This is a genomic window from Bradyrhizobium sp. AUGA SZCCT0283, from assembly GCF_018130385.1.
Lineage (GTDB): Bacteria > Pseudomonadota > Alphaproteobacteria > Rhizobiales > Xanthobacteraceae > Bradyrhizobium.
Genome location: NZ_JAFCLU010000043.1, coordinates 1 through 47,657 on the forward strand (window position 1 = coordinate 1; position 47,657 = coordinate 47,657).

Here is a 47,657-nt window from a genome sequence, read left to right on the forward strand (position 1 = left end):
GACTTGGAGGCGACTTCGCGCACCATCTGCGCGCCCATGTTCTCGAACTTGTCTTCGAGTTCGATTTCCTTGGCGACGGTGACGCCGTCCTTGGTCATGCGGGGAGCGCCGAACGACTTGTCGAGCACGACGTTGCGGCCCTTCGGACCGAGCGTCACCTTGACGGCATTGTGGAGAATGTCGACACCGCGCAGCATGCGGTCGCGGGCATCTACGCCGAATTTGACTTCTTTGGCTGACATAATGATCTCCGTTTGAAACTGATCCTCATCCGGAGGAGCCAGGAGGGCGTCTCGAAGGATGAGATGAGTTGAGCTTGGAGCTCATCCTTCGAGATGCCGGCTGCGCCGGCTCCTCAGGATGAGGGAGCGGGTGCGGTTAGGCGGCCTTCTTCTTGGCAGCCGGAACGTCGGTTAGGACGCCCATGATGTCGCTTTCCTTCATGATCAACAGCTCCTGGCCGTCGATCTTGACTTCGGTGCCGGACCATTTGCCGAACAGCACGCGGTCGCCAACCTTGAGGTCGATCGGGATCAGCTTGCCGGCTTCGTCGCGGCCACCCGGGCCGACGGCGGTGATTTCGCCCTGCGAGGGCTTTTCCTTGGCACTGTCCGGAATGATGATGCCGCCTGCGGTTTTATCTTCGGCATCGATGCGTTTGACCACGACACGGTCGTGGAGCGGACGGAATTTCATGCGGTCCTCCTTGGCTTTTGTGCTTTTTCTGGATTGGCAGTTGCAATGCGCGAGTGCTAGCCGCTCTTCACATAAGCTTGTGACACTGGGGCGCAAGGGCTTCGGCCCCACGATGTTTGACTGCGACTTGAGTTTCTGGAGGAGGGGCGACTGCTAGCAGGCGAAGTAACATGCTGCTAGCGCGTTGATTGCTATGGCCTATTGAACGTTTTCCTTTTTGGCGAATTGAGAATCACGCGTTACTCTTCAGTTGGGCTGGAGGTTGGCATGGTCGAGAAAGATGCGGTTTCCAAGGATTTCAGGAAGCAGGTCTTAGGCTACGGACTGACAACAGCGGAAATCGTTTATCGCCGTCCGGATCGGCGCTGGCTGCTGCAAACTTACGTCTGGCAGGACTACGATATGTTTCCGGATTTCCCGGTGTTGAAGGATTTCCTCGCGTTTTGGGAAACAAAGCTCGAAGGTCCGCTGTTTGCGGTCACCGTCGCGCACTCCAACCTGATCAAGCCTGCCGAACTACGCGCCGTGGACGGTGTCTTCCGGCTGCATTAACGCGAGGGCGCAGAGCTTTGGGGTGATCTCTGTCGCTCGTGCGCAAAATGCTTTCGGGAAATTTACTCTCTTCACGCGGGCCAATTCAGCGAGATCACAAGCCCGCATTTTCTGTTCGCCGGTGCCAACGACGTGATCGAATAATTTAAGTTGTTTGTTGCGGTGCATGAGTCCGAATCTGGCACTTTTCGGACCTCTGGCTTAATCCCCCAGATGTCTGCCATTGGGGGTAAACTGAGAAATGATGCCTGGGCGGCCAGCCCCTCAGCTCAGGATAGCGAGGGGACTACCCAGCTCACCTATGTCGCGCCACCAGCCAGATCTGATCAGCCTAACGGCCTGCAGGCGCACCCGGCCTGCTTGCACGTCACAAGCCCCCCGTTGTTTGATATCCATCAAGACACGCGCAGGCACCGGCGCGATGATGGATGGGGAGGAAATGTGCGGCTGGCCATCTTTGCCGATATCCACGCCAACCGGCAGGCGTTCAGCGCGTGCCTTGAGTTTGCGCGCGCCCGCGGTGCGGAGCGGATCGTCTGCCTCGGCGATATCGTCGGCTACGGCGCCGATCCGGAATGGGCGGTCGATACCGTGATGGACCTGGTCGATGACGGCGCCATTGCCGTGATCGGCAACCACGATCACGCGATCAGCACCCCGTCGGAAAGCATGAATGCCGTGGCCCAGGCCGCGATCGAGTGGACGCGCGGCAGGCTCAGCGCGCAGCAGCGGCGTTTTCTGGCCGAATTGCCGCTGACGCGGCGGGAAGACGATCGCCTCTACGTGCATTCGGAAGCGTCGCACCCGGCGCGATGGCACTATGTGCGCGATACGCCGGATGCCGCGCGCAGCATCGCGGCCACCGATGCCCATGTCACCTTCTGCGGCCACATCCACCGGCCGGCGCTCTATTCGATGTCATCGGCGGCGAAGATGACGAGCTTCGTCCCGACATCAGACGTGCCGGTGCAATTGCTCGGCGGCCGGCGCTGGCTCGCCGTGCTCGGCTCGGTCGGGCAGCCGCGCGACGGCGACCCGGCGGCTTCGTTCGCGATGCTCGATACCACCTCGCGCGAGGTCACCTATTGCCGGGTGCCTTACGATGTCGAGGCGGCGGCCGACCGGATCCGCGCCAACGGCCTGCCGCACTGGCTGGCCGATCGGCTGCTCGTGGGGAAGTGAGCAATGGTGAAGCCTTTAATCGAGCCGGGCGCGGAACTGGACGGCTTCACCATCGGGGAGCGGGTTCACCAAGGCGGCATGGCCACGCTGTGGACGGTGACCCACCCCGGCATAACCATGCCGCTGTTGATGAAGGTCCCGCGGGTTGCCGAGGGCGAGGACCCGGCGGCCATCGTCAGTTTCGAGATGGAGCAGATGATCGTGCCGCGGCTGGCCGGCCCGCACGTGCCGGGCTGTTTCGGCACTGGCGATTTCGACCGGCAGCCCTACGTCGTCATGGAGCGCATCCCCGGCAAGACGCTGTACAGCCGGATCGACCAATTGCCGATCCCTTATGAAGAGGCGAGGGTGATCGGGGGACAAATCGCCACCGCGCTGGCCGACCTGCACCGGCAGAACGTCATTCACCACGACATCAAGCCGAGCAGCATCATGTTCCGCCCCTCCGGCGAATGCGTGCTGATCGATTTCGGCCTGTCGCATCACAACCAGTTGCCGGACCTGCTGCAGGAAGAATTCCGCCTGCCCTATGGCACCGCGCCCTATATGGCGCCGGAGCGCCTGCTCGGCGTCCGCGACGATCCGCGCAGCGACCTGTTTTCGCTGGGCGTGCTGTTGTATTTCTTCACCACCGGCGAACGGCCGTTCGGCGAGAGCGAAACGCTGCGCGGCATGCGCCGGCGGCTGTGGCGCGATCCCTATCCGCCGCGCAGGCTTAAGCCCGATTATCCGCTATGGCTGCAGGAAATCGTGCTGCGGTGCCTGGAGATCGAGCCGGTGTGGCGTCATCCGACGGCTTCCCAGCTGGCGTTCGAACTGGCGCACCCTGAGCAAGTAAAGCTGACCGCGCGGTCGGAGCGGCTGCAGCGCGATCCGCTCAGCACGGTGTGGCGCCGCCGCTTCAATCGCGGCCTGACGCTGCCGAAGCCGAAATCCGATGTTGCGGCCCAACTGGCTGCGGGACCGATCGTGGTCGTTGCGCTCGATACCGAGGAGGGGTCGGGAACGCTCAACGAATGCCTGCGCCGGACTGCCGCGCAGCTACTCCAGACATTGCCGTCGGCGCGGCTCGCCTGCCTGAACGTGCTCAGGCTCGGGCGCATCACCATCGACAGGACGCTCGACGAGCAGGGCAATAACAAGCATATCGACCGCATGGTCGCGCTGCGGCACTGGGCGCAGCCGCTGGAACTGGATGAAAGCCGGCTCACGGTGCATGTGCTGGAGGCGGTCGATCCCGCCGCCGCGATCCTGGAATTCACCAGGGTCAATCACGTCGATCACGTCGTGATCGGCGCGCGGCAGAATTCGATGCTGCGCACGCTGCTCGGCAGCGTGTCGGCCAAGGTCGCGGCCGAGGCCGCCTGCACGGTGACCGTGGTGCGGCCGCCACCGTCGGCTGTGACACAGGGTTAGGATCAGGCGTCGAACGCGCTCAATCGAGTGTCTGAACCGGCGGCAACGACGTCTTGGCGGCACGCGCGGGGCGCGGTTGACCGGCGGACCTTGATCCATCGACGCCAGCGGCCTCCGCTCTCGCGCCGCGCACGCTGTCCCTTGAGGACTGCCTCCGGTGCTGCGACGACCGCGAGCCTTCCAGTCCCCACGACCGCGATATCGACGGCCCGGCCGTATAGCCGACGAAGGCGCCGGCGACGGCCCCGACCGGGCCCAGCACGACGGCGCCGGCCACCGCGCCCAGTGCCGCGTCGCCTGCGCGCTGCGCGAGCGCGGCGGAGGGCGCGAGGACCAGGAGCATTGCAGCTATTGTGTAGGCCTTGATCATATTTCTGTCCCAACCGTGAAAGGCGGGATGCTGGTCTGCCTTTATGGCGAGATGCGTGACGCTTTGTGGCCGGACCATGGACTTTCAGGTTCCATGGCTCGCCGCGCGTCGGCTGTGGCTTTCCTGCCGGCCCGCTACTTATTTTGACGGCGAGCGCGCTCCAGAATGTCGCTGACCCCTGAGGGGTTGCGGACGCAGCGGAACCCGTAGCGGCCGGTGTAATCCGTATCGGGAGAGCGGGTCGAGCGCCCCGACGCGAAATTCAGGTGGCCGGCGCCGCGGCCGACGTCCGCTATCTCGAATGCCGCATCCATGTCTTCGAAGCGCGTCGCCGTCACGCTTCGCTTACCCCAGGCCGTTCGCACGATCAGCGCGCGTCGATCGGTGATCGCGAACAGCGTCTGCAGGTCATGCAGCAGCATCACGAACGGGGCGGCAACCATCATGAGGCCGACCATCAAAAGCGGCACGGTCGATTGACCGATCCAGCCCCTGGAGATCGCGATGGCCGTGAGAAGCAGCCAGGAAAATCCGATCCACCAGAGAAACCGCCACATCATCATGCGGGCGATACCATCGGGCTGGCTCTGCCACAGCACGCGCTCGCCGGGTTGAAGTGCTTCGGTCAATAGCCGCCGTAAGCCAAAGGAAAATATCGTGGATCGGAGTTCATCCATGCCTTACTTGGTCGCGCCGGCATCAGCACTGGTTCGGTGCGTGAGGGACAGGCAACCGTCAGATCGCTTCGCCGCGGGCCAGCGCCGCCGCGTTGCGGATCGCGGAAATGTTGGTTTTGTAGGCCTCCAATGTGCCGCCCTTGAACACCGCGGAGCCCGCGACCAGCGCATTGGCGCCGGCGGCGGCCAACTGTCCCGCGACTTCAGGAGCCACGCCGCCATCGACCTCGATGTCGATCGGACGTCCTGCCGTCATCGCCCTGATGTCGCTGACCTTGCCGAGCGCCGATTTGATGAAGGCCTGGCCGCCGAAGCCGGGATTGACCGACATGACCAGCACCAGGTCGATCAGGTCGATGACATATTCGATCGCGCTGGCCGGCGTGCCCGGATTGAGCGAGACGCCGGCCTTCTTGCCGAGCGCACGGATCGCCTGCAGCGAGCGATGCAGATGCGGGCCTGCTTCGGCATGGACGGTGATGTGATCGCAGCCGGCTTTTGCGAACGCCTCGAGATAGGCGTCGCAGGGCGAGATCATCAGATGTGCGTCAAAAATCTTCTTGGTATGCGGACGCATCGCCTTGATCACATCAGGCCCGTAGGAAATGTTGGGCACGAAATGCCCGTCCATCACGTCGAGATGGATCCAGTCGGCGCCCGCCGCATCGACCGCGCGGACCTCTTCGCCGAGCTTGGCGAAATCCGCCGCCAGGATCGACGGCGCGATGACCAGGGGACGCGACGCAAATTGCTGAGACATGTGCGCTTTCCCAAAACTCTTCGAAGGGGCGGAACGGCCCCGCGTAACATGCGGAAGGGCCGGGGGCAATGCGGCGGGCCTCGCTCTCCTGTGGGCGGAAAAATCTGCCGGAGCGGGCAGCTATTGCCGGGTTCGCCGGATCGGAACGGATGCAGGAAAGCCTGGTTTTATTGGGTTTTTCTGCATGGCACGGCGCTTGCTGAGAACGCGTACACGAACGCGCTGTCGGCCGCTGCGCGCGGCCTTGTTGGAGTTCCGCCATGTTCTTTGCTCTGGGCGCTGCATCATCGGCCATCGATGCCCTCAAGGCGCTGACGTCGTCGAAATCGTCGGCGCAAACCACCGGCGTCAGCCAGGACGCTGCAAGCACGTTCGGTCTGTCATCCTCGAATGGTTCGGCTTCGGTCGGCTCGAGCTCGGGTTCTGGCGGCGGCGGTTCGCAGATATCGCCGCAGACCATGAGTGCGCTGCTCGACGCACAGAGCCAGTCCTCGGCAGCGTCGACGACCACGGCATCCAAGAGCCGCTCGGCCGCTTTGAAGGACCTTTTCGCGCAGATCGATGGCGACGGCGACGGCAAGATCACCAAGTCGGAATTTGAAGAGGCGCTCGGCGCGGGTGGCACCAACCTCGCGCAGGCCCAAAGCGTGTTCGGCGAACTCGACAGCGATGGCGACGGCTCGGTCAGCGTCAAGGAACTGGCGTCGGCGCTGAGGCTCGACAAGAAACATCACCATGATAGCGACGAGGCGACCGGGGCGAGCGCTGTAAGTTCCGATCCGTTCTCACAGGCGCAGCAGGGCGCAAGCACTACTTCGGTGACCAACAGCGACGGTTCGGTGACGACGTCGCTGACCTATGCAGACGGATCCAAGGTAACGATGACGTCCGCCGCGGGCAAAAGCTCATCCGCATCAGCGACATCCTCCTACAATTTCATCGAGCAGATGATCCAGCGGCAGGCCCAGGCGATTTCATCCGCCGCCACTTCGTCGCTCTCGGTGAGCGTCTGACCACGAGACCCGGCGATAATCCTTCGGACTGCGACCGTTATTTGTTTGAGCATGATCTCCCGGGCAAACGCTTCGCGTTTGTCCCAAGGGAAAACCGGTACCCACTTTTCCGGATCATGCGCTAGCCGAAACGATCGCTCCACGCCGGTAGCGCACCCGGAAAGGGTAGCGCGGTCGCACGATGGACGCCGCGCGCGATCGCGCGGGAGACTGTATTGGCGGCCACCATGCCGAGTTCGGTGAGGCCGGACAGCGGATCGATCGGCTTCTTGCCGGTCGCGGCGGCATACACCACGTCGCCATCCGTTGGGGCATGGACGGGGTAGATGGCGCGGGCCATTCCGGTTTGCGCGATCATCGCGAGCCGTTTGGCCTGCGATTTCGTCAGCACGGCATCCGTGACCACGACCACCAGCGTGGTGTTTTCCGAAGGCGTCGCTTCCGGACCGCCCTTGAGCCGCGCGCGGAGCATGTCCGGCGTGAACGAAGCCGGCAGTCCCCGTCCGCCAAATTCGTTGTTCAGTTCGAACGGCGCCGCCCAGAACCATGGCCCGTCGCCGATGGTCACGCTGCCGACGGCGTTAACGACGGCGAGCGCCCCGACGGTGACGCCGCCGCCGGTCTGCGCCGACGCGGAGCCGAGCCCGCCCTTGAAATTGGCGGTCGTGGCGCCGAGCCCGGCGCCGACGCTGCCCAGCGCGAAATCGGTGCTCGCCGCACACGCTGCGGCGTAGGCGAGATCGCGATAGGGCGGGAAGCGGCCCCATGCCTTGTTGCCGCCGTTGAGCAGATCGAAGCAGATCGCGCCCGGAACGATCGGAATGATCGCCTCGCGGATTCTTAAACCCCGGTCCTGTTCGGCAAGCCAGGCCTGTACGCCGCCGGCGGCATCCAGCCCGAGCGCCGAGCCACCGGATAGCGCGATGGCGTCGATTTCCTGGACGGTGCTTTCGGGTTTGAGGAGGCCGTCCTCGCGGGTGCCGGGCCCGCCGCCGCGCACGTCGATCGAGGCGACCGCGGGAGAATCGAAAATGACCGCGGTCACGCCGGAGGCGAGCGCGGCGTCGTCGGCGTGGCCGACGCGGACGCCGGATATATCGGTGATGAGATTTTTCAACGCGCTGATCCCGTCAGGCCGATCTGGCTGGGCCCCTATCCACGGATATATCAGCCGCGGGGAATGCTTCAACTGCCAAGCGCCAATCGGATCATCCGGGCGAGCTCGGACTTGCGATAGGGTTTCGCCAGCAGCAGAACGCCGGAATCCAGGCGGCCATGATGGACAATGGCGTTCTCGGTATAGCCTGATGTGAACAGGGTCTTGAGGCCCGGCCGCCGCTTCAGCGCTTCATCGACGAGCTGGCGGCCGTTCATCGGGCCGGGCATGATCACGTCGGTGAACAGCAGGTCGATGGCGGGGACCTCGTCGATGAAGCGCAAGGCGTCGGACGCGTTGGCCGCCTCCAGCGTGGTGTAGCCCAGGCTCTCGATCTGGGTCATCACATAGCGCCGCACCAGCGTATCGTCCTCGACGACGAGGACCGTTTCGTTGCCGCCTTCGATGTTCGCCGAGACCTGCGCTTCCGCCGCGGTCTGCTGCAATCCCGTCGCCCGCGGCAGGTAGATCTTGACCGAGGTGCCGTGGCCTTCCTCGCTGTAGATCTTGACGTGTCCGCCCGACTGCTTGACGAAGCCGAACACCATGCTGAGGCCAAGGCCGGTGCCCCGGCCAACCTCCTTGGTCGTAAAGAAGGGTTCGAATACCCGTTCGAGCAGCGCGGGCGAGATTCCGGAGCCGGTGTCGCTAACCGCGATCATCACGTAATTGCCGGCCGTGACCTCGCTGTGCATGCCCGCGTAGCTTTCGTCGAGGAAGACGTTGCTGGTCTCGAGCGCGAGCTTGCCGCCGTTGGGCATGGCATCGCGCGCATTGATTGCCAGATTGAGAACGGCCGTCGTAAGCAGGTTTGGATCGGCCAGCGCGGTCCATGCATCTTCAGCCAACAGCGGCGTGATTTCGATGTTTTCGCCCAGCGTCGGGTTCAGCAGCTTCGCCGACTCCAGCACCAGCGCGTTGACGTCAACTTCACGTGGCTGCAGCGGCTGCTTGCGGGCAAAGGCGAGAAGATGCTTGGTCAGGTTGGCTCCGCGTTCGGCGGCTTCGTCGATCAGCCTGGCGACGGCGGCGAGCTGGGGCTGACCGGCGACGGCTTCCTCCAGAATGCCGATGGTGCCGGTGATCACGGTCAGGATATTGTTGAAGTCATGCGCGACGCCGCCCGTGAGCTGGCCGACCGCATCCATCTTTTGCGCATGGCGCAATTGGGCTTCCGCGGCCTGCTTTTCGGTCAGGTCCCGGCCGATGAAGAAGTGGCGCCGGACCGGCTCCGACCACGTCCCGGTCCAGTTCAGCGCGACCGCCTCGCCCTCCTTGTTGATATAGCGCGTCTCGAAATTGCGCTTGCTTTGTCCCCGCCGCGCCGCCCGCATCTCCCTGCGGGTGTGTTCGAGGTCGTCGGGGTGGATGAATTCCACCGCGCTATGTCCGATCATGTCGGAGGGCTGATAGCCGAGAATCGCGGTGACGCTCGGGCTGACCTGGATGAAATTGCCGCTGGTGTCGGTCACGAGGATGAGGTCGTTCGAAGAATCGAAGATGCGCCGCCGCTCCTCGATTTCCTGGCTGAGCGCCTGCTGCGTCCGCTTGTTTTCGGTGATGTCGCGGGCGGCTTTGGAGATGCCGACGATCTTGCCGGAGGCCGAGCGGATCGGGGAGATGCTCAGCGAAACGTCGACGGTGCTGCCATCCTTGCGCACGCGTGAAGTCTCGTAATGTTCAATTGGCTCGCCTCGGTTGATCCGTTCGACGATATTGCGTACCTCTTCGCGCCGGTCCGGCGGGACGATCATGTTGATGCTCTTGCCGATCGCTTCCGCTGCCGTGAAGCCGAACAGGCGTTCGGCGGCTCCGTTCCAGCCGGTAATGGTGCCGTCCAGCAATTTGGTGATGATGGCATCGTTGGATGATTCCACGACCGCGCTGAAGAGACTTTCGCGTTCGGTGCGGAGTTTTCTCTCGGAAGCGGCTTCCCGGCGCAACGTTCCGAGCAGACGAGCCAGCTTGGCCTGCAGGCCGACATTGTCGATAAGCAGGATGGCGAGCACGAAGCTCGCGGCACAAAGGCCGTAGATGCGGCCGAGGTAGAAACCGACGTCGAAGCGCGCGACGTTCAGGATCGCCGACAGGGCGACGTCGAACAACCAGGCGCTCATCACGACCATCAGCCAGACGTCGAGGACGGCGTGCGGCCTGCGAAGCCATAGCACCGCCAGCGCAGCGAGGCTGAGGCACCATACGGTCGAGACCACCCCGAGCATGACGGGCGTGTAATGGCCACCGCTCAGAAGGATCGGCAGGCGGTCGTGTTGGGCGGTGACGAGCCAGGTGAACGCGGCCATCCCGACACTGACCGTAACGATGCTCGCAACGATTGCCGCGCCGGTCGAGCCCCGTATCTTCGTGCCGTTGTCCCCTGCCTTCAGCAGCGCATAGCCGAGGACCAGCAGCGGAAATACGCCATGCCAGACCATGTAGAGCCAGACGGTGGTTTGCGTTCCCGCGCCGAGCAGCCCGCCGGGCGCGAACAGGCCGGGAAAGGTAAGGGCGTGGACGATGGCCGCCACGGCCGTGAACAAATATCCGCTCGCGAGCAGCAAGAGCGCCCGCGAGCGGGAAATCGCGAACTGCGAAAACAACAGGACGGCGGTGATCAGGTCGTTGATCGACAGCGCCGACTGATAGCTCGCAACGAATGCCGGGACCGGGGCAAGCGGCACGCCGGCAAACGGCACGGCGCAGGCGAACAGTACTGCCGAGACGCCGACCACGGCGAGGGCGGCGATGCGGTCGCCGCGGGTCGCCGGCATGGTCGAAAGGAAGATGTTGCGCTCGTCAACCATTGTCGTCTCCGGCAAACTGGCAGCGAACGCGCCATGGCAACAGCTTCAAAAATGACAATCGTCTCAAACGCTCGAAAACGATGCACCGACGCGGCCAAAGATCCAGCCGATACCTGGATGCCTTTAGAATCGATGCCGCTGGAATCGCATCCCCGAGGCTACGCTAGCGTCGCTTCGGGGGGAATCAACTCGAGGCTGCATATTACCTGACGATGCCTGGCCGGGAACTCGTTAGGTAGGTAACCGCCTCTTTACCGACCGGCTGAATAATGCCCGTGGAACTGCCGAAATCCGCGAATTTTCATCGTAGGCTGCTGCACGACCGATCCGGGAGACTTCGATGCCCCGCGTGCTTGTTGTTGACGATCAGGCCGACGTCCGTACGATCATTTCCATCGTGCTGCGCATCCATCATTTCGAAATCGTCGAGGCAGAAAGCGCCGCATCCGCGTTGAAGCTGTTCGAGGAAGCAAGCTTCGGTGAAGCAAGCTTTGACCTGGCGATCGTCGATATCTTCCTGCAAGGCACCAACGGCTCCGATCTGATTGCAGCGCTACGCGGGCGCGCGCCCGGTCTGCCCGTCATCGCGATTTCAGGAATGGCCGCGCTGGACTTTCTGTCCGAAAGCCCTGAGCTCTCCGACGTTGTCTGTCTGCAGAAGCCGTTTCGTCCGCCGGACTTGATGCGCGCGATCGAAGCGGCGCGGGGGGCACTCCGGCAATCGGCCGGCGCCGTCGTAGCGGCGGTGCGATAGCTGGTCCGGCATATTGCAACTGTTCTCATTGCTGCCGACCCTTCAAGCGCCGGGTTACCGCTCGGCGCGTCGCAGGCCGTTGCCGTCGATGGCGATCTCGCGGAGCGGGACCGGATCGGCGACAACCTGCCGGTGCGGCAAGGGGACCGAGAGGCAACAAACGAGGCCTTCCGGGCGCCAATCGAATTCCGCATGGCCGCCGAGCTGCGACTCGATGCTGGCGATCACGCTTCTGGTTCCGAACCCGCGCGATACCGGCTTCTCGACCGGCGGCCCGCCGGTCTCCACCCACACGATCTTGAGAAGGCCCGCCTGGTCTTCCCAGTTCACCGTCAGCCGGCCCGACAGCGTCGACAGGGCGCCGTACTTTGCCGAATTGGTGACGAGTTCATGCAGCGCCAGCGCGACGGTCTGGGCCGTTGCCGGCTCGAGTTGGATCTCCGGACCGCGCAACGCGATCTGGTCGCCGGTGGAATAGGGCGCCAGCTCCTCGTCGATCAGTTTTCTTATTTCGGCGCCCTGCCAGTTCGACAGCGAAAGCACGGTGTGCACCCGCGCCAGCGCGTTGATCCGTCCCTCGACCGACCGGACGTAGCTCTTCACGTTTTCGCCGCGCGTCAGCCGGACGATGGATTGCGCCAGCGCCAGCGCGTTCTTGGCGCGATGATCGACCTCCCGCGCCAGAAGGCTCTGCCGCTCTTCGGCCTGCTTGCGTTCGGTGATATCGACGGTGACGCCGCTGACGCGGATGACGCGGCCGCCCTTGTCGGTGCTCGCCGCCGCCGTTCCCGCGCACCAGCGCACTTCGCCGTTCGGCCGGACGATGCGGAATTCCGCTTCATATGATTTCGCCCCTCGGGCGAAGCTCGCCCACGCCTCGTGCAATCCCTGAACGTCGTCGGGGTGAAACAGCGCCTGGATATTGGCCGGAGTCAGTTCGAAGCTGGCGGGATCGATGCCGAGGATCTGATACTGGCCCTCGTCCCACATCCAGTCGCCATTGACCCAGTCCCAGTCCCAGGATCCCATCTTTCCGGCGGCGATTGCGAGGCTGCGCCGCTGTTCGCTTTCCAGCAGTCTTGTGTGCGATTCCTCCAGTTCGGCGGTACGGGCGCGAACGCGATCTTCGAGCTCGACGTTGAGGCGCTCAAGCTGGCGCGTCTTGCGATAGAGCTCCGCAAACACCTTGATCTTGGCGCGCAACACCTCCGGCACGACCGGCACCGGAACATAATCGACCGCACCCATTTCGTAGCCGCGCAGCCGGTCGATGTCGCTGACCTGGATGGCGGAGATGAATATCATCGCCGTCTTCTGGAAACGGGGATGCTCGCGGATCATGGCGGCGAGTTCGAACCCGTCCAGTTCCGGCATGCAGACATCGACCAGGATGATGGCGACATCGTTCTTGAGCAGGAACTCGAGCGCCTCGCGCCCGGACGAAGCCTTGACCAGGTTCTCGCCGAGTTCCTTCAGGATGACTTCATAGGCGAGCAGCTTCGCCGGCTGATCGTCAACCAGAAGGATGTTTACCTTGTCATGGTCCATCATCTGCTTACGCCGATCAACGGTGTAACCACATTCGTATCGCGAGCAGCAACTGCTCGGTATTGACGGGTTTGGCGAGATAGTCCGAAGCGCCGGCTTCGAGACATTTCTCGCGGTCGCCCTTCATCGCCTTGGCGGTCAGTGCGATGATCGGAAGGCGTCCGAACGATGGGTTCTGCCTGATAACGCCAATGGTCTGATATCCGTCCATTTGCGGCATCATGATATCCATCAACACGATCGCGATGTCGGGGTTCGATTCGACCAGCGCAATGGCCTCGTGGCCCGTCGTCGCCGTCAGCACCTTCATCCCGCGCCGTTCGAGCACACTCGACAGCGCGAAGATGTTGCGGGCGTCGTCATCAACCAGAAGCGCCGTCTTGCCAACAAGATCCTCATCGGAACTATTGAGCTTTTCGAGCATCCTCTGCTTCTCGACCGGCAATTCCGTGATCACACGGTGCAAAAACAGCGACGTTTCGTCGAGCAGGCGTTCCGGCGACTCGACGCCTTTCACCACGATGCTTCTCGCCATGGTGTGAAGTTCCGCATCTTCCTCGGCCGAAAGTTCCCGCCCCGTGAACACCACGACGGGCACGTTCGACAGCGTTTCATCGTTGCGAAGCCGGTCGAGCACCTCGAAGCCGCTCATATCAGGTAGCCGCAGATCCAGCACGACGCAGTCGCACGGCTGGTCGCGCAGCGTCGACAACGCAGCGGCGCCGGTGTCGGCGGTGAGGATCTCGATGTCGTCGTGGCCGAGCAATTCGGTGATGCTCATCTGCTCGGCGGCATTGTCCTCCACGATCAGCAGGCGCTTGCGGCGGGGTTTTGCATATTCCTTGATCTGCGCCAGCGCCGCGCTGACGCCCTCGGTCGTCGTCGGCTTGTTGACGAAGGAAAACGCGCCGCGCGCCAGCGCATGCTGGCGGTCTTCGTCGAGCGTGATGATCTGCACCGGAATGTGCCGCGTCAGCGGATTGTGCTTGAGCTGGCTCAGCACGGTCCAGCCCAGCATGTCCGGCAGGAACACGTCGAGCGAAACCGCAGCCGGCTGGAATTGCTTGGCGAGTTCGAGCGCCTCGGTGCCGCGGCTTGCGACCAGCACCTTGAAACCCTTGTCGCGGGCGAGATCGATCAACACCCGCGCATAATGCGGATCGTCCTCGACGATTAGCAGAATGGTATCTCCCGGCGCGAGATTGAGTCGGTCGTCCGGCAATTGCTCGATGACCCGCTCCTGCGTCGCCGCGACCTGAACCGCGGGCGCGGGCGTGAACGGGGCAGGGGAGCGCGGTGCAACGGTGGGGCCGGAATATTTCAGCGGCAGATAAAGCACGAAAGTACTGCCCTTGCCGGGCGCGCTGCGCAGATGGATTTCGCCGCCGAGCAGGCCCGCAAGCTCGCGGCTGATGGCAAGGCCGAGGCCGGTGCCGCCGTATTTCCGGCTGGTGCCGGCGTCGGCCTGCTGGAACGCCTCGAAGATCAGTTTCTGTTTCTCCAGCGGAATGCCGATGCCGGTGTCGGTCACCTCGAAGGCGACGACGGCGGGCGCGTGATTGAGGATCGGGTGTTCAGCGCTCCAGCCGCCGACGGCGGCCGACACGTTCAGCTTCACGCCGCCCTCCGCGGTGAACTTGAACGCGTTCGACAGCAGGTTCTTCAGAACCTGCTGCAGGCGCTTGGAGTCGGTCACCATGCTGCGGGCGAGGTTCTCGTCGACATTGATGTTGAACGACAGCTGGCGGTTTTCGGCCTCGTGCTTGAACGGCCGTCCGACCGTCTCCAGCAGGCTCGATGTCAGGATCTCCTCGGCATCGACGGTCACCGTGCCGGATTCGATCTTCGACAGGTCGAGGATGTCGCTGATCAGGTTGAGCAAATCGGTGCCGGCGCCGTGGATGGTGCGGGCGAACTCGACCTGCTTTGCCGACAGGTTGCCGTCCGGATTTTCGGTCAGCTGCTGGCCGAGGATCAGGATGCTGTTGAGCGGCGTGCGCAGCTCATGGGACATGTTGGCGAGGAATTCGGACTTGTACTTCGAGGTCAGCGAAAGCTCGGTCGCCTTCTCCTCGAGCGCGCGGCGGGCCTGTTCGATTTCCTGGTTCTTTCTTTCCACCTCGACGTTGCGCTCGGCAAGCTGCTGGGCCTTCTGTTCGAGCTGTTCGTTGGTCTGCTGCAATTCCTTCTGCTGGGTCTGCAGTTCGCCGGCGAGCTGCTGGGACTGTTTCAGCAGGCCCTCGGTCTGCATCGTGGCTTCGATCGAGTTGAGCACGATGCCGATGGAGTCGGTGAGCTGTTCGAGGAAGGTCATCTGCGAGGTCGTGAACGAACTGATCGAGGAAAGCTCGATCACCGCCTTGACCTGGTTTTCGAACAATACCGGAAGCACGACGAGATTCTTGGGAACGACGCGCAGCAGCGCCGAATTGATCGGCGCCGTGTCGGTCGGAATGTCCGCCACCAGCCGCTGACGCTTGTCCATCGCGCATTGGCCGATCAGGCCCTCGCCGAACTGCACGACTTGCGGATGCGGATTGGCCCCGTCGCCGGCATAGGCCGAGAGCAGGCGCAACTGCGGGCTGTCGGCACTCTCGGTCTGATAGATCACGCCCATATGGGCGTTGATCAGCGGCGCCAGTTCGGTCAGCAGCAGCCGGCCGACGGTGGTGAGGTCGCGCTGGCCCTGCAGCATGTTGGTGAATTTGGCGAGGTTGGTCTTCAGCCAGTCCTGTTCGGTATTGACCTGCGTCGTCAGGCGGAGGTTGCCGATCATGGTGTTGATGTTGTCTTTGAGTTCGGCCACTTCGCCGCGGGCGTCGACCTGGATCGAGCGGGTCAGGTCGCCCTTGGTCACGGCGGTCGCCACCTCGGCGATGGCGCGCACCTGCGAGGTCAGGTTGGCGGCGAGCAGGTTGACGTTGCCGGTGAGATCCTTCCAGGTGCCGGCGGCGCCGGGCACGTTGGCCTGGCCGCCGAGCCGTCCCTCGACGCCGACTTCGCGCGCCACGCTGGTGACCTGGTCGGCGAAGGTCGCGAGCGTCTCGGTCATGTTGTTGATGGTATCGGCAAGGGCTGCGACTTCGCCCTTCGATTTCACGGTCAGGTTCTGCTTCAGGTCGCCGTCGGCGACCGCGGTCACCACCTTGACGATGCCGCGCACCTGTTCGGTCAGATTGGCGGCCATGAAGTTCACGGTGTCGGTGAGGTCCTTCCAGGTGCCGGCGACGCCGGGGACCTGCGCCTGGCCGCCGAGCTTGCCCTCGGTGCCGACTTCGCGCGCCACGCGCGTCACTTCGCCGGCAAAGGCGTTGAGCTGATCGACCATCGTGTTGATGGTGTTCTTCAGTTCGAGGATTTCGCCCTTCACGTCGACCGTGATCTTGCGCGACAGGTCGCCGCGGGCCACGGCGGTGGTGACTTCGGCGATGTTGCGGACCTGCGTGGTCAGGTTGGCCGCCAAAAGGTTGACGTTGTCGGTCAAATCCTTCCAGGTACCGCCGACGCCGGGCACCACGGCCTGGCCGCCGAGCCGCCCCTCGGTGCCGACCTCGCGCGCCACGCGCGTCACTTCGGCGGCGAACGAGCGAAGCTGCTCGACCATCGTATTGAGGGTGTCTTTCAGCAGCAGGATTTCGCCGCGGACGTCGACCGTGATCTTCTTCGACAGGTCGCCGCCGGCAATGGCGGTGGCGACTTCGGCGATGTTGCGGACCTGCGCGGTCAGGTTCGAGGCCATGAAGTTGACGTTGTCGGTGAGGTCCTTCCAGGTGCCGGCCACTTCGGGCACCTGGGCCTGGCCGCCGAGTTTTCCTTCAGTGCCGACCTCGCGCGCCACGCGCGTGACTTCCGACGCAAATGCATTGAGCTGGTCGACCATCGTGTTGATGGTGTTCTTCAGTTCGAGGATTTCGCCCTTCACGTCCACCGTGATCTTGCGGGAGAGGTCGCCGCGGGCCACCGCGGTGGTGACTTCGGCGATGTTGCGGACCTGAGCGGTCAGGTTGCCCGCCATCGAGTTGACACTGTCGGTGAGGTCCTTCCAGGTGCCGGCGACGCCGGGCACGTTGGCCTGGCCGCCGAGCCGTCCTTCGGTGCCGACCTCGCGCGCCACGCGGGTCACTTCGCCGGCAAAACGATTGAGCTGGTCGACCATCGTGTTCAGCGTTTCCTTGAGCTGCAGGATCTCGCCGCGCACGTCGACCGTGATCTTGCGCGACAGGTCGCCGCCGGCGATCGCGGTCGCCACCTCGGCAATGTTGCGGACCTGCGCCGTCAGATTGCCGGCCATCGAGTTCACGCTGTCGGTCAAATCCTTCCAGGTGCCGGCGACGCCGGGCACTTCGGCCTGACCGCCGAGCTTGCCGTCGGTGCCGACTTCGCGCGCCACGCGCGTCACTTCGCCGGCAAATGCGTTGAGCTGGTCGACCATCGTATTGAGCGTTTCCTTCAGCTGAAGGATTTCGCCCGAGACGTTGACGGTGATCTTCTTCGACAGGTCGCCCTTGGCCACCGCGGTCGCGACCTCGGCGATATTGCGGACCTGGCCGGTCAGGTTCGAGGCCATCGAGTTGACGCTGTCGGTCAAATCCTTCCAGGTGCCGGCGACGCCGCGCACCAGCGCCTGGCCGCCGAGCTTGCCTTCGGTACCGACCTCGCGCGCCACGCGCGTCACTTCGCCGGCGAACGCATTGAGCTGGTCCACCATCGTGTTGATGGTGTCCTTCAGCTCGAGGATTTCGCCGCGCACGTCCACGGTGATCTTCTTCGACAGGTCGCCATTGGCGACCGCTGTCGTCACCTCGGCGATGTTGCGGACCTGCGCCGTCAAATTGCTCGCCATCGAGTTGACGCTCTCGGTGAGATCCTTCCAGGTGCCGGCGACGCCGAGCACGTTGGCCTGACCGCCGAGCCGTCCCTCGGTGCCGACTTCGCGCGCCACGCGCGTCACTTCGCCGGCAAAGGCGTTGAGCTGGTCGACCATTGTGTTGAGCGTTTCCTTCAATTGCAGGATTTCGCCCGAGACGTTCACGGTGATCTTCTTGGAAAGGTCGCCGCCTGCAATCGCGGTGGCGACGTCGGCGATGTTGCGGACCTGCGCCGTCAGGTTGGAGGCCATGAAGTTGACATTGTCGGTGAGGTCCTTCCAGGTGCCGGCAACGCCGGGGACCTGGGCCTGACCGCCGAGCTTGCCTTCGGTACCGACCTCGCGGGCGACGCGGGTCACTTCGGAGGCGAACGAGTTGAGCTGGTCGACCATCGTGTTGATGGTGTCTTTCAGTTCGAGAATTTCGCCGCGGACGTCGACGGTGATCTTGCGCGAGAGGTCGCCGCGGGCCACGGCCGTGGTGACGTTGGCGATGTTGCGGACCTGGGCGGTGAGGTTGCCGCACATCGCGTTGACGGAGTCGGTCAGATCCTTCCAGGTGCCGGCGACGCCGGGGACGATGGCCTGGCCGCCGAGCTTGCCATCGGTGCCGACTTCGCGGGCGACGCGGGTCACTTCGGATGCGAACGATCGTAGCTGATCCACCATCGTGTTGATGGCTTCCTTGAGCTGCAGGATCTCGCCGCGGACGTCCACCGTGATCTTTTTCGACAGGTCGCCGTTGGCCACCGCGATGGTGACCTCGGCGATGTTGCGGACCTGGCCGGTCAGGTTGTTGGCCATCGAGTTGACGCTCTCGGTCAGGTCCTTCCAGACGCCGGTCACTTCCGGCACCTGGGCCTGGCCGCCGAGCTTGCCCTCGGTGCCGACCTCGCGCGCCACGCGCGTCACTTCCGAGGTGAACACGGAAAGCTGCTTGATCATCGTGTTGACGATGTTGGCCGACTGCAAAAATTCGCCGCCAAGTGGGCGGCCGTCGACGTCGAGCTGCACGGTCTGCAGCAGATTGCCCTGGGCCACGGCGGCGACCGCGCGCGTGACTTCGCGGGTCGGCCACAGCAGGTCGTCGATCAGCGCGTTGACGGAGCCTTCCATGTCCGCCCACGATCCGCTCGACAGGTCGAACTTGACGCGCTGCCTTGTCTTGCCTTCGCGCCCGACGACCTGACCGACGTGCTCCAGCTGCTGCGCCATTCGCTGGTTGGCGGCGACGATTTCGTTGAAGGTGTCGGCGATCTTGCCCTCGATGCCGATGTGATCGCCGGTCATTCGCACCGAGAAATCGCCCGCGCGCATCGCCTGCAATGCATGCAGCAGATCCTGCAGTGGATCGGACGCGCCGTTGGCGGTGGCTGGTTGGGGTTTGGCGACCCGGCGAACGGAGGGTGATGCTCCAGGGGAAAGATCACTCATGGTGTTTCCTCGGCCAGTTCGCTCGAATCTTATGGCTGAGATGCGATTTCACAGATAGAACCGCTGCCCCACCGGCAGATCAAGCTGGATCAACGGTTAAGGTCGTGAAATCAATGACATGGAACTCAGCCCAACGTTGCTCAATGCAGCGGGAACCCAATAGTTCCCGGGGGGCCGGAAAATTATCTGGAACCCAAAATGAAAACGCCCCGGCAAGCCGGGGCGTTTGACGCTCTGATCGATGAAGGGGTCAGGAGCCCTTCGGATTGATCTCGGTGTAGTTACCCTTGGCGTCCCACTTGTAGACGACATAGTCGATCACCTTGATGTCGCCCTTGGCATCGAAGGAAAGCTTGCCGAGCACGGTGTCCCAATCGCCGGCCTTGATGGTTTCCATGACCTTCTTCGGATCGGTGGTCTTCGCCTTCGCCACCGCCTGCGTCCAGACCTGCATCGCGGCGTAGGTGTAGAGGGTGTAGCCCTCGGGATCGATGTTCTTGGCCTTGAACTTCTCGACGATTGCCTTCGCAGTCGCCTTGTTGCGCGGGTCGGGACCGAAGGTGAACAGCGTGCCTTCGGCTGCCGGACCGGTGATCGAGGCGAATTCCTTGTCGTTCATGGCGTCGCCCGCCATCAACACTGTCTTGAGGCCCTGGTCGCGCATCTGGCGCAGGATCAGGCCGGCTTCCTGATGGTAGCCGCCGACAAAGACCAGATCGATGTTGTCGCGCTTCAGCCGCGACACGATCGAGTTAAAATCCTTGTCGCCCTTGTTGTAGGATTCGAACATCTTCTCGGTGAAGCCGGCCTTGTTGAGCGCCTTCTTGGTTTCGTCGGCTAGGCCTTTGCCGTAGGTGGTCTTGTCGTTGAGGATGGCGACGTTCTTGCCCTTGTAGTTCTTGACGATGTAGTCGGCGGCAACCAGGCCCTGCTGGTCGTCGCGGCCGCAGACGCGCGCCACGTTCCACAGCTTGCGCTCGGTGAACAGCGGGTTGGTCGAGGCCGGCGTGATCTGCAGCACGTTGCCGTCGGCGTAGGCTTCCGACGCCGGGATCGACGACGACGAGCAGAAATGACCGGCCACGAACGGGATCTTCGCGCTGGCGAACTTTTCCGCCACCGAGCGCGCCTGCTTGGGATCGCAGGCGTCATCGCCGATCTGCAGCGCCAGCTTCTTGCCGAGCACGCCGCCGGCGGCGTTGATGTCGGCCACCGCCTGTTCGGCGCCGTTCTTCATCTGCCGGCCGAACGCGGACTCGCCGCCCGTCATCGGGCCCGCCACCGCGATGGAGATGTCCTGCGCCAGTGCGGTTGTCGACAGCGCCAACGATGCACCCAATGCCAGGCCGATGAGTTTCAGTGATTTCATGAGATGTCCTCGCGGGTAGGTCGATTTCAGGAAGCACCCGGCAGGCCGGGTACGAAAATCACGTCCATTGTCGGCTGATTTTACGGCGAAGTCACCGGCAATTTTCGGGCAAATCCACGGTCAGTTCGCAGCATCTTGCCGCAGCACGCGCCAGGATCTCGTCCCAGGGCAGGCGGGAGCGCTATTCCCGCCGGCCGCCCTCCAGATAGGCGGCGCGGACTTCCGGGCGCTGCAGCAATTCGCTGCCGGTTCCGGACAGGGTGATCAGGCCGTTGACCATGACATAGCCGCGATGCGCCAGTTTCAGCGCGTGGTTGGCGTTCTGCTCGACGATCAGAACGGTCAGGCCATCCTGCCGGTTCAGGGTCCGGATCGCATCGAAAATCTGCCGCGTGATCAGGGGGGCCAGCCCCAGCGACGGCTCGTCCAGCATCAACAGGCGCGGCCGGCTCATCAGGGCCCGACCGATCGCCAGCATCTGCTGCTCGCCGCCGGACAGCGTGCCGCCGCGCTGGGTCATGCGTTCCTTGAGCCGCGGGAACAGCGTGAAGACGCGTTCCAGGCCGCTCGCCCGATCGGCTTCGCTGCTATCGGTTGCGTCGGCGCCCATCTGCAGGTTTTCCGCCACGCTCATGCGCGGGAAGATGCGGCGGCCCTCGGGCGACTGGGCGATGCGCAGCCTGGCAATCTCATGCGTCGGCACGCCGGTGATGTCCTGGCCGTCGAAATCGATGCGGCCCGAGCGGGCGCGGGGCCGGCCGAAGATCGTCATCATCAGGGTCGACTTGCCGGCGCCGTTGGCCCCGATCAGGGCGACGATTTCGCCGGCGTTGATGTCGAGATCGACGCCCTTGAGCGCCTCGATCTTGCCGTAGGCCGCGCGCAGCGAGCGGATCGCGAGCAGGGGCGTAGTCATGCCTCGCCCTCATTGTCATGTGGCGCGAGCGAATCTGTTCTCCCTCCCCCTGAAAGGGCCTTGCAGGGGGAGGTTGGAGATTTATCGTTCGCGGCGCTCACGTGCCGCTCTCCATCACGGCGATGGCTTCTTCCTCGTCGGCGCCGAGATAGGCGGCGATCACCTTGGGATCGTCACGGATCTGTTGCGGCGTGCCTTCGGCGATCTTGATGCCGTGATCCATCACCACGACATGGTCGGAAATCTCCATCACCACGCTCATGTCATGCTCGATCAGGAGAATGGAGGTGCCGTGATCGCCGCGGATCGAGAGCAGCAATTCGCTTAAGGCAGCGCTTTCGCGCGCATTGAGGCCGGCCGCGGGCTCGTCGAGGCAGAGCAGCGCGGGCTGGGTGCACATCGCGCGCGCGATCTCCAGACGCCGCTGGTCGCCATAGGGCAGATTGCCGGCGGCATCATCGGCGCGATCCAACAGCCCGATGCGGTCGAGCCAGGTCTGCGCCAGATCGATCGCGGCCTGTTCGGCCTTGCGCCAGGAGGGTGCGCCGATCAGGCCGAGAAACGTCAGCCCGGAGGCGCGCATCAGCGCGTTGTGCTGCGCCACCATCAGGTTCTCCAGCGCCGTCATGCCGGGAAACAGCCGGATGTTCTGGAAGGTGCGCGCGACCCGGGCGAGCTTGGAAATCCGGAAATCGTTCAGCCGTTCGAGCCGGATGGCATGGCCGTCATCATGCGTGAGCCGCATCGCGCCCGAGGTCGGCTTGTAGAAGCCTGTGATGCAGTTGAACACCGTGGTCTTGCCGGCGCCGTTCGGCCCGATCAGCGCGGTGATGTTGCGCCGCTCGGCGCCAAAGGAGAGGTCGTTGACGGCGACGATGCCGCCGAAGCGCATCGACAGGCGATCGACCGACAGGATGGGATCGCCGCTCATCCATGTCCCTCCTTGACGAGGTCGGATGAGATCGCCTGGTTGGTCTTCAGGAACACGGTGGGCGCGCGGTGGCCGATCAGGCCGCGCGGCCGCCAGATCATCAGCAGCACCATCGCCATGCCAAACACCAGCATGCGGTACTGCTCAAGCCCGCGGAACAGCTCGAAGCCGCCGATCATGGCGAGCGCGGCGAGCGCGACGCCGAGTTGCGAGCCCATGCCGCCCAGCACCACGATCGCCAGCACCAGCGCCGATTCATGGAAGGTGAAGGATTCCGGGCTGATGAAGCCCTGCCGTGTGGCGAAGAACGCGCCGGCAAAACCGCCGAACATTGCGCCGGTCGCAAACGCGGTGAGTTTGGTCGTGGTCGTATTGATGCCGAGCGCGCGGCAGGCGACCTCGTCCTCGCGCAGCGCTTCCCAGGCGCGGCCGATCGGCAGCCGCCGCAGCCGGATCGTGACCCAGTTGGTGAGCAGCGCCAGCGCCAGGATCAGATAGAACAGGAACACGATGCGGTGGGTCGTCGAAAATTCGATGCCGAGCATCGCCGCAAGCCCGTCATCGCCGGGTGTGAGCGGAATGCCGAACAGGGTTGGCCGGGGAATGCCGGTGACGCCGTTCGGCCCGCCGGTCAGGCTCTGCCAGTTGATGATGACGAGGCGGATGATCTCGCCGAAGGCCAGCGTGACGATGGCGAGATAATCGCCGCGCAGCCGCAGCACGGGAAAGCCGAGCAGCACGCCCCAGAAGGCGGCGAGGATGCCGGCGAGCGGCAGGCAGACCCAGAACGACAGTCCGAAATTGGTCGCCAGCAGCGCGTAGGAATAGGCGCCGACCGCGTAGAACGCGACATAGCCGAGGTCGAGCAGGCCGGCGAGGCCGACCACCACGTTCAGCCCCCATCCGAGCATCACATAGGTGAGCACGAGGATGCCGAGGTCGAGAATGTAGCGCTCGTCGTAGAACAGGACCGGCACCAGAAACGTGAACACCAGCAGCACGGGGGCGACCAGGCGTCCGGCGAACGAGAGGGTGCTCTGTACCGAAGCGGGGACAACCCTGACGGTGCCGACCGGTCCCCACCATTGCCGCAGCAACTCGACGAGGATGCTGCCGCCGAACACGGCCGCGACCATGGCGGCGAGGTCGCCGAACCGCGTCCAGTAGGTCAGTTGTCCGTCCGATCCCGCTTCGGTGCGCACGCCGATCATCAGCGAAAACAGCACCAGCGCCACCAGCGCGCTGATCAGCGCTTTCTTGAAGATGAAGGCCGCGCCCGGAGCGCGCGAGGTTTGGGCGGCGGGGGATGCGCTCACGCTGCGGCCCGTCAGACTTTTTCGACTTCGGGCCGGCCGAGCAGGCCGGTCGGAAGGAAGATCAGCACCACGATCAGGATCGAGAACGCGGCGACGTCCTTGTACTCGACCGAGAAATAGGCCGACCACAGCGTCTCGATCAGCCCGATCAGAAGCCCGCCCAGCATCGCGCCGGGCAGCGAGCCGATGCCGCCGAGGACCGCGGCGGTGAACGCCTTGATGCCGGCGACGAAGCCCATGAAGAAATCGACCAGCCCGTAATAGAGCAGGTACATCATGCCGGCGACGGCGGCGAGCGCAGCCCCGATCACGAAGGTCATGGAAATGGTGCGGTCGACGTCGACGCCGAGCAGCGAGGCCATGGTCTGGTCCTGCTCGCAGGCGCGCATGTCGCGCCCCAACCGCGTGCTCGACACCAGCCAGGTGAACAGCGCCAGCAGCACGATCGTGGTGATGACGACGATGATCTGGATGTTGGACAACTGCACCACGAAGCCGCCGGCGCTCTCATGCAGGGTGTAGCCGCCGGTGATGATCGGCGGCACCGGTTTGACGCGCGCGCCCTGGGCGACCTGCGAATAATTGGTCAATACGAATGACATACCGATCGCCGAAAGCATCGGCGCCAGGCGGAACGAGTGCCGCAGCGGCCGGTAGGCGATACGTTCCACCGTCCAGCCATAAAGCGCCGTGATCGCCATCGATACCAGCAGCACGATCAGCAGGATCAACGGGATGGCGGTCAGGCCGAACGAGACCAGGATCAGGAAGGTGATCAGGGCGATGAAACCGCCGATCATGAAAATATCGCCATGGGCGAAGTTGATCATGCCGACGATGCCGTAGACCATGGTGTAGCCGATGGCGATCAGGCCGTAGATCGAGCCGAGCACGAGGCCGTTGATCAGTTGCTGGGCGAAATAATCCATATGCTGCCGTGTCGAGCCTGTTCAGGACTGAACAGGCTCTGGTTTTCCTTTTGACGCGTTTTCTTCACGCGAACCGGGACCCACTTCGCTCGAAAACGCTATGAAAAGCGTGCGGCGCGGCGAGAGCTCCGGCAGCCCAAGACGACGCGTCGTGTCGTTTTCTAACAGGTGGGAACCGGGGGCGGCAACAGCGCCGGGTGCGGCTTAATTGGTTTGTACAGAGCTAGTTTTGCGGCAGGGGTTCCGGCGCCACAGTCCGAACACGGCCCTGCCGCGGAATGATCGCAGCGGAACCAGCGTTCCCTTGCAACGAATGCGCCCGCCCACTGTTGAACCCGTCTACGTCTAAACAACGGAGAACTCTCAATGACCAATCAGAACAATCCGGGCCAGCAGAACCAGAACCCGGGTCAGAAGCCCGGTCAGCAGCAGCAGGGCGGCGGCCAGAAGCCGGGCCAGCAGCAGCAGGATCCGGGCCGTGAGAAGCCGAACCCCAACCGTCCGGGACAGCAGATCCCTGACCGGGACCGCTAGCCGGATTGGCGAATGAGTAAAGAAGGCCCCGCCGAAAGGCGGGGCTTTTCTTTTTGAGCGGCGGGCAACTCGCGGATCCCATTAAGGTAAACAAATGGTTTAAATTGCCGCTGGCAACCTTGGGGAGTTACGTCGCTCCCTCAAGTCGAGGGTCGGCGGACCAGGCGGGAAGCGGCATGTCCGGAAACTGGCGGATCTCCACATTCAACGGCGCGTTGCTGGCGGCCTATTTCATTCCGGCCTGGACCATCACCGCCTTCAACATCACCCTTTCGCCGATCCACGGTCTCTATGAGCGGCCGAACATTTCGCTGGCGCTATTCGTTAGCGATCACCTGCAGCTTTCCGGGATGGCCACCGTCCGCGTCGCCTTGCTGTTGGCGCTCGCCCGCATGACCGTGGTGGCGTTCCTTGCGGTGTTTCTGGTTTTCATCAGCCGCGCGTCGATCCGCCGGAGCGGCGGCTGCGATGAGGCGCTTGGCATGGCGCTTTTGATCGGCAGCGTGATGAGTTTTGCCGGCGTGCTGATGGCCTCGCAGGCCGGCGAGACGGCCGCGCTTCGGCTGCATGCGGCCGAACTCCTGATGATGCTCGGCACGGTCATTGTCATGCTGATCGAGCGGCCCGCGCCACCGCGGGCCGGCGCGGCGCCCGCCGGGCTAACCCTTCAGCAAACCTGATTTTGCCGCGCGGCGATACAGGACGGACAGAAACGCCAACAGCACGGCGGCCGACAGGCCGAGCGACCAGTGAATGCCGATCGCGGCGCCGGCGAGCCCCACGGTGATGCCGCTGAAAGCCCGCATGCCGAGGCCTGCCATGTTGAACAGGCCGACAACACGGCCGCGGATATCGGCGGGGGCATTTATCTGGACCAGGGCCTGCGCCATCGTGTTGAACGACAGCTCAAAGAAGCCGGCGGCAAACAGCAACGCGATCGCCAGCGTATAAATCCCAACGGACGCGAACGCGAGCAGGGACAGGCTCCAAAGAATGGCAAGCACGATGGCTGTCCTTGGATCAGGCTTGAGTCGTCCCCACGCTTCCAGCGCAAGGCCCGCAAGCAGCGCGCCGGCGGCGTCAGCGGCCAGCAATACGCTGTAGGACATGCCGGGGTCGCCGTGCCCGAGATCGCCGGCGAAGCCCGGCATCTGGGCGTGGTAGGCGTTGCCGATCATGAAGGAGGTGAGTCCGGCGAGCAGCGTCATCGAGGTCAGCACCCGCTGCGTGCCGATGTCGCGGATGGTCTGCACGATGTCGGCAAGGCCACGCACCGGGATGCGCCGGGGCGCGGCGTCCTTGTTCCTTGTGGGTGCCCAGAACAGCCACAGCAGCATCGGCAGATAGAACAGCGTGTTGAAGATGATGCCGTGGGATGGGCCGAGCGTCAGCATGATGACGCCGCCCGCGGCCGGACCGACCAGGATGCCGAGATAGCGCGCCGTCGCGTTCAGCCGCACCGCGCTCGGCAGATCGGCCGGGCCTGCGATGTCGTAGAGCAGCAACTGGTTCGGCGTCTGCCACAGCACGCCGGCGCAGCCGTGGATGACCAGCAGCAGCATTGCGTGCCACATTTCAAGCGTGTCGGTGATGAAGAAGATTCCCCATCCCGCCGACGCCACGATGAAGAGCAGCATCCCGCACTGGATGATGCGGCGCGGATCGAACCGGTCGGCCAGCGAGCCTACGGCGACCGAAAACAGCAGGAACGGAAGCCAGTGCGACAGCACCGCGAAGCCGGCCAGCGCGGGCGAATGGAATTTCTGGAACACCACCCAATAGCTGATCACGTGCTCGATATTGTCGGCCATCATGGCCAGCACATAGGCTGCGAACTGGGCACGATAGGGCGCTGACTTCATGGCCGCGAACGAGCCGGAAGCCGCCGCGGGTTTGGTCCAAGGTTGGGGGTTCAAGATATCACCTGGGCAGGACTTCACCGGCCCGGCGCTGCAATGCTGCCGGGCCGGCACTTTGCCCGCGCCGATACACGCTCGTGGTTCGGCGCTCAAGACACTTACATGTGCTCAGGCGTTGAAATAGTTGTCTTGATCAAGATCGGCGATCAGCCCCGGCTGCTCCGGCTTCCATCCCAGCTCCGATTGGGTCCGCGCGCTCGAGGCCGGCATATCCATCGCGGCGAATCTCGCGATCCAGCCGAAGTGTTCGGCCGCTTCTTCACGCGTTTTGGAAACGACGGGCACGCTGAGCCTGCGGCCGATCACCTCGGCGATGGCCTTGAGCGGCACGCCTTCATCGGCGACCGCGTGATAGGGGCCGCTCTCGACGCCTTGTGCGAGCGCTAGCCGGTAGAGGCGGGCGGCATCGCGACGATGCACGCCGGGCCAGCGGTTCGCTCCATCGCCGATATAGGCCGCGACGCCTTTCTCGCGTGCGATATCGATCAGGCGCGGGACAAAACCGTGATCGCCATCGCCATGGGTCGATGGCGCCAGCCGCACCGCGGACGCGCGCACACCGCGTGCCGCGACGGCGGCGGCCGCGGCCTCGGAGGCGCGCGGGGAATCGGGAGAGGGCTTATCAGTCTCGGTCGCGACCCGGCCCGGCGCCAGCGACCCAAATCCTGAGGTCACCAGCATCGGCCGCGCGGATCCCTCCAGCACCGCGCCCATCGCCTCGATCGCCCGCCGGTCTTCCGCGCAATTCTCCAGGAATTTCGAGAAGTCATGGTTGAACGCCATGTGGATGACAGCGTCCGCCTTGCGTGCGCCGTCGCGAAGGCTTTCCAGATCGTCGAGCGAGCCGCGATGGGCTTCGGCGCCCATGGTTGCCAGTACCCTCGCTCCCGCATCGGAGCGGGCGAGACCGAGGACTTGATGGCCTGATGTAATGAGTTCGCGGACGACGGCGGAGCCGACAAAGCCGGTGGCACCGGTAACGAATATGCGCACGTGAAAGTCTCCAGTGATGTTCGGAGACCGATATCGCCCGGGCGCTCATCATGTTAAAGTAGTGATGTTATCATGGTATAATAGTTAACAGGATCAACGTGCCGGCCGAAACCAACAATCTGCTGGGGACCTATCTCAGGGATCGCCGTGCCCGGCTTGATCCGGCTGCCTTCGGTTTCGCGGTCGGGCGCAGGCGGACAGCGGGATTGCGCCGGGAAGAAGTCGCCCAACGCGCCAACATCAGCCCGACCTGGTACACATGGCTGGAGCAGGGGCGAGGCGGCGCTCCCTCGGCGGACGTGCTGAACCGGATCGCCGCGGCGCTGATGCTGACCGACGTCGAGCGCGAACATGTCTTCCTGCTCGGGCTCGGCCGTCCACCCGAGGTCCGCTACAAGGCCACCGAGGGCGTCACGCCCCGTTTGCAACGGCTGCTCGATGCACTTGAGGTCAGTCCGGCGCTGATCAAGACCGCCACCTGGGACGTCGTCGCATGGAATCGCGCTGCCGCTGCGGTGCTGACCGACTATGCCGCGCTCCCGCCGGGCCAGCGCAACATCCTTCGCCTCATCTTCTGCGACCCCCGCGTCCGGGCCGCGCAATATGATTGGGAAAGCGTGGCCCGCTTCGTCGTCGGTGCGTTCAGGGCGGATGCGGCGCGCGCCGGCGCCGTGTCCGAAGTCGGCGAACTCGTGGACGAGCTTTGCAAGCGCAGCCCCGAATTCGAAGCGCTATGGCGCGACAACAACGTTCATGTTCACGGCGAGGGGGTCAAACGCCTTCGGCATCCGATCCTTGGCCCGATCATGATGGAGTATTCCGCGTTTGGCGTGGACGGCCGCCCCGACCTCAGCATGATCGTTTATAATCCCGCCACGCGTTCAGATGCCGATCGCATCAGATCGCTCGTGACATCGCAGCCGGTGCAGTCGGGGCGGACACCATCCCAGCTAACCCTTCAGCAAACCTAATTCCGCGATGATCGCGCCCGCTTCCTTCACCGCGTGGTTGGCCGCCGGCACGCCGCAATAGATCGCCTGCTGCAGCAGGATTTCCTTGATGTCGTCGGGCGTGAAGCCGCCCTCAGTCAGCGCTGCGCGCACATGCAGTCGGAATTCATCCCACTGTCCCAGCGCCACCATGGTGCCGATGACCAGCACGCGGCGGGTGCGGTGGTCGAAATGCGGCCGGGTCCAGATATCGCCCCAGGCATAGCGGGTGATCAGGTCCTGGAAATCGGTGTTGAACGCGTTGCGGTTCTTGATCGACTTGTCGACCCATTCATCGCCGAGCACTTTTCGGCGCTGCGCCATGCCGTCGTCGCGGCGTTGATTATCGTCCATTGGCGTCTCCTCCGTCATTGCGAGCGTAGCGAAGCAATCCATCTCGCCGCTCGGGGATCGAATGGATTGCTTCGTCGCTTACGCTCCTCGCAATGACGCGGTTAGTGTTAGCGTTGCGTCAAAAATCCCACCAGCGCGTCGGTGAAGGCGTGCGGCTGCTCGACGTTGGAAATATGGGCGGCATCGAGGATGGTCATGCTGGCGCCGGGAATCCGGCTGCGCATGAATTCGGCGTCCGCGATCGTCGTCGACATGTCGTGGCGGCCGGCAATCACCAGCGTCGGGCTCTTGATCCTGGGCAGCAGTTCGCGCTGGTCGAGCGTCGACAGCGCCTCGCAGCAGGCGATGTAGCCCTCGACCGGCGTGGTCAGCATCATCGCCTTCATGTTGGCCGCGATCTGCGGCTCGCGCTCGCGAAAATCCGCCGTCAGCCAGCCCGCCATCACGGCGTCGGCGACCGCGGCGATGCCGCCTTGCTTCACCGCCTTGATGCGGTCGTTCCAGCGCGTCGGGTCCGGGTAATGGCAGGTGGTGTTGGCCAGCACGATCTTGCCAAATCTGTCGGGCGCGTTGGCCCCTAGCCACTGCCCGACCATGCCGCCCATCGACAGGCCGCACCAATGGGTCTTGGCGATGTTGAGGTCGTCGAGGATCGCCAGCACGTCGCGGCCGAAACGCTCCAATGAATAGGGCCCGGGCGGCACGCTCGATTTGCCGTGGCCGCGCCGGTCGTAGCGGATGACGCGGAACACCTGCGTCAGCGCCTTCATCTGCGGCTCCCACATCTGCATGGTCGAGCCCAGCGAATTCGACAGCATCAGCGTCGGTCCGCCGTCGCGGCCTTCGACGGATACGTTGAGCAGGCACCCGTCGGCGTCGATCATCGGCATCTGGAATTCTCCGGTCTCTTACTTGTCGTCGGTTGAAGCGAGCAGGCGGTCGATCAGGGCCTGCGAGGCGCCCTGATAGGCCATCGGCTCGAAGAGTTCAGCGATTCTGTCGGCGCCAAGCTGTGCGGCGATCTTGGCGTCCGCCGTCAAGACATCGCGCAGATGCTTCTTGTCCTTGACCGCCTTCTTGCTGGCGGCTTCGATCAGATGATGCGCGTCGCTCTTGCCGATCTTTTCGGCCAGCGCCATCGTCACGGCTTCGGCCATGATCAGCCCGTGCGTCGTGTCGAGATTGGCGCGCATGCGCACCGCGTCGACTTCCAGCCCCTCGGCGATGTCGACGATCGCCGCCAGCGCGCCCGAGGTGACCAGCAGCAGCGTCGGCAAGGTCGGCCATTCGGCGTGCCAGGGACCGGCGCTGCGCTCATGGTCCTGCACCTGCGCCGCAAAGATCGTCGCCGCGAGATTGGGCGCCATGGTGGCCGCCGCCAGCGCACTGGCTGCCGCCACCGGATTGCGCTTGTGCGGCATGGTGGAGGAGCCGCCGCGGCCTTCGCCCGAGGGTTCGAACGCTTCGCCGACATCGGTCTGCATCATCAACGAGACATCGCGCGCGATCTTGCCGCAGGTGCCGGCGATAATGGCGAATACCGAGGCCGCTTCCGCGATGCGGTCGCGGTGGGTGTGCCAGGGCGCGTCGGGTAGCGGCAGCTTGAGTTCCGCCGCCAGTCCTTCCGCGACCTTCAGTCCGTTGTCGCCGAGGGCGGCCAGCGTGCCGGCCGCGCCGCCGAATTGCAGCGCCAGCGTCTCGCTGCGCACGCGCTGCAGCCGCAGCTTCGAGCGGTGCAGCGCCGCGGCATATTCGGCGAGCTTCAGCCCGAACGGCATCGGCAGCGCGTGCTGCAGCCAGGTGCGGGCGACGACAGGGGTATGGCGGTGCTGACGCGCCAGTGCGGCAAAGCCCGCGACCGCGCGATCGATGTCGGCGAGCAGCGCGTCGATGCCGGCGCGGAGCCCGAGCATGGCGCCGGTATCGATGACGTCCTGGCTGGTCGCGCCCCAATGGACATAGCGCGCGGCCTGGGTGTCTGCCTTGGCGACATTGGCCGTCAGCGCCTTGACGAGGGGGATGGCGAGATTGCCGGATCTGGTCGCGGCGTCAGCCAAGGCGGCGAGGTCGAATGATTCGGCCCTGCACGCATTCGTGATCGGTCCCGCAGCGCTGGCCGGAATGACCCCCAGCGCGGCTTCGGCGCGCGCCAGCGCGGCCTCGAAATCCAGCATGTCTTGCAAAACCGCGGCGTCGTCGCAGATCGCGCGCATCGCCGCACTCGACAGCATCGGAGCCAGCAGGGGGGAAAGGGACGTGCTCATCTGCGTGCGACCTAACCATTCCGGCCTGTCGCTGCCAATGCCCTTGTCGGTCTGGCTCTGCTGCACTTGCGAATATGCGTCGCTCTTCGTCGGGCGGCCTTCCTTTTGGCCCGGGCGTGCTTTACTTGAGGATATCAGGTTAGAGCGATCCAGGAGGCACCCCCATGGCCATGACGATGAACGGCGAAGTCCAGCTTGCGGCGTCGCGCGAGGCAGTGTGGGCCAAGCTGAACGATCCGGAAGTGCTGAAGGCCTGCATTCCCGGCTGCGAGGAACTGGAAAAGACCGACGAGCACGGCTTCCGCGCCACCGCCAAAATGAAGGTCGGGCCGGTCTCCGCCCGCTTCAAGGGCAAGGTCAATTTGAGCGATCTCGATCCGCCCAATGGCTACAAGATCTCGGGCGAAGGCGAGGGCGGCGTCGCCGGCTTTGCCAAGGGTGGCGCCACCGTGGCGCTCGCCGAAAAGGATGGCGGTACCCTGTTGAGCTATAATGTCGAGGCCCAGATCGGCGGCAAGCTCGCCCAACTCGGCCAGCGGCTCATCAACGGCGCGGCCAAGAAGCTGGCCGACGAGTTCTTCGCCAATTTCGCCAAGGCCGTGCAAGGCTGAGGTAAGGCTGATTCTGCGCATTGGCCCGGTCGAACAGGCCCGTCAAGTCACTCAGGCCATGCCCCAGGCGAGGGGCTCCTGAGGTTGCTCATTACCGGGATGGCCCATATTATGGCATTTGGAATGACTTTAAACGCCTGCGCGGCCGATATGCGGCGGTGCAGCTCAAGAGAGTGCTGATGGCCAAGATTTCCCTGATCGTGAACGGTAACCCCGTAAACGCCAATGTCGACCCCCGTACCCTGCTGGTCCAGCTTCTGCGGGAAAATCTCCGGCTGACGGGCACCCATGTCGGCTGCGACACCTCGCAATGCGGCGCCTGCGTCGTGCATCTCGACGGCAAGGCGGTGAAGTCCTGCACCACGCTTGCGGTGATGGCCGACGGCCACGAGGTCCGCACCATCGAGGGCCTGGCCGCCGACGGCGCGCCGCTGCACCCGATGCAGGAAGCTTTTCGCGAACACCACGGCCTGCAGTGCGGCTTTTGCACCCCCGGCATGATCATGACCGCGGTCGATCTGGTCCATCGCAAGGGCCATGACCTCTCCGATCACGTCATTCGCGAAGAGCTTGAAGGCAATCTGTGCCGCTGCACCGGCTACCAGAACATCGTTGCCTCGATCGCCGCCGGCGCCAAGGCGATGGCCAAGTCCGATCTCGCTTAATCGATTTCATCGCGACCCGCGATCAGGAAATACTCATGTACGAATTCAAATATCATCGTCCGGCGACCGTGCGGCAGGCCGCCAATCTGCTGGTGAAGAATGGAGACGCCAAGGTGATCGCCGGCGGCCACACGCTGGTGCCGGTCATGAAGCAGCGCCTCGCCAGCCCGCCGCATCTGGTCGATCTCTCCCATATCGAAGGGCTCGACGCCATCGAGATGAAGGGCCGTTCGCTGGTGATCGGCGCGACCGCCAGGCATGCCGACGTCGCGACGTCGCCGATCGTCGGCGAAGCCATTCCGGCGCTCGCCGAACTCGCCGGCGGAATCGGCGATCCCGCGGTGCGTCACAAGGGCACCATCGGCGGCTCGCTCGCCAACAACGACCCGACCGCGGATTATCCCGCCGCCGTGCTGGCGCTCGGCGCCACCATCGTCACCAACAAGCGCCGCCTCAAGGCGGAAGAGTTTTTTCAGGGCCTGTTCACGACAGCGCTGGAGAGCGACGAGATCATCACCAGGGTGATGTTCCCGCTGCCGAAGAAGGCGGCCTACATCAAGTTCCGCAACCAGGCTTCGCGCTACGCGCTGGTCGGCGTGTTCGTCGCCAGGCGTCCGTCTGACGTGCGCGTGGCGGTCACCGGCGCGGGCTCGGACGGCGTATTCCGCGCCACTGCGTTCGAGGAAGCCTTGAAGAAGCGTTTCTCGCACAAGGTGCTCGACGGCATCTCGGCTTCGCCTGAGGGCTTGAACAGCGATCTGCACGGCAGCGCCGAATATCGCGCGCATTTGATCGGCGTGCTGACTCGCCGCGCCGTCGAAGCCGCGACGGCGAAGTAAGTTTGCCGGTTACCGGCGCATCGAGATTGGCTTTCCCATGAGTGCATCGGCGCTGCCCAAATCCGTCGATGGCATGCTCGAGCTGTTGACCTCGCGCGGCTATCTCGCCGAGCGGTCGCTGGCGACGGTGACCTATCTGGCGCTGCGCATGGGCCGGCCGCTGTTTCTCGAAGGCGAGGCCGGCGTAGGCAAGACCGAGATTGCAAAGGTTCTGTCGGCGGCGCTCGGGCGCAAGCTGATCCGCCTGCAATGCTACGAAGGACTCGACGTCGCCTCCGCCGTCTACGAGTGGAGCAGCGCGGCGCAGATGATCGCGATCCGGCTGGCGGAAGCCGCCGGCGATACCGATCGCGACCAATTGTCGTCGGATATTTTCGCCGAGCGCTTTCTGATCAAGCGGCCGCTGCTGCAGGCGCTGGAGCCTGACGTCGCCGGCGCGCCGGTGCTCTTGATCGACGAACTCGACCGCGCCGACGAGGCGTTCGAGGCGTATCTTCTGGAAATCCTCAGCGACTTCCAGGTCACGATCCCCGAATTCGGCACCATCAAGGCGCCGCAGCCGCCGATCGTCATCATCACCTCGAACCGGACCCGCGAGATCCACGACGCGCTGAAGCGGCGCTGTCTCTATCATTGGGTGGATTATCCCGACGCCGAGCGCGAGCTGGCGATCGTCAAGTCGCGCGTGCCGAACATTTCCGCAAAACTGTCGCAGCAGGTTGTCCGCTTCGTGCAGGCGTTGCGCGACCAGGATTTCTACAAGTCGCCGGGGGTGGCCGAGACCATCGACTGGGCCACCGCGCTGACCGAACTCGACGCCCGCTCGCTGACGCCGCAACTGGTCGGCGACACGCTGGGCGCGCTGTTGAAATACCAGGACGACATCGCGCGGATGCAGGGCGACACGCTGCAGAAGGTTCTGAAGGAAGCGACGAGCGACTAGCCGTCATTCCGGGGCGCGCCACCTGGCGCGAGCCCGGAATCCATTTTTCAGCGCGCACGCGGCTCAATGGATTCCGGGCTCTCGCTTCGCTCGCCCCGGCATGACGGCGGAGGTTAGTGCACCATGACTAACATTGATCATCTCAATCCGCCGACCGGGCATATGGCTGACAATGTCGTCGGCTTCGCCCGCGCACTGCGCGCGGCCGGCATCCCGGTCGGCCCCGGCGCCATCATCGATGCGCTCAACGCACTGCAGGCGATCGAGATCGGCCATCGCGCCGACGTCTACGCCACGCTGGAAGCGATCTTCGTCAAGCGCCACGAGCACATGCTGATCTTTGCGCAGGCGTTCGACCTGTTCTTCCGCGCCGCCGAAGACTGGAAGCACATGCTGGATTCGGTGCCGCTGCCGGACCACGCCAAGAAGAAGCCGCCGCCGGCCTCGCGCCGCGTGCAGGAGGCCTTGGCGCAGCCGTCGATGCGCAACGAGGAGCACGAGGTCCAGGAGCAGGAACTGCGGCTGTCGGTCTCCGACAAGGAGATACTTCAGAAAAAGGACTTTGCGCAGATGAGCGCGGCCGAGATCGCCGAGGTCACCCGCGCCATTGCCAACATGAAGCTGCCGCAGGCCGAACTGCGCACCCGCCGCTACCAGCCCGACGCCAAGGGTCTGCGCCTCGACATGCGCCGCACGCTGCGCAGTTCCCTGCGCACCGGCGGCGAGATCATCGATATCAGAAAGCTCGGCCGGATCGAGAAGCCGGCACCGATCGTGGCGCTGCTCGATATATCGGGATCGATGAGCGAATATACCCGCCTGTTCCTCCATTTCCTCCATGCCATCACCGACGCCCGCAAGCGCGTGTCCGTGTTCCTGTTCGGCACGCGGCTGACCAATGTGACGCGGGCGCTGCGGGCGCGCGATCCGGATGAAGCGCTGGCGAGCTGTTCGTCGTCGGTGGAGGATTGGGCCGGTGGGACCCGGATCGCGACCTCGCTGCACTCTTTCAACAAATTGTGGGGGCGGCGCGTGCTGGGGCAGGGCGCCATCGTGCTCTTGATATCAGACGGGCTGGAGCGCGAGGCCGACGCCAAGCTGGCGTTCGAGATGGACCGGCTGCACCGCTCCTGCCGCCGCCTGATCTGGCTCAATCCGCTGTTGCGCTACAGTGGTTTCGAGGCCAAGGCGCAGGGCATCAAAATGATGCTGCCGCACGTTGACGAATTCCGCCCGGTGCATAACTTGACCTCGATGGAAGGGCTGATCGAGGCGCTTTCCGCGCCGCCCCCGCCGCACCACATGAGCCGCATCCGCTCCGCAGCTTGAAAGGGTTTCAAAATGCTCAACCGCGACGAAGACATTCTGCAGGCCGCCGAGAACTGGCAGAAGGCCGGCCACGGCGTGGCGCTGGCGACCGTGGTCGAAACCTGGGGCTCGGCCCCGAGGCCGGCGGGTTCGAGCCTCGTCATCAACGATGACGGCACGTTTCTGGGCTCCGTCTCCGGCGGCTGCGTCGAGGGCGCCGTCGTCACGGAAGCACTGGACGTGATCGCCAGCGGAAAGCCAAAAATGCTCGAATTCGGCGTCGCCGACGAGACCGCCTGGAATGTCGGCCTGTCCTGCGGCGGCACTATCCGCGTCTTCGTCGAAAAGGTGGGCCAGTCGTGAAACTCGAAACACTTGCACAAGTGAACGTCGAGCGCGCCGCGCGCCGGCCGGTCATCGTGATCACCGATACCGCCAATGGCGAGCAGCGGCTGGTGAAGGCCACGGATATCGCCACCGATCCGCTGAGCGCCGAACTTTCAAAGCAGCTCCGCATGGGCAAAAGCGGCATGATCGAGAGCGGCGGCAAGAAACTGTTTCTCAACGTCTACGCGCCGACCGCGCGGCTCGTGATCGTCGGCGCGGTCCATATCAGCCAGGCTTTGGCGCCGCTGGCCCGCTCGCTCGACTACGACGTGACGGTGGTGGACCCGCGCACGGCGTTCGCGAGCCCCGAGCGTTTTCCCGACGTGCCGCTGATCGCGGAGTGGCCCGATGTCGCGCTGCCGCCGCTCAATATCGATCACTACACGGCGTTCGTCGCAGTGACGCATGATCCAAAGATCGACGATCCGGCGCTGCTGCACGCCTTCGAACGCGACTGCTTCTATATCGGCGCGCTCGGCTCGCGAAAAACCCATGCCAAGCGCGCCGAGCGGCTGAAGGCGCAAGGCGCGTCCGATGCCGACATCGCGCGCATCCATGCGCCGATCGGCCTTTCCATCGGCGCGGTGTCGCCGTCGGAGATCGCGGTCTCGATCATGGCCGAGATCACCGCCGAGCTGCGGCTGCCCAAGGAAGGCGAGAAGCAAACCGCGAAGGTGCAGGCGGCATGAAGTTCGGTCCCGCCAGTCCGGCCGATGCGATTGGCGGCGTTACCGTGCATACGCTGCGGCAGGGTTCGCTGGTGCTCAAGAAAGGCACCACGATCGGGCCCCCTGAGGTCGAGGCGCTCAACAAGGCCGGCGTCAAGGAAGTCGTCGTGGTGCGGCTGGAGGAGGGCGACGTCTCCGAGGACGAAGCCGCTGCCAGCATCGCGCAGGCCGTTGCCGGCGAGGGCGTCAATGTCGAGCGTGCCTTCACCGGCCGCGCCAATCTGTTTGCGGCGCAAGCCGGCGTTCTGGTGGTCGATCGCGCGGCGGTCGACCGCATCAACGGTGTCGACGAAGCCATTACCTTTGCGACGCTCTCGGCCTTCAAGCCGGTGGTCGAAGGCGAGATGATCGCAACGGTAAAGCTCATTCCGTTCGGCGTCGCAGCGAAGCTGCGCGATGCCGCCGTTGATGTCGCCGGCCATGGCGCGCTGCGGATCGCGCCCTACACCATCAAGAAGGTCGGCGTGGTCTCGACGCTACTGCCCGGACTTGCGCCCAAAGTGATCGACAAGACCTTGCGCGTGACGGCGGAGCGGCTGGCGCCAGCGGGAGCCAGCATCATCGCCGAGCGCCGCGTGCCGCACGACGAGGCCGATCTGGCCGCGTCGATCAAGGAATTGCTCGGCCTTGGCGCCGAACTCGTGATCGTGTTCGGCGCATCCGCAATCGCCGACCGCCGCGACGTCATTCCGGCCGCGATCACCGAAATCGGCGGCAGGATCGAGCATTTCGGCATGCCGGTCGATCCCGGCAATCTCTTGCTGATCGGCAGCGCCGGCGGCGTGCCGGTGCTGGGCGCGCCGGGCTGCGCCCGCTCGCCGGTCGAAAACGGTTTTGACTGGGTGCTGATGCGCCTTCTCGCCGGGCTGAAGGTCACGCGCGCCGAGCTGACCGGCATGGGCGTCGGCGGCCTGTTGATGGAAATCGTCACCCGGCCGCAGCCGCGCACCGTTGCCGACCTCGAAGCCAACCGCAACGTCACCGCCATCGTGCTCGCCGCCGGGCGCTCGACCCGGATGGGCGGCCCCAACAAGCTCTTGGCCGAAATCGACGGCAAGAAGCTGGTGCGGATCGTCGCCGAGCAGACGCTGGCCTCCAGGGCGACCGGCGTCATCGTCGTCACCGGTCATCAGGCCGAACTGGTCGAGCAGGCGCTGGCGGGGCTCGACGTAAAATTCGTCCGCAATCCGGATTTCGCCGGTGGGCTGGCGTCTTCCGTCAAGGCCGGCATATCGGCGGTGCCTGAAAATGCCGACGGCGCCGTCGTCTGTCTCGGCGACATGCCACTGATATCAGCCAAACTGATCGACCAATTGATCGAAAATTTTGCGCCGGACCGCGGCCATCTGATCGCCGTGCCCGTCAGCGATGGCCGCCGCGGCAATCCCGTGCTGTGGTCGCGCCGCTTCTTCAAGGAGCTGATGACGCTCGACGGCGACGTCGGCGCCCGCCATTTGATCGCCAAGCACGCCGAGGCAGTCGCCGAAGTCCCGGTCGATGGCCAGAGCGCCTTCCTCGACATCGACACCCCGCAGGCGCTCGAGGCGGCGCGAGGATCGTAGATCCGGGTGGGCAAAGCGCAGCGTGCCTACCATTCAAGACAATGCTCGACGATGGATGGTGGGCACGGCGCAAGCGCGCCTTTGCCCACCCGAAGCCCCGTTCACCAACTGGAAACTCCCCCCGGCTAGATTCTTCAGGTTACCTCGGGGGAGGGGATTTTGATCGTTTCGACCGTGGCGGCGCAACGCTGCGCGTTGTTTGTGGTTGCGCTGACGTTGATACTGGGCATCTCGGGCTTCATCAGCAAGGCATGGGCAACTGTACCGCCGTCTCCATGAAGCGCGCCTGCGCCGCGTTCGCGGTCGATATGACGAATCCCTGCGGTGCCCATGGCTATGCCGTGAAATCCAAAATATCCAGCTCCCTCAACGCCGCGACCAGGAAGTGCTACGAGTTCGGCGGCAAGGAATGCGTGATCCGCGCCTGGGCCTGCGACGCCAAGGGGTGATTTTGCTATCGTCATTCCAGGGCTCGCGTCTTCGACGCGCCCCGGAATGACATGGGGAGACATCATGCAATTCGACACCAAGATCGCGGTCATCATCCGGACCGATCTCGAAGCGTGGCAGAAGCTCAATGTCGCTTCGTTCCTGGCCGGCGGCATCGCCGCGGCGTTTCCCGAATGCATCGGCGAGCCCTATGGCGACGCATCAGGCACGAAATATCTGTCGCTGATCGGCCAGCCGATCCTGATCTATGGCGCCGACGGGGCCGCACTTTCCCGCGCGCTGGAACGGGCGCTGGCGCGAAATGTCACGCCTGCGGTCTATACCGAGGACATGTTCAAGACCACGCACGACGCCGCCAACCGCGAGGTGGTGCGCGCGGTGATCCGCGCCGAGCTCAATCTGGTCGGGCTCGCCATGCGCGCCGAGCGCAAGGTGATTGACAAGATCGTCGACGGGCTCAAGTTCCACAGCTAGGTCTCGCTTTCGAAAAGCTTCCGTACGATACCGACGCCTGCGTCATCGAATTGTCATGCGCGCCTTTCCACGCATGCGGTTCCGAAACGTTTGACACCGATCAAACGTGAAAGCCCGCTCGCGCCCTAATGTGCCTCCAGACAGCAACGGAGCACATCAGCGATGTCGACGATGATGAAGGCGGTGGTTGTTCGGGCTTTCGGCAAACCGCTTGTAATCGAGGATGTACCGGTGCCGGTCCCGGGACCGGGAGAGATTCTCGTCAAGGTCAAGGCCTGCGGCGTCTGTCATACCGATCTGCACGCCGCCTCCGGCGATCGGCCGGTCAAGCCCGTGCCGCCCTTCATTCCCGGCCACGAGGCCGCAGGCGTGGTGGCCGCGCTGGGCCCTGATGTCACCGATTTCAAACTCGGCGATGCGGTAGGCGTTGCCTGGCTGCACGACGCCTGCATGCGCTGCGAATACTGCGAAACCGGCTGGGAGACGCTGTGCGAGCACCAGCACAATACCGGCTACAGCGTGAACGGCGGTTTTGCCGAATACGTGGTTGCGTCGGCTGCCTTTGCCGCGCGACTGCCTGCCGGCGTGGACTTCGCCGCCATCGCGCCGATCCTGTGCGCCGGGGTCACCACCTACAAGGGATTGAAGGAGACCGAGGCGCGGCCCGGCGAATGGGTCGTCATTTCCGGCATCGGCGGTCTCGGTCAAGTCGCGGTCCAGTATGCAAAGGCGATGGGCCTGAAGGTCGTCGCGCTCGATATTGCCGAGGACAAGCTGAAGCTGGCACGGGCGGCCGGCGCCGATTACGCGGTCAATGCCTTGTCCGCCGACGCCGTCGACAGCGTGCTGCGGGAAACCGGGGGAGGGGCGCATGGCGTGCTGGTGACGGCGGTCTCGACCGCAGCGTTCGCGCAGGCGCTCAAGATGGTGCGCCGGAAGGGCACCGTCAGCCTGGTCGGGCTGCCGCCGGGCGAATTCCCGACGCCGATCTTCGATGTGGTGCTCAAGCGGATCACCGTGCGCGGCTCGATCGTCGGCACGCGGCGCGACCTCGACGAAGCCATCGCCTTCGCCGCGGAAGGGAAGGTGCGCAGCGAGATCACCAGGGCCCCGCTGGCCGACATCAACGCGATCTTCGATCGGATGAAGTCGGGCAAGATCGATGGCCGCATGGTACTGGACATGGGCTGATCCGGTGCGCGCGCCTGAGCTGAAGTTTCATAACTGATCTGGATCAAACCGGCGTCCCTTGGCCTGTGCCGTAGTTCTTGCCGGATCGCTCCGAGCGGTTCGGCAAAGCGGCAGCCAGGGAAGCGAACATGGCGGTCACCAAAATCGTCTTTCTCGGCGCAAGCAGTGCTTCGTTTGGCATCAGCATGTTCCGGGACCTTTTCTCTAGCCAGGATCTGGCCGGCAGCACGCTGGTGCTGGTCGGCAGGAATGCCGACCGGCTTGCGCGCGCCATGCGTGTCGCAACGCTGCTCAATGAGAAATCCGGCGCGGGACTGAAGATCGAATGCACGACCGATTGGCGGGCCGCTCTCGACGGTGCGGAGTTCGTCGTCCACGCGACGGCGGTCGATCGCAACCGGCTCTGGAAGCTCGATTGGGAGGTGCCGCGCAAATACGGCATCCGCCACACCCTGGGTGAGAATGGCGGTCCGGGCGGATTGTTCTTCACCCTGCGCACCTTGCCGGTGGTGTTCGATTTCGTGCGCGAGATGGAGCGGCGTTGCCCGCGGGCGCTGTTCATCAATCTCTCCAATCCGGAGAGCCGTATCGTTCTGGCGCTCGGGCAATACAGCAGGATCCGTACCATCGGTCTCTGCCACGGAATTTTTCTGGCGCGCGACCAGGTCGCCGCCATTCTGGGGTTGCCTGCCGAGCGGGTGGACGTATGGGGCGCCGGCCTCAATCATTTCCAGTGCCTGGTGCAGATACGCGACCGCGAGACCGGCGCCGACCTCTATCCGGCGCTGCGCGAAAAGGAAAAGGACTTCGAGCCGTCGGTTGCCCCACTGACGCGCAATCTGTTCCGGGCCTTCGGCTATTGGCTCGGTTGCGGCGACGGCCATGTCGGGGAATATCTGTCATTCGGCTGGGAAGCCGGCGAGGGTGGATACGATTTCGAATGGGACGAAAGTTCGCGGGCGAAGACGGAACGGACGATCGACGACGTGCTCTCGGGAACGACGGAAATTCCGTCGTGGTGGCTGACCCCGTCCGGCGAGCGCGCCGTCACCGTCATTGCGGCGGTGCTTCATCACCGCAAGCAATTGATCGAATCCGGCGTGGTCTATAATCAGCGCGTCATTCCGAACCTTCCGGCCGCCGCCGCCGTGGAGGTTCCCGTACTGGCTGACAGGGCAGGCATCCACCCCGTTTCGCTTGGCCCGTTGCCCGATCCGATCGCCAAACTCATGACCGTCCAGATCAACGTGCAGCAGTTGGCCGTCGAGGCCGCGGTGCAGGCTTCGAAAGAGCTGGCGCTGCAGGCGCTGCTGATAGATCCCGTCGTCAATTCCGCGGTAGCGGCGCGAAGCCTCCTTGATGAACTCTGGGAAATCAACCGGCCCTATATCCGCAAATGCGTCTAGCGCCGCGGCTTCGTATCCTGCTTTCAAGGGCGCCGGAATATCGCTACTAATCACGCCTGCCGGGAAGGCTTACCTGGGAAATGTCGGTTCAGATCACCTATCGCATGGCATGCCCCGACGACAGTCGCGATATCGCACGGTTCATGTGCATCGCCGGCGGCGGTATCTATGAATTCCTGTTCGACGATCTGATCCCGTTTGTGACGGCAGTCGACTTGTTGTCGAGCGGCATCGGCGGCGAACAATATCCCATCTCGTACCGAAATTGCTGCGTTGCCTCGCTCGGCCGCGACGGCGAAATCGTCGCCGCCGCCAATGTTTTTCCCGCCGATCTGCTGAAGGAAGACCAGTTTGTGCTGCTCGGCTCCGAGCGCCACAATCACATCCGGCCGATGTTGGAGCTTCAGGACTGGGGTAGCATGTTCCTGAACAGCCTGGCAGTCAGCGACGCACATCGCGGTTCCGGCATCGGTGCAACATTGCTCGGTTGGGCCGAAGCCCGGGCGGCGGAAGCGGGTTACGATCGCTTGAGCCTGCACGTATGGGCCGACAACACCCCTGCCGTGAATTTCTACGAGGCTCGGCGCTTCGTCCGGGTCGGTACCGCCAGGATCCCGGCGCATCCAAGGCTTCCTCATATTGGCGGCAGCATCCTGATGCGCCATGCGATCTCCGGCGACGGCATGATCGCGGCTAATTCTAGATAGCCGCGCCGAGCTCAATCTGGTCGGGCTCGCGATGCGCGCCGAGCGCAAGGTGATTGACAAGATCGTCGACGGGCTGAAGTTTCACAGCCAGAGTCATCTCCGCGCAAGCGCGGAAGCCGAGCAGTGACCGTTTGCACCCGAACCCTACAGTCCGACAAATCCACGCAGCTTCTTGACTGTTTCGGCCGCGTCCCTGGCTTCCTCGGTTGTGAGAACGGTGATCTCGCCAGTACGCCGGTGCAACACGCTGTGATGGATTGCCGCGCCTGAAAGACCGTCCACGTCCGACTTTACCGCGATGTCGTCGATGTCGGCGAGCGCGAACTCGACCGGCTTCTTGTTCCACAGCAGCATTTTCTGCTGCAGCGTCGCCTTGCCGTAATCCTTGTCCAGCGTAAGCGTCGTCGAGCCTGCTTTCAAAATGAGCTTGCGCGGAGCTTCTTCGATACTAGCCATGGCAGGTCTCCCGCTGGTTCCCTTTCACATGCCAGTTATCGGGCAATTCTAATCCAGAACGCGGCGACCGAACAGGCCACGTTGGTCGGTGCGGGAGGATGCCGCAGTTGCGGCTTTTGGTTTGCCGGCGCTCTGCGCCGTCGCAGTCCCGCGTCGGGCGGCCTGTCGGCGCGGTCGCGGTTGCGGCCTCTGGCGGTCTTGCGGCACGGCCGCAAAACGCAAATACTCCTCTTAAGTTGGGTTTCCGATGGAAAGCCCGGCCAAGAAAGCCCGGGAGCGGGCAACAAGGGAGAGACGTCATGGCGCGGGAAACCGGGGGCAATACGGCTGACGGCAACAAGTTCGAGACCAGCCGGCGCAGATTTCTGGGCAGTTCAGGTCTGGCGGCGATCGGCGCCGTCATCGGCGGCGTCCTGCCGCTCTCGCGCGATGGCGGCGGCATTCCCCAGGCTCGCGCGCAGGCGGCTCCGGCTGCCGCGCCCGCGGCCAAGGGGCCGCAATACCTGAAATTCCCCGGCAAGAGCGAAGGCCTCGTCGTGCTTGGCGAAAAGCCGCTGGTCGCCGAGACGCCGGAAAGCCTGCTCGATGACGACACCACGCCGATCGAGAAATTCTACATCCGCAACAACGGGCAGATCCCCGAGGAGGCGAAGGATCCCGACGCCTGGAAGATCACCATCGACGGTGAGGTCAACAACAAGACCGAGATCACGCTCGGCGAATTGAAATCGAAATACAAGGCGGTGACGCGGCGCATGGTGCTGGAATGCGGCGGCAACGGCCGCGCGGGATTCTCGCCGCCGGCGCGCGGCAACCAGTGGACCAATGGCGGGGCGGGCTGCGCGGAATGGACCGGCGTACCGCTCGCCGATGTGCTGAAGAAGGCCGGCCTGAAGCCTGCCGCGAAATACACTGCGCATTATGCCGCCGATCTGCATCTGTCGGGCGACGCCGGCAAGCCGAGCCTTTCGCGCGGCGTGCGCATCGAAAAGGCCATGGACCCGAACACGATGATCGTGTGGGCCATGAACGGCAAGCCGCTGCCGAACATCCACGGCGGGCCGGTGCGCCTGATCGTGCCGGGCTGGGCCGGATCGGCCTCGCAGAAATGGCTGACGCGCATCACCATCCGCGACCGCGAGCATGACGGCCCCGGCATGACGGAGTTTTCCTACCGCACGGCGATCAAGCCGATGGTGCCCGGGGGCAAGGCCGATCCGGCGAATTTCCGCATCCTGGAATCGATGCCGGTGCGCTCCATCATCACCAATCCGGCGAACGGCGCAAAATTCGCCGCCGGCACCAAGGAGCTGAAGCTGCGCGGCGCCTCCTGGGCCGGCGATCTCACCGTCAGGCAGGTGGATATCTCGACCGATTTCGGCGCGAACTGGCAGCGGGCGACGCTGGTAAAGCCGAAGAACAAATATGACTGGCAGCGCTGGACCGCGACCATCAAGCTGCCGACCGACGGCTATTTCGAAATCTGGGCGCGCGCCACCGATTCCAGGGGCGCGATGCAACCGCATCAGGCCGGCTTCTGGAATCCGCAAGGCTATGGCGGCAACGCCATGCACCGCATCGCCGTGCTGGTCGGATGATGCAGCGTTTGGCGTGGCTCGCCTTGGCCGGCATGCTGTTGATAGCGCCGGCCACGGCGCAAACGACCTTCACCCCGCGCGACGAAAGTCCGGAGGAGTTCGCCGCGGGCGCCGGCCGCGACGAGACCTTCTACGCCTGCACCGCCTGTCACGGCTTCCGCCTGGTGGCGCAGCAGGGCATGACGCGCGCGCAGTGGGAGGATTCGATCAACCTGATGATCCGCCGCCACAACATGCCGCCGCTCGACGCCAAGGACCGCGAAAAGGTGCTGACCTATCTCGAAGCGGCCTATCCGCCGCGCGCGCCGGCGGGCCGGGGAGGCTGGGTGAACCCGTTTGCGAAGTGAGTGCCTGGATTCCAGCTATGCCCTTGACGCCGCCGCGCGCCAAGCCAGAATGGCCGGCGGCTCGCGCCGGGAGGCGGTGATATGAGGTTTTTGATTACTGCGCAGGATACGGCGGGAAACGTGACCCTCAACCGGGGGTCGGTTCCGGCTGCGTTGAAGAAAGCCACAGAACTGATGTCGGACGGCTGCTGGAACGTCGAGATCGTAACGCCCGATGGGGCCACCTATCACCCCGGCGAGTTCGATCAGTTGAGAGCGCGCGTTGGCCCGGCGGGCCCCGATCTATCGCTGACCGCGCAATAGCGGACGTCCATTTGATCAGCCGGCAGGGCAAGTCCGTACGCGTCAGATGCGTCGGCCCCTTGACGCGCTCTGCACGTCTTGCTGCCTCGCCCGGAATTACCCTTCCAGGGTAAATCCAACCCGCAAGGTGACCTGGTAGTGGCGCACGGACCCATTCTCGATGTGGCCCCTCGTTTGCACCACCTCGAACCATTTCATGGAGCGAATGGTTTTTGACGCGCGGGTGATTGCATTCTGAATGGCATCCTCGATGCTTTTTTCGGAAGATCCGACGAGTTCGAGGATCTTGTAAACGTGGTCTTTCATTTCGGCAGGATCCGGCACGGCGAACCTCCGTTGTCATGTGGGGGCAATCCAGGTTTATCTCCCCACGGCGGCGTCTTGATCCGACGTGAGCCAACGCCATGCTCTCGTCCGGGTTCCGACGATCCGTCATGAATGGCGGGGCAGGACCGTCTGATAGGCCCGTGCCTGAGACGATGTGCGATTCCCGGGTTGCGGCGGTGCGCATTGGTTTTAGTGTAGGGCGACAGCGCACTAAATTGCTCGGTTTCGCGCTTCCACGCATGCCCCGAAGTTCGTTATGCTGAGGGCCAAATGGTCCCGGAAGGCTCTATGCGCGCCCCGTGCCAATGGACTTGCATCTCAAGGGAGTGAGCACATCATGAAACGCCGGACGTTCCTCAAAGGCGGCGCCGTGGCCGGCGCGACGGCGCTGGTTGCGGCGCCTGCGATCGCGCAAGGTGCGCCCGAGATCAAGTGGCGTCTGACCTCAAGCTTTCCGAAGGCGCTCGACACCATCTTCGGCACGGCGCAGACCTTTGCGAAATACGTGGCTGATGCCACCGACAACAAGTTTCAGATCCAGACCTTTGCGGCAGGCGAGATCGTGCCCGGCCTGCAGGCGCTCGATGCCGTGAGCACCGCGACCGTCGAGATGGCGCAGACGCCGCTCTATTTCTACATCGGCAAGGAGCCGGCGCTGGCCTATGCCACCGGCGCGCCTTTCGGCATGAACCATCGCCATCAGCATTCCTGGTGGACGTTCGGCGGCGGCGCCGAGCTCTGCAACGAGGCGCTGAAACCGTTCAAGACGCATGCCATTCTGTGCGGCAACTCCGGCACGCAAATGGGCGGCTGGTTCCGCAAGGAGATCAAGACCGTCGACGATCTCAAGGGCCTCAAGTTCCGCATCGCGGGCATGGGCGGCCATGTGCTCGCCAGGCTCGGCGTGGTGCCGCAGCAGATCGCGGGCGGCGATGTATATCCGGCGCTCGAGAAGGGGACAATCGATGCCGCGGAGTTCGTCGGTCCCTATGACGACGAGAAGCTCGGTTTCTACAAGGTGGCGAAGTACTACTACTTCCCCGGCTGGTGGGAAGGCGGGGCGATGCTGCACATGATCGTCAATGAAGAGAAGTGGAATGCGCTTCCCAGGCAATACCAGGCGGTCCTCAACCAGGCCGGTTCGGCCGCGGGCGCGTGGATGATCGAAAAATATGACAGCGTCAATCCTGCCGCTTTGAAGCGGCTTGTCGCGGGCGGGGCTGAGCTGCGCGCATTCCCGCAGCCGGTCATGGAGGCCTGCTACAAAGCCACGCAGGACCATCTGAACGAAATTGCCGAGAAGAGCCCGCTATTCAAGAAAACAAAAGAGAGCCACGACGCGTACATGAAGGAAGTGCTGTTCTACACGCAGATCGCTGAGAATTATTACGACAACTACCTGCTCGGCAAAATGCGCAAGGGGTGAGGACTAGGACGAAAACGTAGCCCGCATGAGCGGAGCGATATGCGGGATCTGCCCCGGATGTCGCTGCGCTCATCCGGGCTTGTATGGGGTTGTGGTTGTCAAGGGGAAAGATTGATCAGGGCATGTGTTGCTCCTGGTTGTTGTCGTGGAGCGCGCTGCGCTCGCAGTGGCTGTTTCGTTCCGATG

The 47,657-nt window shown here is 64.0% G+C and carries 45 protein-coding genes and 1 pseudogene; 25 read left to right on the forward strand and 21 right to left on the reverse strand.

Annotated elements, in window-relative coordinates:
- Positions 1-242, reverse strand: a 242-nt coding sequence (locus JQ624_RS34135; protein ID WP_283816998.1) for a TCP-1/cpn60 chaperonin family protein, incomplete at its 3' end; no start/stop codon positions are given.
- Between the two features lie 136 nt (positions 243-378).
- Positions 379-696 (reverse strand): co-chaperone GroES, encoded by a 318-nt coding sequence (locus JQ624_RS34140; protein ID WP_212423275.1) that lies wholly within the window; start codon positions 694-696, stop codon positions 379-381.
- A gap of 267 nt (positions 697-963) precedes the next feature.
- Here JQ624_RS34140 and JQ624_RS34145 point away from each other — a divergent pair, with 267 nt between their 5' ends.
- From JQ624_RS34145 to JQ624_RS34155, 3 genes are all read left to right on the forward strand, one after another.
- Entirely contained in the window at positions 964-1,248 is a 285-nt protein-coding gene (locus JQ624_RS34145; protein WP_212423276.1) for an usg protein, read from the forward strand.
- Positions 1,249-1,689: 441 nt separating this feature from the next.
- Complete coding sequence (locus JQ624_RS34150; protein ID WP_212423277.1) at positions 1,690-2,430, forward strand: metallophosphoesterase; 741 nt, start codon at positions 1,690-1,692, stop codon at positions 2,428-2,430.
- Between the two features lie 3 nt (positions 2,431-2,433).
- Positions 2,434-3,846, forward strand: a complete 1,413-nt coding sequence (locus tag JQ624_RS34155) for a bifunctional serine/threonine-protein kinase/universal stress protein (RefSeq protein ID WP_212423278.1) — start codon at positions 2,434-2,436, stop codon at positions 3,844-3,846.
- A 19-nt stretch (positions 3,847-3,865) separates the two neighbouring features.
- On the opposite strand, the gene JQ624_RS34160 is transcribed toward JQ624_RS34155, so the two are convergent.
- The 3 genes from JQ624_RS34160 to rpe all read right to left on the reverse strand — a co-directional run bounded on the left by JQ624_RS34160 (position 3,866) and on the right by rpe (position 5,653).
- Positions 3,866-4,216, reverse strand: a complete 351-nt coding sequence (locus tag JQ624_RS34160) for a DNA-directed RNA polymerase subunit N (protein WP_212423279.1) — start codon at positions 4,214-4,216, stop codon at positions 3,866-3,868.
- A 134-nt stretch (positions 4,217-4,350) separates the two neighbouring features.
- Positions 4,351-4,893 (reverse strand): hypothetical protein, encoded by a 543-nt coding sequence (locus JQ624_RS34165; RefSeq protein ID WP_212423280.1) that lies wholly within the window; start codon positions 4,891-4,893, stop codon positions 4,351-4,353.
- A 58-nt stretch (positions 4,894-4,951) separates the two neighbouring features.
- Positions 4,952-5,653, reverse strand: a complete 702-nt coding sequence (gene rpe / locus JQ624_RS34170; protein WP_212423281.1) for a ribulose-phosphate 3-epimerase — start codon at positions 5,651-5,653, stop codon at positions 4,952-4,954.
- Between the two features lie 260 nt (positions 5,654-5,913).
- On the opposite strand from rpe, the gene JQ624_RS34175 reads away from it, so the two are divergent.
- The gene (locus JQ624_RS34175; RefSeq protein WP_212423282.1) at positions 5,914-6,666 is read left to right on the forward strand and encodes an EF-hand domain-containing protein; all 753 of its coding nucleotides are present in this window, start codon (positions 5,914-5,916) and stop codon (positions 6,664-6,666) included.
- 121 nt (positions 6,667-6,787) lie between these two features.
- Here JQ624_RS34175 and JQ624_RS34180 read toward each other — a convergent pair whose 3' ends face one another.
- Both JQ624_RS34180 and JQ624_RS34185 read right to left on the reverse strand, forming a co-directional pair.
- Positions 6,788-7,783 carry a P1 family peptidase gene (locus JQ624_RS34180; protein ID WP_212423283.1) on the reverse strand — a complete coding sequence of 332 codons (996 nt, stop codon included), beginning with the start codon at positions 7,781-7,783 and terminating at the stop codon, positions 6,788-6,790.
- Between the two features lie 68 nt (positions 7,784-7,851).
- The gene (locus tag JQ624_RS34185) at positions 7,852-10,626 is read right to left on the reverse strand and encodes a PAS domain S-box protein (RefSeq protein WP_212423284.1); all 2,775 of its coding nucleotides are present in this window, start codon (positions 10,624-10,626) and stop codon (positions 7,852-7,854) included.
- A 340-nt stretch (positions 10,627-10,966) separates the two neighbouring features.
- Here JQ624_RS34185 and JQ624_RS34190 point away from each other — a divergent pair, with 340 nt between their 5' ends.
- Positions 10,967-11,380 (forward strand): response regulator, encoded by a 414-nt coding sequence (locus tag JQ624_RS34190; protein ID WP_212423285.1) that lies wholly within the window; start codon positions 10,967-10,969, stop codon positions 11,378-11,380.
- Positions 11,381-11,434: 54 nt separating this feature from the next.
- On the opposite strand, the gene JQ624_RS34195 is transcribed toward JQ624_RS34190, so the two are convergent.
- The 7 genes from JQ624_RS34195 to JQ624_RS34225 form a co-directional block, all read right to left on the reverse strand.
- Positions 11,435-12,928 carry an HWE histidine kinase domain-containing protein gene (locus JQ624_RS34195; protein WP_212423313.1) on the reverse strand — a complete coding sequence of 498 codons (1,494 nt, stop codon included), beginning with the start codon at positions 12,926-12,928 and terminating at the stop codon, positions 11,435-11,437.
- Positions 12,929-12,944: 16 nt separating this feature from the next.
- Positions 12,945-19,229: a HAMP domain-containing protein gene (locus tag JQ624_RS34200; RefSeq protein WP_212423286.1), complete on the reverse strand. Its 6,285-nt coding sequence runs from the start codon at positions 19,227-19,229 to the stop codon at positions 12,945-12,947.
- A 250-nt stretch (positions 19,230-19,479) separates the two neighbouring features.
- The gene (locus JQ624_RS34205) at positions 19,480-20,598 is read right to left on the reverse strand and encodes a branched-chain amino acid ABC transporter substrate-binding protein (RefSeq protein WP_212423287.1); all 1,119 of its coding nucleotides are present in this window, start codon (positions 20,596-20,598) and stop codon (positions 19,480-19,482) included.
- 181 nt (positions 20,599-20,779) lie between these two features.
- Positions 20,780-21,514, reverse strand: coding sequence for an ABC transporter ATP-binding protein (locus JQ624_RS34210; protein WP_212423288.1), 735 nt, complete (start codon positions 21,512-21,514; stop codon positions 20,780-20,782).
- Between the two features lie 97 nt (positions 21,515-21,611).
- Positions 21,612-22,445 carry an ABC transporter ATP-binding protein gene (locus JQ624_RS34215; RefSeq protein WP_212423289.1) on the reverse strand — a complete coding sequence of 278 codons (834 nt, stop codon included), beginning with the start codon at positions 22,443-22,445 and terminating at the stop codon, positions 21,612-21,614.
- The gene (gene livM / locus JQ624_RS34220) at positions 22,442-23,761 is read right to left on the reverse strand and encodes a high-affinity branched-chain amino acid ABC transporter permease LivM (protein WP_312014545.1); all 1,320 of its coding nucleotides are present in this window, start codon (positions 23,759-23,761) and stop codon (positions 22,442-22,444) included. Before livM ends, JQ624_RS34215 begins: the two co-directional genes overlap by 4 nt.
- A gap of 11 nt (positions 23,762-23,772) precedes the next feature.
- Positions 23,773-24,690 carry an ABC transporter permease subunit gene (locus JQ624_RS34225; RefSeq protein ID WP_212423290.1) on the reverse strand — a complete coding sequence of 306 codons (918 nt, stop codon included), beginning with the start codon at positions 24,688-24,690 and terminating at the stop codon, positions 23,773-23,775.
- Positions 24,691-25,056: 366 nt separating this feature from the next.
- Between JQ624_RS34225 and JQ624_RS34230 the strand changes: the two genes are divergently transcribed.
- Both JQ624_RS34230 and JQ624_RS34235 read left to right on the forward strand, forming a co-directional pair.
- The gene (locus JQ624_RS34230) at positions 25,057-25,224 is read left to right on the forward strand and encodes a hypothetical protein (RefSeq protein ID WP_212423291.1); all 168 of its coding nucleotides are present in this window, start codon (positions 25,057-25,059) and stop codon (positions 25,222-25,224) included.
- Between the two features lie 176 nt (positions 25,225-25,400).
- A complete protein-coding gene (locus JQ624_RS34235) occupies positions 25,401-25,904 on the forward strand; it encodes a hypothetical protein (protein WP_212423292.1) in 504 nt (167 codons plus the stop codon).
- Here JQ624_RS34235 and JQ624_RS34240 read toward each other — a convergent pair.
- On the reverse strand, positions 25,884-27,140 hold the full coding sequence (locus JQ624_RS34240; RefSeq protein ID WP_283816999.1) for an MFS transporter: 1,257 nt from the start codon (positions 27,138-27,140) through the stop codon (positions 25,884-25,886). The two genes, JQ624_RS34235 and JQ624_RS34240, sit on opposite strands and share 21 nt — an antisense overlap.
- Before the next feature lie 111 nt (positions 27,141-27,251).
- A complete protein-coding gene (locus JQ624_RS34245) occupies positions 27,252-28,136 on the reverse strand; it encodes an SDR family oxidoreductase (protein ID WP_212423293.1) in 885 nt (294 codons plus the stop codon).
- A gap of 98 nt (positions 28,137-28,234) precedes the next feature.
- Here JQ624_RS34245 and JQ624_RS34250 point away from each other — a divergent pair, with 98 nt between their 5' ends.
- Entirely contained in the window at positions 28,235-29,107 is an 873-nt protein-coding gene (locus JQ624_RS34250; protein WP_212423294.1) for a helix-turn-helix transcriptional regulator, read from the forward strand.
- On the opposite strand, the gene JQ624_RS34255 is transcribed toward JQ624_RS34250, so the two are convergent.
- The 3 genes from JQ624_RS34255 to JQ624_RS34265 all read right to left on the reverse strand — a co-directional run bounded on the left by JQ624_RS34255 (position 29,087) and on the right by JQ624_RS34265 (position 31,743).
- Positions 29,087-29,479, reverse strand: a complete 393-nt coding sequence (locus JQ624_RS34255; RefSeq protein ID WP_212423295.1) for a carboxymuconolactone decarboxylase family protein — start codon at positions 29,477-29,479, stop codon at positions 29,087-29,089. The two genes, JQ624_RS34250 and JQ624_RS34255, sit on opposite strands and share 21 nt — an antisense overlap.
- Before the next feature lie 107 nt (positions 29,480-29,586).
- Positions 29,587-30,369, reverse strand: coding sequence for a 3-oxoadipate enol-lactonase (gene pcaD, locus JQ624_RS34260; RefSeq protein WP_212423296.1), 783 nt, complete (start codon positions 30,367-30,369; stop codon positions 29,587-29,589).
- 18 nt (positions 30,370-30,387) lie between these two features.
- A complete protein-coding gene (locus tag JQ624_RS34265) occupies positions 30,388-31,743 on the reverse strand; it encodes a 3-carboxy-cis,cis-muconate cycloisomerase (protein ID WP_212423297.1) in 1,356 nt (451 codons plus the stop codon).
- A gap of 164 nt (positions 31,744-31,907) precedes the next feature.
- On the opposite strand from JQ624_RS34265, the gene JQ624_RS34270 reads away from it, so the two are divergent.
- The 13 genes and pseudogenes from JQ624_RS34270 (at position 31,908) to JQ624_RS34330 (ending at position 43,014) form a co-directional block, all read left to right on the forward strand.
- A complete protein-coding gene (locus JQ624_RS34270; protein WP_212423298.1) occupies positions 31,908-32,354 on the forward strand; it encodes a carbon monoxide dehydrogenase subunit G in 447 nt (148 codons plus the stop codon).
- Between the two features lie 179 nt (positions 32,355-32,533).
- Positions 32,534-33,019 carry a (2Fe-2S)-binding protein gene (locus JQ624_RS34275; protein WP_212423299.1) on the forward strand — a complete coding sequence of 162 codons (486 nt, stop codon included), beginning with the start codon at positions 32,534-32,536 and terminating at the stop codon, positions 33,017-33,019.
- A 35-nt stretch (positions 33,020-33,054) separates the two neighbouring features.
- Positions 33,055-33,858, forward strand: a complete 804-nt coding sequence (locus JQ624_RS34280) for a xanthine dehydrogenase family protein subunit M (protein ID WP_212423300.1) — start codon at positions 33,055-33,057, stop codon at positions 33,856-33,858.
- A 37-nt stretch (positions 33,859-33,895) separates the two neighbouring features.
- A complete protein-coding gene (locus JQ624_RS34285) occupies positions 33,896-34,801 on the forward strand; it encodes a MoxR family ATPase (protein WP_212423301.1) in 906 nt (301 codons plus the stop codon).
- A 123-nt stretch (positions 34,802-34,924) separates the two neighbouring features.
- Positions 34,925-36,130, forward strand: coding sequence for a VWA domain-containing protein (locus tag JQ624_RS34290; protein WP_212423302.1), 1,206 nt, complete (start codon positions 34,925-34,927; stop codon positions 36,128-36,130).
- A 12-nt stretch (positions 36,131-36,142) separates the two neighbouring features.
- A complete protein-coding gene (locus tag JQ624_RS34295) occupies positions 36,143-36,472 on the forward strand; it encodes an XdhC family protein (protein ID WP_025589337.1) in 330 nt (109 codons plus the stop codon).
- Complete coding sequence (locus JQ624_RS34300) at positions 36,469-37,185, forward strand: XdhC family protein (RefSeq protein WP_212423303.1); 717 nt, start codon at positions 36,469-36,471, stop codon at positions 37,183-37,185. The genes JQ624_RS34295 and JQ624_RS34300 overlap by 4 nt, the downstream gene beginning before the upstream one ends.
- On the forward strand, positions 37,182-38,786 hold the full coding sequence (locus tag JQ624_RS34305) for an NTP transferase domain-containing protein (protein ID WP_212423304.1): 1,605 nt from the start codon (positions 37,182-37,184) through the stop codon (positions 38,784-38,786). The genes JQ624_RS34300 and JQ624_RS34305 overlap by 4 nt, the downstream gene beginning before the upstream one ends.
- 242 nt (positions 38,787-39,028) lie before the next feature.
- Positions 39,029-39,235: pseudogene (locus tag JQ624_RS39830) on the forward strand (DUF4189 domain-containing protein); the annotation flags it as partial.
- 64 nt (positions 39,236-39,299) lie between these two features.
- On the forward strand, positions 39,300-39,710 hold the full coding sequence (locus JQ624_RS34315) for a DUF2000 family protein (RefSeq protein WP_212423305.1): 411 nt from the start codon (positions 39,300-39,302) through the stop codon (positions 39,708-39,710).
- A gap of 162 nt (positions 39,711-39,872) precedes the next feature.
- A complete protein-coding gene (adhP, locus tag JQ624_RS34320) occupies positions 39,873-40,901 on the forward strand; it encodes an alcohol dehydrogenase AdhP (RefSeq protein WP_212423306.1) in 1,029 nt (342 codons plus the stop codon).
- A gap of 128 nt (positions 40,902-41,029) precedes the next feature.
- The gene (locus JQ624_RS34325; protein ID WP_212423307.1) at positions 41,030-42,307 is read left to right on the forward strand and encodes an alpha-glucosidase/alpha-galactosidase; all 1,278 of its coding nucleotides are present in this window, start codon (positions 41,030-41,032) and stop codon (positions 42,305-42,307) included.
- Between the two features lie 143 nt (positions 42,308-42,450).
- Positions 42,451-43,014: a GNAT family N-acetyltransferase gene (locus JQ624_RS34330; protein ID WP_409334406.1), complete on the forward strand. Its 564-nt coding sequence runs from the start codon at positions 42,451-42,453 to the stop codon at positions 43,012-43,014.
- A gap of 144 nt (positions 43,015-43,158) precedes the next feature.
- Here the strand turns inward: JQ624_RS34330 and JQ624_RS34335 are convergent, their stop codons facing one another.
- Positions 43,159-43,470, reverse strand: a complete 312-nt coding sequence (locus JQ624_RS34335; protein WP_212423309.1) for a hypothetical protein — start codon at positions 43,468-43,470, stop codon at positions 43,159-43,161.
- 299 nt (positions 43,471-43,769) lie between these two features.
- Here JQ624_RS34335 and JQ624_RS34340 point away from each other — a divergent pair, with 299 nt between their 5' ends.
- From JQ624_RS34340 to JQ624_RS34350, 3 genes are all read left to right on the forward strand, one after another.
- Positions 43,770-45,068 carry a sulfite oxidase gene (locus JQ624_RS34340; protein WP_212423310.1) on the forward strand — a complete coding sequence of 433 codons (1,299 nt, stop codon included), beginning with the start codon at positions 43,770-43,772 and terminating at the stop codon, positions 45,066-45,068.
- Positions 45,065-45,415: a hypothetical protein gene (locus JQ624_RS34345; protein ID WP_212423311.1), complete on the forward strand. Its 351-nt coding sequence runs from the start codon at positions 45,065-45,067 to the stop codon at positions 45,413-45,415. The genes JQ624_RS34340 and JQ624_RS34345 overlap by 4 nt, the downstream gene beginning before the upstream one ends.
- A gap of 81 nt (positions 45,416-45,496) precedes the next feature.
- A complete protein-coding gene (locus JQ624_RS34350) occupies positions 45,497-45,718 on the forward strand; it encodes a hypothetical protein (RefSeq protein ID WP_212423318.1) in 222 nt (73 codons plus the stop codon).
- Positions 45,719-45,814: 96 nt separating this feature from the next.
- Here the strand turns inward: JQ624_RS34350 and JQ624_RS34355 are convergent, their stop codons facing one another.
- Complete coding sequence (locus JQ624_RS34355) at positions 45,815-46,024, reverse strand: dodecin (RefSeq protein WP_212423317.1); 210 nt, start codon at positions 46,022-46,024, stop codon at positions 45,815-45,817.
- Between the two features lie 358 nt (positions 46,025-46,382).
- Here JQ624_RS34355 and JQ624_RS34360 point away from each other — a divergent pair, with 358 nt between their 5' ends.
- Positions 46,383-47,471 (forward strand): TRAP transporter substrate-binding protein, encoded by a 1,089-nt coding sequence (locus JQ624_RS34360; RefSeq protein ID WP_212423312.1) that lies wholly within the window; start codon positions 46,383-46,385, stop codon positions 47,469-47,471.
- The last annotated feature ends 186 nt before the right edge of the window (positions 47,472-47,657 follow it).

What these genes read in the sequence shown, in the direction of transcription:
- JQ624_RS34155 (WP_212423278.1), top strand. Translation starts at nt 2,434, where the DNA reads ATGGTGAAGCCTTTAATCGAGCCGGGCGCGGAACTGGACGGCTTCACC.
- JQ624_RS34160 (WP_212423279.1), bottom strand. Translation starts at nt 4,216, where the DNA reads ATGATCAAGGCCTACACAATAGCTGCAATGCTCCTGGTCCTCGCGCCC.
- JQ624_RS34315 (WP_212423305.1), top strand. Translation starts at nt 39,300, where the DNA reads ATGCAATTCGACACCAAGATCGCGGTCATCATCCGGACCGATCTCGAA.
- JQ624_RS34275 (WP_212423299.1), top strand. Translation starts at nt 32,534, where the DNA reads ATGGCCAAGATTTCCCTGATCGTGAACGGTAACCCCGTAAACGCCAAT.
- JQ624_RS34195 (WP_212423313.1), bottom strand. Translation starts at nt 12,928, where the DNA reads ATGGACCATGACAAGGTAAACATCCTTCTGGTTGACGATCAGCCGGCG.
- JQ624_RS34175 (WP_212423282.1), top strand. Translation starts at nt 5,914, where the DNA reads ATGTTCTTTGCTCTGGGCGCTGCATCATCGGCCATCGATGCCCTCAAG.
- JQ624_RS34265 (WP_212423297.1), bottom strand. Translation starts at nt 31,743, where the DNA reads ATGAGCACGTCCCTTTCCCCCCTGCTGGCTCCGATGCTGTCGAGTGCG.
- JQ624_RS34140 (WP_212423275.1), bottom strand. Translation starts at nt 696, where the DNA reads ATGAAATTCCGTCCGCTCCACGACCGTGTCGTGGTCAAACGCATCGAT.
- JQ624_RS34230 (WP_212423291.1), top strand. Translation starts at nt 25,057, where the DNA reads ATGACCAATCAGAACAATCCGGGCCAGCAGAACCAGAACCCGGGTCAG.
- JQ624_RS34235 (WP_212423292.1), top strand. Translation starts at nt 25,401, where the DNA reads ATGTCCGGAAACTGGCGGATCTCCACATTCAACGGCGCGTTGCTGGCG.
- JQ624_RS34345 (WP_212423311.1), top strand. Translation starts at nt 45,065, where the DNA reads ATGATGCAGCGTTTGGCGTGGCTCGCCTTGGCCGGCATGCTGTTGATA.
- JQ624_RS34350 (WP_212423318.1), top strand. Translation starts at nt 45,497, where the DNA reads ATGAGGTTTTTGATTACTGCGCAGGATACGGCGGGAAACGTGACCCTC.
- JQ624_RS34190 (WP_212423285.1), top strand. Translation starts at nt 10,967, where the DNA reads ATGCCCCGCGTGCTTGTTGTTGACGATCAGGCCGACGTCCGTACGATC.
- JQ624_RS34325 (WP_212423307.1), top strand. Translation starts at nt 41,030, where the DNA reads ATGGCGGTCACCAAAATCGTCTTTCTCGGCGCAAGCAGTGCTTCGTTT.
- rpe (WP_212423281.1), bottom strand. Translation starts at nt 5,653, where the DNA reads ATGTCTCAGCAATTTGCGTCGCGTCCCCTGGTCATCGCGCCGTCGATC.
- JQ624_RS34295 (WP_025589337.1), top strand. Translation starts at nt 36,143, where the DNA reads ATGCTCAACCGCGACGAAGACATTCTGCAGGCCGCCGAGAACTGGCAG.
- adhP (WP_212423306.1), top strand. Translation starts at nt 39,873, where the DNA reads ATGTCGACGATGATGAAGGCGGTGGTTGTTCGGGCTTTCGGCAAACCG.
- JQ624_RS34270 (WP_212423298.1), top strand. Translation starts at nt 31,908, where the DNA reads ATGGCCATGACGATGAACGGCGAAGTCCAGCTTGCGGCGTCGCGCGAG.
- JQ624_RS34205 (WP_212423287.1), bottom strand. Translation starts at nt 20,598, where the DNA reads ATGAAATCACTGAAACTCATCGGCCTGGCATTGGGTGCATCGTTGGCG.
- JQ624_RS34305 (WP_212423304.1), top strand. Translation starts at nt 37,182, where the DNA reads ATGAAGTTCGGTCCCGCCAGTCCGGCCGATGCGATTGGCGGCGTTACC.
- JQ624_RS34360 (WP_212423312.1), top strand. Translation starts at nt 46,383, where the DNA reads ATGAAACGCCGGACGTTCCTCAAAGGCGGCGCCGTGGCCGGCGCGACG.
- pcaD (WP_212423296.1), bottom strand. Translation starts at nt 30,369, where the DNA reads ATGCCGATGATCGACGCCGACGGGTGCCTGCTCAACGTATCCGTCGAA.
- JQ624_RS34225 (WP_212423290.1), bottom strand. Translation starts at nt 24,690, where the DNA reads ATGGATTATTTCGCCCAGCAACTGATCAACGGCCTCGTGCTCGGCTCG.
- JQ624_RS34255 (WP_212423295.1), bottom strand. Translation starts at nt 29,479, where the DNA reads ATGGACGATAATCAACGCCGCGACGACGGCATGGCGCAGCGCCGAAAA.
- JQ624_RS34165 (WP_212423280.1), bottom strand. Translation starts at nt 4,893, where the DNA reads ATGGATGAACTCCGATCCACGATATTTTCCTTTGGCTTACGGCGGCTA.
- JQ624_RS34335 (WP_212423309.1), bottom strand. Translation starts at nt 43,470, where the DNA reads ATGGCTAGTATCGAAGAAGCTCCGCGCAAGCTCATTTTGAAAGCAGGC.
- JQ624_RS34200 (WP_212423286.1), bottom strand. Translation starts at nt 19,229, where the DNA reads ATGAGTGATCTTTCCCCTGGAGCATCACCCTCCGTTCGCCGGGTCGCC.
- JQ624_RS34285 (WP_212423301.1), top strand. Translation starts at nt 33,896, where the DNA reads ATGAGTGCATCGGCGCTGCCCAAATCCGTCGATGGCATGCTCGAGCTG.
- JQ624_RS34280 (WP_212423300.1), top strand. Translation starts at nt 33,055, where the DNA reads ATGTACGAATTCAAATATCATCGTCCGGCGACCGTGCGGCAGGCCGCC.
- JQ624_RS34185 (WP_212423284.1), bottom strand. Translation starts at nt 10,626, where the DNA reads ATGGTTGACGAGCGCAACATCTTCCTTTCGACCATGCCGGCGACCCGC.
- JQ624_RS34355 (WP_212423317.1), bottom strand. Translation starts at nt 46,024, where the DNA reads ATGAAAGACCACGTTTACAAGATCCTCGAACTCGTCGGATCTTCCGAA.
- JQ624_RS34340 (WP_212423310.1), top strand. Translation starts at nt 43,770, where the DNA reads ATGGCGCGGGAAACCGGGGGCAATACGGCTGACGGCAACAAGTTCGAG.
- JQ624_RS34290 (WP_212423302.1), top strand. Translation starts at nt 34,925, where the DNA reads ATGACTAACATTGATCATCTCAATCCGCCGACCGGGCATATGGCTGAC.
- JQ624_RS34330 (WP_409334406.1), top strand. Translation starts at nt 42,451, where the DNA reads ATGTGCATCGCCGGCGGCGGTATCTATGAATTCCTGTTCGACGATCTG.
- JQ624_RS34210 (WP_212423288.1), bottom strand. Translation starts at nt 21,514, where the DNA reads ATGACTACGCCCCTGCTCGCGATCCGCTCGCTGCGCGCGGCCTACGGC.
- JQ624_RS34215 (WP_212423289.1), bottom strand. Translation starts at nt 22,445, where the DNA reads ATGAGCGGCGATCCCATCCTGTCGGTCGATCGCCTGTCGATGCGCTTC.
- JQ624_RS34145 (WP_212423276.1), top strand. Translation starts at nt 964, where the DNA reads ATGGTCGAGAAAGATGCGGTTTCCAAGGATTTCAGGAAGCAGGTCTTA.